At 43.7% G+C, this 56,802-nt stretch carries 58 protein-coding genes and 1 tRNA gene (1 of these 59 only partly in view); 39 read left to right on the top strand and 20 right to left on the bottom strand.

The genetic code is table 11. The features are described 5' to 3' along the window. Positions 1-858, top strand: the 3' portion of a protein-coding gene (gene neuB, locus NWE73_RS13305; RefSeq protein ID WP_277579299.1) for an N-acetylneuraminate synthase. It extends 156 nt beyond the left edge of the window; only the last 858 of its 1,014 coding nucleotides appear in the window; its start codon lies off the left edge, out of view; it ends in the stop codon at positions 856-858. On the opposite strand, the gene neuC is transcribed toward neuB, so the two are convergent. Continuing rightward, on the bottom strand, positions 842-2,023 hold the full coding sequence (gene neuC, locus NWE73_RS13300) for a UDP-N-acetylglucosamine 2-epimerase (RefSeq protein WP_277578830.1): 1,182 nt from the start codon (positions 2,021-2,023) through the stop codon (positions 842-844). The genes neuB and neuC overlap by 17 nt on opposite strands. Before the next feature lie 318 nt (positions 2,024-2,341). On the opposite strand from neuC, the gene NWE73_RS13295 reads away from it, so the two are divergent. From NWE73_RS13295 to NWE73_RS13260, 8 genes are read left to right on the top strand one after another with little or no spacing between them, the layout of a single operon-like run. Continuing rightward, positions 2,342-3,157 (top strand): aspartate aminotransferase family protein, encoded by an 816-nt coding sequence (locus tag NWE73_RS13295; protein ID WP_277578829.1) that lies wholly within the window; start codon positions 2,342-2,344, stop codon positions 3,155-3,157. After that, the gene (locus tag NWE73_RS13290; protein ID WP_277578828.1) at positions 3,144-4,217 is read left to right on the top strand and encodes a nucleotidyltransferase family protein; all 1,074 of its coding nucleotides are present in this window, start codon (positions 3,144-3,146) and stop codon (positions 4,215-4,217) included. Before NWE73_RS13295 ends, NWE73_RS13290 begins: the two co-directional genes overlap by 14 nt. Continuing rightward, positions 4,214-4,933, top strand: a complete 720-nt coding sequence (locus tag NWE73_RS13285) for an acylneuraminate cytidylyltransferase family protein (protein ID WP_277578827.1) — start codon at positions 4,214-4,216, stop codon at positions 4,931-4,933. The genes NWE73_RS13290 and NWE73_RS13285 overlap by 4 nt, the downstream gene beginning before the upstream one ends. Beyond that, positions 4,930-6,168, top strand: a complete 1,239-nt coding sequence (locus NWE73_RS13280) for a lipopolysaccharide biosynthesis protein (protein WP_277578826.1) — start codon at positions 4,930-4,932, stop codon at positions 6,166-6,168. Before NWE73_RS13285 ends, NWE73_RS13280 begins: the two co-directional genes overlap by 4 nt. After that, positions 6,158-7,468, top strand: a complete 1,311-nt coding sequence (locus NWE73_RS13275; RefSeq protein ID WP_277578825.1) for a hypothetical protein — start codon at positions 6,158-6,160, stop codon at positions 7,466-7,468. Before NWE73_RS13280 ends, NWE73_RS13275 begins: the two co-directional genes overlap by 11 nt. A gap of 3 nt (positions 7,469-7,471) precedes the next feature. Then, positions 7,472-8,137 (top strand): CatB-related O-acetyltransferase, encoded by a 666-nt coding sequence (locus NWE73_RS13270; RefSeq protein ID WP_277578824.1) that lies wholly within the window; start codon positions 7,472-7,474, stop codon positions 8,135-8,137. Then, positions 8,134-9,105, top strand: a complete 972-nt coding sequence (locus NWE73_RS13265; protein ID WP_277578823.1) for a lipid II:glycine glycyltransferase FemX — start codon at positions 8,134-8,136, stop codon at positions 9,103-9,105. The genes NWE73_RS13270 and NWE73_RS13265 overlap by 4 nt, the downstream gene beginning before the upstream one ends. After that, entirely contained in the window at positions 9,102-10,097 is a 996-nt protein-coding gene (locus NWE73_RS13260; protein ID WP_277578822.1) for a polysaccharide deacetylase family protein, read from the top strand. Before NWE73_RS13265 ends, NWE73_RS13260 begins: the two co-directional genes overlap by 4 nt. On the opposite strand, the gene NWE73_RS13255 is transcribed toward NWE73_RS13260, so the two are convergent. Then, positions 10,054-11,325 carry an O-antigen ligase family protein gene (locus NWE73_RS13255; RefSeq protein WP_277578821.1) on the bottom strand — a complete coding sequence of 424 codons (1,272 nt, stop codon included), beginning with the start codon at positions 11,323-11,325 and terminating at the stop codon, positions 10,054-10,056. The two genes, NWE73_RS13260 and NWE73_RS13255, sit on opposite strands and share 44 nt — an antisense overlap. Before the next feature lie 37 nt (positions 11,326-11,362). Continuing rightward, positions 11,363-13,210: a hypothetical protein gene (locus NWE73_RS13250; RefSeq protein WP_277578820.1), complete on the bottom strand. Its 1,848-nt coding sequence runs from the start codon at positions 13,208-13,210 to the stop codon at positions 11,363-11,365. A 409-nt stretch (positions 13,211-13,619) separates the two neighbouring features. Between NWE73_RS13250 and NWE73_RS13245 the strand changes: the two genes are divergently transcribed. The 6 genes from NWE73_RS13245 to NWE73_RS13220 all read left to right on the top strand — a co-directional run bounded on the left by NWE73_RS13245 (position 13,620) and on the right by NWE73_RS13220 (position 20,275). After that, complete coding sequence (locus tag NWE73_RS13245) at positions 13,620-14,570, top strand: glycosyltransferase family 2 protein (RefSeq protein ID WP_277578819.1); 951 nt, start codon at positions 13,620-13,622, stop codon at positions 14,568-14,570. Continuing rightward, on the top strand, positions 14,548-15,450 hold the full coding sequence (locus tag NWE73_RS13240) for a formyltransferase family protein (protein ID WP_277578818.1): 903 nt from the start codon (positions 14,548-14,550) through the stop codon (positions 15,448-15,450). The genes NWE73_RS13245 and NWE73_RS13240 overlap by 23 nt, the downstream gene beginning before the upstream one ends. Before the next feature lie 15 nt (positions 15,451-15,465). Next, positions 15,466-16,278 (top strand): methyltransferase domain-containing protein, encoded by an 813-nt coding sequence (locus NWE73_RS13235; RefSeq protein ID WP_277578817.1) that lies wholly within the window; start codon positions 15,466-15,468, stop codon positions 16,276-16,278. A gap of 1,065 nt (positions 16,279-17,343) precedes the next feature. After that, complete coding sequence (locus NWE73_RS13230) at positions 17,344-19,194, top strand: LTA synthase family protein (RefSeq protein ID WP_277578816.1); 1,851 nt, start codon at positions 17,344-17,346, stop codon at positions 19,192-19,194. A 97-nt stretch (positions 19,195-19,291) separates the two neighbouring features. Next, positions 19,292-19,807: a class I SAM-dependent methyltransferase gene (locus tag NWE73_RS13225; RefSeq protein WP_277578815.1), complete on the top strand. Its 516-nt coding sequence runs from the start codon at positions 19,292-19,294 to the stop codon at positions 19,805-19,807. Between the two features lie 159 nt (positions 19,808-19,966). Beyond that, entirely contained in the window at positions 19,967-20,275 is a 309-nt protein-coding gene (locus tag NWE73_RS13220) for a helix-turn-helix domain-containing protein (RefSeq protein ID WP_277578814.1), read from the top strand. Positions 20,276-20,281: 6 nt separating this feature from the next. On the opposite strand, the gene NWE73_RS13215 is transcribed toward NWE73_RS13220, so the two are convergent. After that, positions 20,282-20,764: a hypothetical protein gene (locus NWE73_RS13215; RefSeq protein ID WP_277578813.1), complete on the bottom strand. Its 483-nt coding sequence runs from the start codon at positions 20,762-20,764 to the stop codon at positions 20,282-20,284. A gap of 256 nt (positions 20,765-21,020) precedes the next feature. Between NWE73_RS13215 and NWE73_RS13210 the strand changes: the two genes are divergently transcribed. The 3 genes from NWE73_RS13210 to NWE73_RS13205 all read left to right on the top strand — a co-directional run bounded on the left by NWE73_RS13210 (position 21,021) and on the right by NWE73_RS13205 (position 21,972). Next, positions 21,021-21,329: a BrnT family toxin gene (locus NWE73_RS13210; protein ID WP_277578812.1), complete on the top strand. Its 309-nt coding sequence runs from the start codon at positions 21,021-21,023 to the stop codon at positions 21,327-21,329. After that, entirely contained in the window at positions 21,238-21,540 is a 303-nt protein-coding gene (locus tag NWE73_RS18125; protein WP_407652959.1) for a CopG family antitoxin, read from the top strand. The genes NWE73_RS13210 and NWE73_RS18125 overlap by 92 nt, the downstream gene beginning before the upstream one ends. Before the next feature lie 129 nt (positions 21,541-21,669). After that, positions 21,670-21,972, top strand: coding sequence for an XRE family transcriptional regulator (locus NWE73_RS13205; protein ID WP_277578811.1), 303 nt, complete (start codon positions 21,670-21,672; stop codon positions 21,970-21,972). Positions 21,973-21,986: 14 nt separating this feature from the next. Here NWE73_RS13205 and NWE73_RS13200 read toward each other — a convergent pair whose 3' ends face one another. Beyond that, complete coding sequence (locus tag NWE73_RS13200) at positions 21,987-22,412, bottom strand: PPC domain-containing DNA-binding protein (RefSeq protein ID WP_277578810.1); 426 nt, start codon at positions 22,410-22,412, stop codon at positions 21,987-21,989. Positions 22,413-22,562: 150 nt separating this feature from the next. On the opposite strand from NWE73_RS13200, the gene cysK reads away from it, so the two are divergent. Then, positions 22,563-23,552: a cysteine synthase A gene (cysK, locus tag NWE73_RS13195; RefSeq protein WP_277578809.1), complete on the top strand. Its 990-nt coding sequence runs from the start codon at positions 22,563-22,565 to the stop codon at positions 23,550-23,552. Positions 23,553-23,574: 22 nt separating this feature from the next. Beyond that, entirely contained in the window at positions 23,575-24,324 is a 750-nt protein-coding gene (locus NWE73_RS13190) for an endonuclease/exonuclease/phosphatase family protein (protein ID WP_277578808.1), read from the top strand. Between the two features lie 14 nt (positions 24,325-24,338). Here NWE73_RS13190 and NWE73_RS13185 read toward each other — a convergent pair whose 3' ends face one another. Both NWE73_RS13185 and NWE73_RS13180 read right to left on the bottom strand, forming a co-directional pair. After that, on the bottom strand, positions 24,339-24,881 hold the full coding sequence (locus NWE73_RS13185; protein ID WP_277578807.1) for a hypothetical protein: 543 nt from the start codon (positions 24,879-24,881) through the stop codon (positions 24,339-24,341). 8 nt (positions 24,882-24,889) lie between these two features. Beyond that, positions 24,890-25,429, bottom strand: a complete 540-nt coding sequence (locus tag NWE73_RS13180; protein ID WP_277578806.1) for an RNA polymerase sigma factor — start codon at positions 25,427-25,429, stop codon at positions 24,890-24,892. A 335-nt stretch (positions 25,430-25,764) separates the two neighbouring features. Here NWE73_RS13180 and NWE73_RS13175 point away from each other — a divergent pair, with 335 nt between their 5' ends. Next, positions 25,765-27,846 carry a sodium-translocating pyrophosphatase gene (locus tag NWE73_RS13175; RefSeq protein ID WP_277578805.1) on the top strand — a complete coding sequence of 694 codons (2,082 nt, stop codon included), beginning with the start codon at positions 25,765-25,767 and terminating at the stop codon, positions 27,844-27,846. 95 nt (positions 27,847-27,941) lie between these two features. Here the strand turns inward: NWE73_RS13175 and NWE73_RS13170 are convergent, their stop codons facing one another. Continuing rightward, positions 27,942-28,223, bottom strand: a complete 282-nt coding sequence (locus NWE73_RS13170) for a hypothetical protein (protein WP_277578804.1) — start codon at positions 28,221-28,223, stop codon at positions 27,942-27,944. A gap of 226 nt (positions 28,224-28,449) precedes the next feature. On the opposite strand from NWE73_RS13170, the gene NWE73_RS13165 reads away from it, so the two are divergent. Next, positions 28,450-29,061, top strand: coding sequence for an exopolysaccharide biosynthesis protein (locus NWE73_RS13165; protein WP_277578803.1), 612 nt, complete (start codon positions 28,450-28,452; stop codon positions 29,059-29,061). 121 nt (positions 29,062-29,182) lie between these two features. Further along, positions 29,183-29,557, top strand: a complete 375-nt coding sequence (locus tag NWE73_RS13160) for a cysteine rich repeat-containing protein (RefSeq protein WP_277578802.1) — start codon at positions 29,183-29,185, stop codon at positions 29,555-29,557. A gap of 81 nt (positions 29,558-29,638) precedes the next feature. Here NWE73_RS13160 and tsaA read toward each other — a convergent pair whose 3' ends face one another. The 4 genes from tsaA to NWE73_RS13140 are packed head-to-tail and all read right to left on the bottom strand — an operon-like array spanning position 29,639 to position 34,151. Further along, complete coding sequence (gene tsaA, locus NWE73_RS13155) at positions 29,639-30,409, bottom strand: tRNA (N6-threonylcarbamoyladenosine(37)-N6)-methyltransferase TrmO (protein WP_277578801.1); 771 nt, start codon at positions 30,407-30,409, stop codon at positions 29,639-29,641. Next, a complete protein-coding gene (locus tag NWE73_RS13150) occupies positions 30,391-31,167 on the bottom strand; it encodes an RNA methyltransferase (RefSeq protein WP_277578800.1) in 777 nt (258 codons plus the stop codon). Before NWE73_RS13150 ends, tsaA begins: the two co-directional genes overlap by 19 nt. Beyond that, complete coding sequence (gene metG / locus NWE73_RS13145) at positions 31,167-33,269, bottom strand: methionine--tRNA ligase (RefSeq protein ID WP_277578799.1); 2,103 nt, start codon at positions 33,267-33,269, stop codon at positions 31,167-31,169. Before metG ends, NWE73_RS13150 begins: the two co-directional genes overlap by 1 nt. Positions 33,270-33,272: 3 nt before the next feature. Next, the gene (locus tag NWE73_RS13140) at positions 33,273-34,151 is read right to left on the bottom strand and encodes a carbonic anhydrase (protein WP_277578798.1); all 879 of its coding nucleotides are present in this window, start codon (positions 34,149-34,151) and stop codon (positions 33,273-33,275) included. Between the two features lie 165 nt (positions 34,152-34,316). On the opposite strand from NWE73_RS13140, the gene NWE73_RS13135 reads away from it, so the two are divergent. Further along, positions 34,317-35,285, top strand: a complete 969-nt coding sequence (locus NWE73_RS13135; protein ID WP_277578797.1) for an aminotransferase class IV — start codon at positions 34,317-34,319, stop codon at positions 35,283-35,285. Positions 35,286-35,346: 61 nt separating this feature from the next. Here NWE73_RS13135 and mreB read toward each other — a convergent pair whose 3' ends face one another. Together mreB and NWE73_RS13125 are read right to left on the bottom strand one after the other, a co-directional pair. After that, the gene (gene mreB / locus NWE73_RS13130; RefSeq protein WP_277578796.1) at positions 35,347-36,390 is read right to left on the bottom strand and encodes a rod shape-determining protein; all 1,044 of its coding nucleotides are present in this window, start codon (positions 36,388-36,390) and stop codon (positions 35,347-35,349) included. A 1-nt stretch (position 36,391) separates the two neighbouring features. After that, positions 36,392-37,018: a hypothetical protein gene (locus NWE73_RS13125; RefSeq protein WP_277578795.1), complete on the bottom strand. Its 627-nt coding sequence runs from the start codon at positions 37,016-37,018 to the stop codon at positions 36,392-36,394. Positions 37,019-37,101: 83 nt separating this feature from the next. On the opposite strand from NWE73_RS13125, the gene NWE73_RS13120 reads away from it, so the two are divergent. The 3 genes from NWE73_RS13120 to NWE73_RS13110 all read left to right on the top strand — a co-directional run bounded on the left by NWE73_RS13120 (position 37,102) and on the right by NWE73_RS13110 (position 38,989). Further along, complete coding sequence (locus tag NWE73_RS13120; protein WP_277578794.1) at positions 37,102-37,866, top strand: glycosyltransferase family 2 protein; 765 nt, start codon at positions 37,102-37,104, stop codon at positions 37,864-37,866. Beyond that, positions 37,844-38,830, top strand: a complete 987-nt coding sequence (locus NWE73_RS13115) for a hypothetical protein (protein WP_277578793.1) — start codon at positions 37,844-37,846, stop codon at positions 38,828-38,830. The genes NWE73_RS13120 and NWE73_RS13115 overlap by 23 nt, the downstream gene beginning before the upstream one ends. 83 nt (positions 38,831-38,913) lie before the next feature. Beyond that, a tRNA-His gene (locus tag NWE73_RS13110) sits at positions 38,914-38,989 on the top strand. A gap of 140 nt (positions 38,990-39,129) precedes the next feature. Here NWE73_RS13110 and NWE73_RS13105 read toward each other — a convergent pair. Continuing rightward, the gene (locus tag NWE73_RS13105; RefSeq protein ID WP_277578792.1) at positions 39,130-39,414 is read right to left on the bottom strand and encodes a YciI family protein; all 285 of its coding nucleotides are present in this window, start codon (positions 39,412-39,414) and stop codon (positions 39,130-39,132) included. Between the two features lie 493 nt (positions 39,415-39,907). On the opposite strand from NWE73_RS13105, the gene NWE73_RS13100 reads away from it, so the two are divergent. The 4 genes from NWE73_RS13100 (at position 39,908) to NWE73_RS13085 (ending at position 43,489) form a co-directional block, all read left to right on the top strand. Next, on the top strand, positions 39,908-41,236 hold the full coding sequence (locus tag NWE73_RS13100) for an MFS transporter (protein ID WP_277578791.1): 1,329 nt from the start codon (positions 39,908-39,910) through the stop codon (positions 41,234-41,236). A 150-nt stretch (positions 41,237-41,386) separates the two neighbouring features. Then, a complete protein-coding gene (locus NWE73_RS13095; RefSeq protein WP_277578790.1) occupies positions 41,387-41,803 on the top strand; it encodes a hypothetical protein in 417 nt (138 codons plus the stop codon). A gap of 199 nt (positions 41,804-42,002) precedes the next feature. Further along, positions 42,003-42,887: a hypothetical protein gene (locus NWE73_RS13090; protein ID WP_277578789.1), complete on the top strand. Its 885-nt coding sequence runs from the start codon at positions 42,003-42,005 to the stop codon at positions 42,885-42,887. A gap of 8 nt (positions 42,888-42,895) precedes the next feature. Further along, the gene (locus NWE73_RS13085) at positions 42,896-43,489 is read left to right on the top strand and encodes a hypothetical protein (RefSeq protein WP_277578788.1); all 594 of its coding nucleotides are present in this window, start codon (positions 42,896-42,898) and stop codon (positions 43,487-43,489) included. Between the two features lie 54 nt (positions 43,490-43,543). Here the strand turns inward: NWE73_RS13085 and NWE73_RS13080 are convergent, their stop codons facing one another. Next, a complete protein-coding gene (locus NWE73_RS13080) occupies positions 43,544-43,921 on the bottom strand; it encodes a cupin domain-containing protein (RefSeq protein ID WP_277578787.1) in 378 nt (125 codons plus the stop codon). 280 nt (positions 43,922-44,201) lie between these two features. Here NWE73_RS13080 and NWE73_RS13075 point away from each other — a divergent pair, with 280 nt between their 5' ends. The 3 genes from NWE73_RS13075 (at position 44,202) to NWE73_RS13065 (ending at position 46,331) form a co-directional block, all read left to right on the top strand. After that, positions 44,202-44,630: a hypothetical protein gene (locus NWE73_RS13075; protein WP_277578786.1), complete on the top strand. Its 429-nt coding sequence runs from the start codon at positions 44,202-44,204 to the stop codon at positions 44,628-44,630. Positions 44,631-44,753: 123 nt separating this feature from the next. Beyond that, positions 44,754-45,506 (top strand): murein L,D-transpeptidase catalytic domain family protein, encoded by a 753-nt coding sequence (locus NWE73_RS13070; RefSeq protein WP_277578785.1) that lies wholly within the window; start codon positions 44,754-44,756, stop codon positions 45,504-45,506. 162 nt (positions 45,507-45,668) lie between these two features. Next, entirely contained in the window at positions 45,669-46,331 is a 663-nt protein-coding gene (locus NWE73_RS13065; protein WP_277578784.1) for a L,D-transpeptidase family protein, read from the top strand. A gap of 30 nt (positions 46,332-46,361) precedes the next feature. Here the strand turns inward: NWE73_RS13065 and NWE73_RS13060 are convergent, their stop codons facing one another. Continuing rightward, on the bottom strand, positions 46,362-46,580 hold the full coding sequence (locus NWE73_RS13060) for a DUF1456 family protein (RefSeq protein WP_277578783.1): 219 nt from the start codon (positions 46,578-46,580) through the stop codon (positions 46,362-46,364). Positions 46,581-46,683: 103 nt separating this feature from the next. Here NWE73_RS13060 and NWE73_RS13055 point away from each other — a divergent pair, with 103 nt between their 5' ends. Beyond that, a complete protein-coding gene (locus NWE73_RS13055; protein WP_277578782.1) occupies positions 46,684-47,175 on the top strand; it encodes a hypothetical protein in 492 nt (163 codons plus the stop codon). A 22-nt stretch (positions 47,176-47,197) separates the two neighbouring features. Here the strand turns inward: NWE73_RS13055 and NWE73_RS13050 are convergent, their stop codons facing one another. Together NWE73_RS13050 and NWE73_RS13045 are read right to left on the bottom strand one after the other, a co-directional pair. Beyond that, positions 47,198-48,319: a C1 family peptidase gene (locus NWE73_RS13050; protein WP_277578781.1), complete on the bottom strand. Its 1,122-nt coding sequence runs from the start codon at positions 48,317-48,319 to the stop codon at positions 47,198-47,200. Continuing rightward, complete coding sequence (locus tag NWE73_RS13045) at positions 48,319-48,705, bottom strand: DUF333 domain-containing protein (RefSeq protein WP_277578780.1); 387 nt, start codon at positions 48,703-48,705, stop codon at positions 48,319-48,321. The genes NWE73_RS13050 and NWE73_RS13045 overlap by 1 nt, the downstream gene beginning before the upstream one ends. Positions 48,706-48,854: 149 nt before the next feature. Between NWE73_RS13045 and NWE73_RS13040 the strand changes: the two genes are divergently transcribed. The 3 genes from NWE73_RS13040 (at position 48,855) to NWE73_RS13030 (ending at position 53,467) form a co-directional block, all read left to right on the top strand. Further along, a complete protein-coding gene (locus tag NWE73_RS13040; RefSeq protein ID WP_277578779.1) occupies positions 48,855-51,041 on the top strand; it encodes a hypothetical protein in 2,187 nt (728 codons plus the stop codon). Further along, on the top strand, positions 51,025-52,983 hold the full coding sequence (locus NWE73_RS13035) for an adenylate cyclase (protein WP_277578778.1): 1,959 nt from the start codon (positions 51,025-51,027) through the stop codon (positions 52,981-52,983). Before NWE73_RS13040 ends, NWE73_RS13035 begins: the two co-directional genes overlap by 17 nt. A gap of 166 nt (positions 52,984-53,149) precedes the next feature. Continuing rightward, on the top strand, positions 53,150-53,467 hold the full coding sequence (locus NWE73_RS13030; protein ID WP_277578777.1) for a hypothetical protein: 318 nt from the start codon (positions 53,150-53,152) through the stop codon (positions 53,465-53,467). Between the two features lie 6 nt (positions 53,468-53,473). Here the strand turns inward: NWE73_RS13030 and NWE73_RS13025 are convergent, their stop codons facing one another. Next, positions 53,474-54,559, bottom strand: a complete 1,086-nt coding sequence (locus NWE73_RS13025) for an outer membrane beta-barrel protein (protein WP_277578776.1) — start codon at positions 54,557-54,559, stop codon at positions 53,474-53,476. A gap of 217 nt (positions 54,560-54,776) precedes the next feature. On the opposite strand from NWE73_RS13025, the gene NWE73_RS13020 reads away from it, so the two are divergent. Beyond that, a complete protein-coding gene (locus tag NWE73_RS13020; RefSeq protein WP_277578775.1) occupies positions 54,777-56,432 on the top strand; it encodes a HAMP domain-containing methyl-accepting chemotaxis protein in 1,656 nt (551 codons plus the stop codon). The last annotated feature ends 370 nt before the right edge of the window (positions 56,433-56,802 follow it).

Here is a 56,802-nt window from a genome sequence, read left to right as displayed (position 1 = left end):
AAATTGGCTGAGTATCAAAAAAACGCACTTGGAGAAACTTCCGATGGACAGTTTGATATGATCAAGAAGCTGGAGCTCAGCTATGACCAGTTCGGTGCGATTAAAGAGCATTGTGAAAAAATCGGCATAGAGTTTATGTCTACTCCTGATGATGATGATAGTCTCGAATTTTTGGTGAATTTAGGAATTCGCCGTCTGAAAATTGGGTCGGCCGAGATTACTAATGTGCCGTTCTTGCGTAAGTTTGCTAAGACAGGCTTGCCTCTCATTGTTTCTTCCGGAATGGCGGATTTGATTGAAGTTCTGGCTGCCAAAGAGACTTTGGTTAAGGCGGGAGCAAAGGCGGAACAACTAACTTTCCTTCATTGTAATACCGAATACCCAACTCCAATGAGAGACGTGAATTTGCGAGCGATGTTGACGATGAAAGAACATCTCAAAACAGAAATTGGCTATTCTGATCACACTTTAGGATTAACCGTTTGCACGGCGGCAGCGGCTCTTGGAGCGACCGTTCTTGAGAAGCATTTCACTATCGATACATCTATGGAAGGTCCTGATCATCAGGCGTCATTGACACCTCAACAATTGAAAGACTTAGTTCAAGCTGTTCGTGATGTTGAAATTTGCCTTGGATCGGATGTAAAGAAAGCCAGTCCTTCGGAGGAAAAAAATAAAGCGATCACTCGCAGGTTGATTGTTGCAAGCAGGCCGATTCAAAAAGGAGAAATCCTTTCCGACGAGAATCTAACAACAAAAAGAGCACCGACTGGCATTTCTGCCAATCAGTGGGATCTAGTTATTGGAAAGAAAGCTTCAAAAAACTATGAAGAAGATGAATCTATTTTTGAACACTAAAGGATAGTGGGTCCTCTTTTTTTGCGAGAATGTCCTTAAAATTGTGCGTTTTGATTATTTCATAGGCACGTTGCGAGGACTGACCATCACCGTAGGGATTTTCGAGGGACTGAATCAGCTGTAAATAAGCAGGAGATTTTATTTGCTCAAAAGCTTGTAAGATACTTGTTTTGTTATTATCGCAGAAAATGACATTGCCCGCACTGTAACGTCCTCGTTGGCGTTGTCCCACATTGATAACCTTAATTTTGCAAGAAGCTGCTTCGACAACTCCAGCACTTGAGTTTCCAATCATAAGGTCGGCATTTCTCATAAGATTAACAAAAGTCTCACGAGGCAAGTTTTGGAATTTATAGAAATTCTCTGTGTGTTGATATTTGTTGATGATGGACAGAATCTCTTTGCTTCCAGAGTCAACATTCGGAGAATTGCAGAAGATCGCGTATCCTTCTGTCTTCAAGGATGTGATGATGTCTTCCATGTGTTGCCCACTTTGGGCTTCTTCGTTGGACATTGGATGATAGGTTAAGAGAGCATATTTTTGAGGCCATGATCCTTTCAATCCCAGCGCGATTTTTAGGTCGTCTTTACTCATGTGTTTTTCAGCAATCAGCTTATCAATGGCTGGGCTGCCGATTTGGAAAATTCGTGACGGGGGTTCGCCCATCTTTAGGAGGCGCTCTTTATGCTCAAGTGTAGAAACAAAGTGAGCGGTCGACAGCTTTGACGTCGCATGGCGAACAGAGTGATCAATGTGGCCATCAGAGGCATGGTCTCCGCCAAAAAAATGAACTCCAGGAATTTGCAGATATGTTGCAATGAGCGCTCCTGCAATAGCGTCTTCTCGATCGGCGCAAAAGATAACGACTTCAGGAGAAAAATCATTGATAGAGTGCAGGGAGTTTTCCATAAGTAGGGCAGCTGATTTTAGGCGGGCAGCCTTGCTATCGCTATCAAACAAAGTTTCTATTTTCGTTAAAATAGGGATCATATCGTGTTCAATTTCTTTAACTGAATAGCCATAAGTTTTGGAGAGGTGAGTTCCGGAAACAAGCAAGCGAAAGTCAATGTCAGGGTCTGCGGCTAGGAGCTTATAGAGATAGCTCAGGAGATCATAGTCCGAGCGAGTTGCAGTCATGGCTAAGATTCTTTTTTTGTGTGACATCGGGACCTCAATGTTGTTTGAGTTTCTAAAATAACGGGCTCTTCTCTCGTGGTCATCATGAGCTTTATAGTGACGCGTCAAATCGTGTCTCTTTGATGGAAAAAAGGTCCCAGTGCCGATAAACTGTCTCAGATATTTGTCCATTTTCATTGAAGATTGAGGAAAATCCAGGTGCAGAAAGTTTTTGGAGGAGATCTTCCAGTTGAGCCATCGCTAGATGTCTTTTTCACGGACTCGGGTCGGTCTTCGTTGCGTCTATTTGTCAGAAATTTTCGCGATAAAAAGTTTTTGATTCCGGACTTTCTTTGTAAGGTGATCTTGGATATTTTGAAAGATGAAAAGGTAGACTTCGAGTTTTACCACATTGATCAAAATCTTTCCTTCAAGGTAGGTGATATTGACAGGCAAAAGTTTGATATCTTTTATCTGATTAACTACTTTGATCAAACTCCCATTAAGAAAAGCCAATTTTTGGATGGCAAAATTCTTCTAGAAGACTGTGTCTTTCAACTGAACTTCGAAAACAGGTTGGATGCTAAGCAGTGGTACGGATTTAACAGCTATCGCAAGATTACTGAGATGGCTGATGGTAGCTTGGTAAAGACCAATCTAGAAATTTCAAAAGACTGGCATGCGGGGGAAGCTCCCTTTGTTAAAGAGCGCTACCATGCAAAAGAGCTGAAGAGTTTTTTTGTAAAGAATGGCGAAGGCAGCGAGGCTGCTTATCTGGAGCTTTTTAGGAAAACAGAGGAAGCTTTAGACCGACAAACGCAGATCTATGACATGTCTCAAAGAAGCCGGTCAATTTTGATTGATAAGATGGCGCATCTTAACAATGATCTTGTTGCTCGATTGCGCAATCGCGATGCACTTCAATCATTTCTTGGTGAGTGGTCTTTGATTAACAACGTCCAAGACCCGAGTTTTTTCGTTATTAAGACCAAGAATCGAGATGAGTTGAGAAGTTATTTGAGAAAAAAGAATATTTTTTTACCGATTCATTGGCCACATTTTGGTGTCGATAATATTCTCTATAATGAAATTATTTCAGTACCACTTTTTTCTTATTATTCTGTGCAGGATATGGAACTTGTTGGAAAGCTGATTCAGGAATTTTTAAATGATAAAATTTGAAAAACTTTTTTTGAAAATGACTTCAACGATTCGCGAAGCTCTTCAGGTTATTGATGAGGGGGGGCAGAAAATTGCATTGGTTGTTGATGACCAGCGTGTCCTTTTGGGAGTTGTCAGTGATGGTGATATTCGAAGAGGTTTGTTAGCTGGTTTGCAAATTGATTCACCGGTTTGGGTTGTCGTTAATAAGTCTCCGATTTCATGCCTTTGGTCTGATAGCAAAGATAAGATTATCGATATTGGTATGAAGAAAAGGGTTCAGCAAATTCCTATTCTTGATGAAGGTGGGCGTATTGTTCGTCTTGATGTGATTGAGGATTTGCTAAAGCCAAAGTTAAAACCTAATAAAGTTGTTCTGATGGCTGGAGGTTTAGGTACAAGGCTTCGTCCTTTGACAGAAACGGTTCCAAAGCCGATGTTAAAAGTTGGCAACAAGCCCATTCTTGAAACTATTGTTGAAGGTTTTCAGCGCTATGGCTTTAATGACTTCATTTTTTGCGTAAGTTACAAGTCTCATATTATCGAAGAGCATTTTGGTGATGGCAGTAGGTTTGGCGCACACATCGAATACCTTCATGAGAAAAAAAAGATGGGTACGGCAGGCCCCTTGAGTCTTTTAACTGAAAAATTAACTGAACCATTCATTGTAATGAATGGAGATCTTTTAACTAATGTCGACTTCGATGCTTTTTTTCAAACACATCTTTCTTCCAATGTTGTTGGAACGATGGGAGTGCGTGAATACGACTTTCAAGTTCCATATGGTGTGGTGAATCTTCGCGATGGACAAATTACTTCTATTGAAGAGAAGCCAGTACATCGGTTTTTTGTTAGCGCGGGAATGTATGTGTTGTCTCCTAAGGTTTTGCAACATATCCCGAAAGATGAATATTATGACATGCCGTCATTGTTTAACGCCCTTTCCAATAGTAACGCTAAGACAGGTTCGTATATTATTAAAGAGTACTGGCTTGATATCGGTAGAATGAGCGATTATGAGCGCGCTCAAGCTGAATATGTTGATGACGTAACATCAAGAAATTCGAATAAAGGTAAATGAGAATGTTCAAGGGAAAGAGTTTTCTAGCTATTATTCCCGCGCGCGGAGGAAGTAAAAGACTTCCTGGTAAAAACGTGCGCTTGCTTGCTGGAAAGCCCCTAGTGAACTGGTCCGTAGAGGCGGCTTTAAGTTCCAAGTATGTCGATGAGGTGTTAGTTTCGACCGACAGCACTGAGGTGGTTGAGGCTGCCCGAGCCGTCGGAGTTTCAGTTCCATTTGTACGGCCGGTTGAGTTGAGTAGTGATACGGCTTCAAGCTCTGATGTGATTCAACATGCTCTTGATTTTTATCGCAATGAACAAGGAAAGATCTTTGACTACGTGATTTTACTGCAGCCTACTTCGCCCTTGCGAACAGCCGAGGATATTGATTCTGCCATAGAATTATTGAGCCAGAAAAAAGCGGATGCGGTTATTTCGGTTTGCCCTATGGAACATTCGCCGCTTTGGTCCAATATTTTACCGGAAGATCTCAGTTTAGGGAATTTCCTTAGAAGTGAAGTGCAGGGAGTACGAAGTCAGGACTTGCCAACTTATTATCGCATAAATGGAGCTATCTATATTTGCGATATGAAAAGATTTACCTCTGAGAAGACTTTGTTTTTGAAAGAGAATATTTTTGCGTTTGTAATGAGTTCGGAGAAGTCGGTAGACATTGACACACTTACAGACTTTGCTCTGGCAGAGGTTCTGATTTCTAAGAGCCGTACCGAATGATTCGAAAGATTGCTGGAAATGTTTTTATTTATGGTTTTGTAAATGGGCTGAAATCTTTGGTGCCATTTATTATGCTACCGATACTGACTCGCTATATTTTGCCAGCCGAGTATGGAGTCCTAAATTTGACGGACACATGTATTCTATTTTTGTCGCCATTGCTATTGCTGAACGTAAACGGGGCAATCAGCGTCGAGTATTTTAAGTTGTCGGGGGAAGATTTTAAAGCTTATGTTTTAAATGCTTTACTCGTGACATTGATTTCGTTCTTACTATTTTGTGTGGTCCTTTTCGTCGTTAAAGATACTTTATCGGGACTGATCGGTATTCCTTCTTCATTGGTCTTACTTTTACCGTTGTTTACCTTTCTTCGAGTTATCAGCAGCATTGTTCTAGTCATTTATCAAGCATCAGAGAAACCGTTAAAATTCGGGATATTTTCAATCTTTCAAACTCTTGTAGATTTTGGTCTGTCTTATGTTTTTGTAGTTATTCTGGGGAAAGGGTATTTGGGTCGAATTGCAGGCATTTACGGTGCATTTGCGGCATCCTCAGTGGTTGGGCTTGTTGTCCTTTATAAAATGGATATTTTTTCTAAGCCAAAAACTTTGAAGTTTACTAAGAATATCTTGGATTTTGGATTGAACCTTATTCCTCATTCTATCGGGGGCGTCATTTTGGCGATGGCTGATAGGCTTTTTATTTCTCATTATTTGGGAACTGAGGAGGTTGGATTCTATAGTGTGGCTTATCAAGCTGGCGCCGTGATGCTTTTGCTGGGTACGTCTGTGAATCAAGCTTGGGGGCCGACTCTTTTCAAGTTGTTGAAGAAGAAAGAAGATTGGAAGACGATAAAAGAACTAACGTTGGCGGTTGGTGTTGGTTTTGTTATTTTTGCGGGAGTTGTCTTTGCATTGTCAGATTTGATTTTTAAATATTTAATTGCTGAAAAATATTTAAGGGCTCAGGTATTCTTTGGCTATTTGTTGTTAGGTTTTTTATTTCAAAGCCTTTATTTCTTATTCACAAACTATTTGTTTTTTTATAACAAGACCCGCATTTTAGCCGTGATCACATTTGGCGGAGCTGTTCTCAATTTGATTTTGAACTACGTCTTGATTCAAAAGTATGGCACTGTCGGTGTTGCTTATTCAACAGCAATTACTTGGTGCTGCTATTTTATTTTTGTAGCTGTAACTGCTATGAAGCTTCAGAAGAGACAGTATGGCCTCTGATATTGTTGCAAGACTAAAAAAATTGGAATCCGATGCGGGATTTATCGAACGGTTTAGCTGTGTGGAGTCGTCTTCATGGATTGCGATAAAGAACCTTCTTTTACAAACTGAAATGATTGAAGTAAAAGAGGAGTATCCGCATAAGAGGCAACTAGCCTCTTTGCGAGGGTTAATGTTAATTCTTCGTTCGAGTATTTACTATTTTCTGAAGATCTTTAAGTTTCAGAAAAAGAGTATATTTTTAGGTGCAAGCTCGGGCCTGTTTTTCAATAACGGTCAAATTTTGGATTCATATTTTCCTTATTCCGAAGTAGATCCAAAGAGCGTTTTTTACATGTTAAATTGCGCTGATTTTGATCACCTTACAAAGATGAAGTCTTATTTTCGAAACCACAAGATTGTGATGGAGAACTTTTTAGTAGGTCCGATTAAAGTTATTCTTGGAAGACTTTGGGCAGAAGCAGCTTGGTTTAGTTCGAATAAGCAGCTGGACGCAGCTTATGAAACCATGTCCCGTGAGTTTAGGCTAAGTAAGAAGGCTTTGTATCTAGCTCACTATAAATTTATCGCTGGGAATTGGGCTTTTCGGATATTTTTTGCTCCGCTGAGAATGAATAATGCCTATGTAGTCAGTGCGTACACAAAGTCTGATCTGGTGAGTGCTCTTAAAAGAAAGGGTGTTCATGTCACTGAGATTCAGCACGGTTTTGTGGGAAGAAGTCATCCAGGCTACAATTACAATCTCCCTCAAGGGGTATTGCCGACACCAGATGAGGTATTTGTTTATAACGAGTTTTGGAAAGACGAGCTTGCTCGGGCAGGCTATTATCAGCCTGCCCAGATTAAGATTACCGGGCGACTGAAATATGACTTGGTTGAGAAAAAGGCGGGTCAGCTCGAGGCATCAATTATTGTTTTCACAGGGCAAGGCGCTTTTTACAATGAAATCTCTCAATTTTTTAAAGAGTCTGATGCAGAGTTAGGGGCTCGCAATATTCAGCTGATATACAAAGCTCATCCCAGAGAAACATCGGAGGACCTGGCGAATTTGGCAAAGGCGATTGCTGGCTTGAGTAATGTTTCAATTTATCAAGGCGAGCATGGGACAGAATTCTTAATAAAGAACTCGTTGGCGCATATTTCGATATTTTCGTCTTGCCATTTTGATGCAATCCACTTCTTAAATAAGACCTTCATTTTAGATGTTATGAAAGATAATTTTTTAAATCCGTACTGTCTAGAGTACCCAGATCAGTATCTTAAGATTTCAAAAATTGATGAAGTAATAAGGATGATATAGAGAATGTTCAAAACTCTTCTTAAGAAAATTTATTTCTGTTATTTCGCGATCACTAAAAGATTTAAGTATCCAACTTGCATCTTACAGACGAACTTTATCCTTCCCGGAGTGAAGCTGGGACGCCATGTGATTATCGAAAATCGATGTAAAGTGTATCGAAATGTTATGATTGGCGATTATACATTTATTAATGAGAATACTAGAATAGATCCAAATACAAAGAGCATCGGTAAGTTTTGTTCCATTTCTCATGACGTGAAAATTGGCATGGGTCCTCATCCCTTGGCTTTTGTTTCGACAAGCCCGGTGTTTTACTCAAAGGCCCGAGGCTTTGTAGGTGCTGACCTTTATGATGAATATGCTGACAAAGGATATACTGAAATTGGCAATGATGTTTTCATTGCCTGCAATGCTGTAGTTTTAGCCGGAGTAAAGATCGGGCACGGCGCCGTTGTTACAGCTAGCAGTGTTGTTATAAAAGATGTTCCTCCTTATGCAGTTGTAGGTGGCAATCCAGCTAAACTTATTAAGTTCCGTTTTGCTGAGGATGAAATTGTTCAGCTGCTAAAAAGTAAGTGGTGGGACATGGATCTTAAGACTTTGCTAAAGTCGCCTGAACAGATGACTTCCGTCAGGAAGTTTATTGACTCTGGGGTTGGTTTAAAATGATCCAAGTACTTAGAAGTGAACCGCAAAATTTGGGGGTTGAATTGCCAATCTTGGCTCGCGAGGCCTATCTTCGCTGTAAAAGTGCGCACTATGGGTGGATTGTTTCCAAGAATTTTATCGTGCCATTTTTTATTGATAAGAAATTGATTTTCAAAAGAATGGTTTTTACCTTTGAACCCGTTATACACAGTCCAGAAGGGGCTGATTTGAATTTTTTTTGGCAAGAGGCGATTCTTGAACTTAAGAAATTGAAACTGGCTGATTTTATTTTTAAGGCGCAATCCAATGTTGTTTTAACATGTGGTCCTCAAGATTCCGTATCTGTACCGTGGGGAACTCTTGAGGTTAATATTCATAGATCTGATGAAGAGATTTTAGAAGCATGCCATGGCAAACATCGGAATGTAATTCGCAAAGCGATTAAAGATGGAGTGAAGGTTCGTTTGGAGTCAAATCCAGAGGTTATTTATCAACATATCCATGAGACAATGCTGCGCCAGAATTTACCCTATTTTCCCTCACAAAGTTATTTAACTTGTCTGAGAGAAGAGCTGCCAAATAATGTTCTTTTTGTCATTGCTGAGTTTGAAGGTAAAATTCAAGGTTGTGCGGTTGTCGTATTCGACTCGTATAGGGCCTACTATATGTACGGTGGTAGTGTAGCGAAGCCATATACGGGAAGTTTGAATCTTCTTCATTATGAAACGATGAAAATTTTAAGAGATAAAGGGGTTCTTGTTTATGACCTGGTCGGAGCACGTGTAAAAGTAGTTCCTGGTAGTAAACAAGAGGGTATTCAGAACTTTAAAATTCGTTTCGGTGCGGAGATGAGAACAGGTATTGCATTTCGATATGTATTCAATCCTATTCGGTACAAGCTTTTTAATTTAAGCGCTAAAGTCTTTTTGGCTCTTAAAGGAACGAAGTATGTGGACCCCATTGATCAGATTAGAAGAGAAATGCAATGAATGAAGTTTATTTTACATTTGATTATGAACTATTCTTTGGTGAGGACTCAGGGACAGTTGAAAATTGTCTTATCAAGCCAACAGAAAGGCTGATCTCGATAGGAGAGAGAACGGGAGCTAAGTTTACGTTTTTTGTTGATGCTGGTTTTTTAATAAAAATGAAAAATGAAATCGACAAGTTTCCCCATCTTCGGAAGGATTTCGAAGCTGTTTCAGCACAGCTCACACAGCTTAGTTGTCTCGGACACTCTATCCAGCTTCATATTCATCCGCATTGGGAAGATAGCTATTACGATGGTCAAAAGTGGGTCAATGTTAGCAAGCGCTATCGCTTGCATGACTTTTCGCAGGAACAGATTTACAATATCGCGCAGCAGTATCGAAATGTGCTTTTGCCATTTAACAACGCCGTCTTTGCGTATCGTGCGGGGGGCTGGTGCCTACAGCCTTTTGATAAAATTCAGGAAGGATTGAAAGCGGCAGGAGTGGTACTCGATAGCTCAGTTTTCAAAGATGGCCTTCTGAAAACACCGACACATTTTTTTGATTTTAGAGGAGCTCCATTTCGCTCCACGTGGCGTTTTCGAAATAATCCAATTGTTGAAGACAAATCTGGGGATTTTATTGAAATGCCGATTTCCTCGTTGTGGGTTTCGCCTATTTTCTATTGGAGATTTTTATTCAGCCGCCTTACGAAAAAAGCCGAGTTTAAAATATTTGGTGATGGCAGAGCAATTGGGTCATCAGCAGTTGATAAAATCAAGATGCTTTTGATTGGTGGTGTGGCTCCTGTGTCTGTGGATGGTTTCAGAGCGGCTCTTCTTAACGGTCAGGCTAGAAGTCTTTTCAGCAAAGGTTTAGATAAACTCGTGGTCATCGGGCATCCGAAAGCTCTTAGCGAATACTCTTTGCTTTGTTTGGAAAAGTTCATCGAGGATAGTAGAAACATTAAATTTCTTGGGTTTGAGCGGAAGCACCTGCTTGGGAATTAAAAAATCGCCCGCTGCTGTTGGTATCTAAGACATCAGAGTAAACAAAGGCTAAAAAGAAAATATCCAAGAAAGATATTCCCCAGAAAATTCCATATTGGGTCATTGAAATCACCAAGAAAGGAAGCAACAGGGTGTATCTTTTAAGCTTGAAACCTATTCCTATAAAGAATAAATACATCAAGCCAATGACCACGCCGCTGGTTGCAAAAATTTGTAAGAATGAATTGTGCGCATGTTGAACAAGTTCCTGTGACTGAATGTAAGACGAGTATTTAACCGAATGATTTCCAAAGAGAAGGTTGTCTTTTATGAAATTAGTAGCGTTCGAGAATATTTCGTCTCGGTACGCAACTGAGTACATGCTGTGAGCCACGAGCACGTTATTGCCATGTTGTATTGACTCGATTGGCCCCAGAGGCCCAATTTGAGATATAATCCAAGGGCCTATAAGCGGACGAAGCAAGAGCAATCCGACATAACTTGCTAATGACACAAGAGTTGGACGTATCCACATTTTAGATTTATTGTTAACAGAAAAGAGTATTAAAAAAAGTATCGTTCCCAAAATTGAACTTCTGTGGAAGTTCAATAACAGAACCGTCATCAATAATGCTGCCCCTAAAAGGTTTTGCTTTGCGCTATTTTCTTTATGTTTCAGAAAGCTGATTAAGATAATTCCAACGAACAATTTATAGCCCATAGAGGGAATACCGTCAGAGAGTCCGATGACTCGTCCAGAATACAAATTAATCTCCCAAAGCATTGATCGAAAATTTGGATCTTGAAAAAAGAAAGAATTGATTCCTAAAAGAAATTGAACAATCGCTAGCAGGCATTCCCCACAAACGAGCCAAAGAAAAAATCTAAGGTCATTTTTATTTAATTGAAGTGCCGCAATGAAGGTAAAAATATACATAATATAGAAAGGTGGTTTCGATACTTGTAGTATGAACGTGCCGCCTAGAAGCTGATTTCCGAGGTTGGCTAGTGCAATCGTTAGCAGTGTATAGAGCCCCCATTTCTGACGGATGTCGAATGTGCGTTTATTAACTACATATCTGCTAAGAGCGATAAATAGGAATAAAGACCAGATGAATATTTGTGAAACCATGAAGATCGTACTTAACCAAAGAACAATTCCTAAAATTGGAGAGTTGAGAGTGGTTACGATAGATTTTGGCAGATTAAGAGATGGAAACGCCTTTCGGAGGCCGGGGGAGCTGATCATGGACACCTTTTGTGAAAGTAAATCGTCGGTCTATTATTTAAAGATCTACCTTTAGTTTAAGTACTATTGCATCTCGAGACTCAAAAGTAATCACGTAATTTTCTAAAATATTTCTGAGATTTCCATAGCCATCCTTGAAGTAAACCAAATAGTTGGGTTTGGGTGAAGCTATGAAGCTCCATTTTCCTGTTGAAAAAAAGTCGTAATTCACTTTATTCAAATTGGCGATTTTCAAGGAGGTTTTTAGGGATGTGTCGGAAAAATCATATCCTTCAAGAAAAAATTGCCGTTCAGCTATAGGGGAACAGTAAAAAAAACGAGGGCTTGTATTGTTTAATTTTTGTTTATTTATCGCAATGAGTGCTGTTGTGGGGGTATTATTTTTGATCCAGCGGCAGGCACTTTGGAAACTGTCTTGTTGAGAATATCGGTTTTTAAAATCACGCGCACTTGACCATAAAGCTGCGACAATAGAAAAAATTAGAAATGTTAACATGAATGGTCGATAGAATTTTTGAAGTATTCTAGAACTGCTTTGGTATGTAAATAGATTTATCCACGCAAACAAGTTGCATCCCAGAATTGCACCAAACGCAAAATAGAGTTCAGAGAGTCCTCTTTGATGGATAATCATAAAAATAAAGCATCCAGATATAACAGTCAGTGTGCCTAGTTCTACAGATGCATTGTTGCTATAAGGTTTTGCTTTGCAAATTCTGTGATTGAAGATGAATGGAAGTAAGGTGGGGCCAAAGAAGAGAATAATAAACGGAATTACCAGCAAGGCCTTCACAATGTTAGAATATTCTGTAGCAAAGTTTAGAAATAGAGGAGTCTGGGTGAGAACCTCAGCAAAAGCGATGCTCATTGTGGATGCAGAAATTTTTGCGAAATAGATCAAATAGGTTGTTACGAAGACTATTGAAGATGTCACCCAGGTTATTAGTTCTATTTTATTGATTTTTTGCTTTGAAAAGATCTTCCAAACAAAAGATAGAAAAACAGTTCCCAGTAATACGACGGCAAAAGGAGCCTTTATTCCTAGACATAAACAGACGCATATAAAATAGGTAAAATAGGCGGCGAGATTTCTGTCATCGCTTGTTTCGATCTTGTAGATTGCAATAAGGCCAGCAAGAAAGACGCCCGTTACTAACTCGATCCCGTTGACGTGATCTAAGAGATGAATTGGGAAAACATTTAAAACAGGATCGTTGAATGTTAAGAATGGAAAGAAATAACTAAAACAAAAGAAAACCCCGAAGCTCGATATAAGTGCGCGAGAAAAGGATTTGAGTTCTCTAGTAAAAAAATCAAGTAGTAGCCAAGAATTTAAAATCGTAAGAGCCGGTCTGATTCCTCCCAGTACATTTTCGAAGAGATTGTCCTTAAATAGAGACGTAAACTTTGCCCATAGATTGTGAATGAAAAAATGATAGCTAAATGAATAGTCAAAAATTCGGGGATCCTTAAATTGATATGGACCATTGAGCTTAAATGGAATCGCGAGAGCGATATGCCATGGGATATCTTGATTTAGTCCCATTGGTTGTTCAGTTAGGTCGTAAAAGTGTCCCACTCGGAGAAAATAGATCGTCAATAATATTGCAGATAAAATGAGTGATGATGAAAAGACTTTGAGTTCTCGTAAAAGGGCTCCGCGTCTCTTTAGAAAAAATATATAAGCAATGCAAGACGGTCCCATAAGGGAAAGCAGAACAATATTTGGAAGAAAAATGAGGGCGCAAAAGAATAAAAACAGTCCTGCACAAAAGTCGTATAGCAACGGGTTTTCTCGTTTTCTGGCAAAAGAAAGCGCGCGAACTGGGAACAAACAGATGCTAGAAATTGCAAAAAAATACTTCAAGGTTATCCAAATAAACACGGCATTCCCTTTAAGAGACTGTTCAAGAAGAATAATTAGGAATATTCCAATGTCCTAAATTCCAATAACAAAGGTTTTAGTATTTATAAGTCGCCTTGCGAAGTCCATAAAAATAGGTCTTAGAGTAAGTGAGTATCGTGTATACTGAGGCGAATGACATTCTGCATTAAAGATGTCTGATGGAAATTTTAAATTTATGACCACTCTTAGATTGGGTGGAGTGAAATTAATTTTGAGTTTGTTTCAATATCCGAGTATCAAATAAGGTTAAATTGAATGTACAAGATTAAAGTAGCTGAGGAAAATCGGTCAGAGATTGGCGCTTGAAACAGCAGTAGCAATAGCAATAGCAATGACAAAGACCAGGTCGCGATTCTTTTTTTTAAACCATTGAGAGTATACAAAAACGATGCCCAGAGAGCCACAGAGTTCCGAAGTTCTTTTAAGTATTATTAGTCCTGTGTATATGGCTGAGAAGTTGGTGGCTCCTTTAGTTGAAGCCATAGATGTCGAGATGGCCCGTTGGGAGTGCACTTATGAAATTATTCTTGTTGAGGATGGGAGTCCTGATAAAAGTTGGGAAGCAATTTTAGAAGTTTCTACTGGCAACCCTCGAGTTAAGGGCCTTAAGCTAAGTAGAAATTTTGGACAGCATAAAGCTATTACCGCCGGACTAAAGGAGGGGCGAGGAGAATGGTTTGTCGTAATGGATTGCGACCTGCAGGATCGCCCTGAGGAAATTGAGGGCCTATACCGAAAGGCATTAGAAGGTTTTGATATTGTTCTCGGGCAACGGGTAGAGAGGCAGGATGGCTTCTTTAAAAAACTTTTTTCTAAATGTTTTTATAAGACTTTGTCGTGGCTAACAGGTACCGAATTTGACGCGACCATTGCTAATTTTGGAATTTACGGAAAGAAAGTAATTAAAGCAATTAACGGAATGAATGAACCCATTCGATTTTTTCCTGTAATGGTGAAGTGGTGTGGGTTTAAGGCAGTCTCTATCCCCGTAAGTCATGATAGTCGACTCGAAGGGAAATCTTCTTACAGTATTATGAAGCTTTGCAACTTGGGATTGGATATTGTTTTAGCATATTCCGATAAGCCATTGAGAATGGTTGCAGCATTGGGAGTTACGATGTCCTTAATTTCCATTTTTATGACTATTTTGGTTGTTGAGAGGGCGTTGACGCATGGATTTCAGGTATTGGGTTACGCGAGTTTGGTTTGTTTGGTACTTTTTTGTACGGGGTTGATTGTGTTCATTCTGGGAGTTGTAGGTTTGTATATAGGAAAAATTTTCGAGTCGACCAAGCAAAGACCAATTTATCTGGTAGATGAAAGGATTAATTTTGAATAAAAAAGTCGCGCTATTCCTAATGACTGAGAAGGGATTGCACGTACTTAGGAGAATTATAGAGGAGTTTCCTCTGCATATAATATCCGAAGTTGTAGTCGCTAGAGACAGGGCTGTTCAGAATGACTTTGTGGATGAAATAGTTGCACTTTGTCAGAAGAATTATATTCGTTGCTCTGATGAGATTCCAAAGACTAATGACAACGTAATCTGTATTGCTGTTTCTTGGAGAACACTCATTTCAATCACAGACGGTCGAAAGTTAATTGTCTTTCATGATTCCTTGTTGCCAAGATATCGAGGATTCAATCCTCTTGTTACAGCCCTTTTGAACGGTGATCGCGAGATTGGTGCAACGGCTCTTTGGGCTTGTGATAAATATGATCGTGGGAAAGTCATTACTCAGAAAAGTAGCGCCATTGATTATCCAATTACTGTACAGTCCGCAATCCAAAGGATCTGTTCGCTTTATGAAGAAATGAGCGTCGAGATCATTCGCGATATGATTAGTGGTAACCTTACGGCTGGAGTTGATCAAGATGATGCACGAGCAACTTATAGTATCTGGCGGGATGAAAATGATTATTGGGTGGATTGGGTCCAAGATTCCTCCTATATAAAGCGTTTCGTCGATTCAGTTGGTTTTCCGTATAAAGGCGCCTGCTCTTATATGGCAGGGAAAGTGGTCAGAATAACCGGAGCGGAGATTTTGCCGGAAATTTGCATTGAAAATAATTCTCCGGGCAAGATATTTGAGCTTGAGAATGGTTGTCCGATTGTTCTGTGTGGCAAGGGTCTATTAAAGATAACGGGTTTAACGAATGAAGAAGGACAGGAGCTTCTTCCGTTGAAGAAGCTTAAACAACGCTTTGCTTCGGAATAAAGCTAAGGATTTAGAATGACTGATTTTCACTATAAAGATGGCATTAACTTTTCTGTGCAAAAAGAAAAGGTGTCATATCCCGCCGCCGCAAATGATGAATATTTTGGTTTTGAAGATAAGAGTTTTTGGTTTCAGCACAGAAATTTGATCATAGCAGAAGTTTTGAAGAAGTATCAGGACAGAAAGTGCCAAGTAATAGATCTTGGTGGAGGCAACGGATTTGTGGCCCAAAAGATTAAATCTATGGGATATCCAGTAACCCTCGTTGAAGCCGGCGGTGGAGTTTACAATGCGAAGAGGCGAGGCATCGATAATCTTTATTGCGTCAATCTTCTTGATTATCAATCTTCAGAAAGTGAAGTGTGTGTCGGACTTTTTGATGTAGTCGAACATTTTTCGAACTCTCAAGTGCTATTTAGTAAAATTTCAGAAAATATTCCTGGCGCTTCGATCCTAATGATGACGGTTCCTGCATACAAATGGCTTTGGTCTGAAGAAGATGATATTGCTGGTCATTTTACGCGTTATACGAAAACGCGCTTGAAGGATGAACTTAATAGAAATGGTTACGAGATCCTTTTTTGCAGCTATTTTTTTAGTTTGCTAATTTTGCCAATTGCTTTATTCAGAAGTTTTCCTTACCAGTTAAAAAAAGCTTTTGATAAAAAAATCGGAGCGCGACTATTGTCAACGGAATCGGCTCATGTCGGTTTCTTTCAAAAGATCATACGAGCCATGTTGAAATGGGAAATTTGGTGCATTTCTCGTGGAATCGCTATTCCTTTTGGCGGATCTATCGTTGTAATTGCTAAAAAAAAGAAAGTTTAAATTAGGAGTCTAGCTTTCTAGGTGTACTGGCTGGGCTCGTTCGACACGGTCTTGAGGGTGATTTAAGCTAGCAAAGGGTGTCGATTTTTACCTAAGCAGCTGAAATCTGAAAGATGCGCCCTGTTCTCTTCGGAGAACAGATTATGTTATAGGGTGGGGCATCATGAGTCAGTTGGAAAAGAAAAAGAGAAAAAGAAGATCGCCAGAAAAAATGATAGAACTGGTATTGGAAGCGAGTGTAGGCGCAGGTCTTGTCTGTCGGCGAGATGGCTTTGCATGGGCCCAACTCTCGGGTGGAAAAGAAGTTTTTGCAATCGGGCATCGTAGGCCTCAAAGATCTAAAGCGCGATTCAAAATAGAAATCAGAACTTGCAGTAGAAAAACTCAAAGCGGAAACAGAATGCCTCGAATGAGCCCTCATAGAAACGCCCATAGCTTCTAGCCTAAAAAAAGCGGTTGTTGGACTGGCTCTTCTCTGGCGCAAGAGTCAGAACTACCTCGGCGGTAGCGGCGGAGAGAAATAAATTACACCACCAGAAGAAAAGCGTACTGAGACTCGCAAAGAAAAACCTTTACAGGGTTTGCCGCAGAATTGCTTATCATCTTGAGAAAAAGGGACAGAGTGTCATTGGAAAAACCAAGGTCACGGAAATCTTGAAGAGCAGCAGGCTCGACAAAAACCAAGAAGCATTTCTCTAGAAGATTGCTCTTGTATGAGCCCTGCCAGATGTAGGGGTATGGGCTGGGACTGGAATGCCGCTAAAGGCAGGTTCTCACTCTGCCTTGTTCTTCTTGATAGGTATTCGCGAAGGATTTTGTTTTTGTCATAAAATTACTTAGTGCCAAGTTTTTCAGCTGTGTCACCTCTGTATGTATAGGAAAACACTATCATGTTTGTGTGGAAAATGTGAGTTGTCTCGATTTAAATATTTTCACTTATTCAGATGGACTTAGTTCTAATTTTGAAATGTTTCTAGAAAAGTCTTTCAGATCACTATTGGGAAGATCTATACTGGTATTTCAATAGGGAAGATAAGCTTGAAGGATATTAAGAGTATTTTTATAGTGAAATGTAAATGGACCACGGCTTGGTTTGGGTTCATATTTATGTATTTCTTCTTCGAAGTACTTAGCAAAGATAACAGCAATCCATTTTATGTAACCACAGAAAGCATCGCAATCGTTTTTGCTTCCTTATTGTTGATGGTAGCGATCGCAGAGGGTGGTTTCTTCATTTTTCGCAACCGAACGTCGTTACAAGTGGCACTGTCTCTTTTCATTTTCATTTATTCAGCATTGGGATTCTATCATTTTAGAACAGACAGCGTTTTTGATTTCTCTATCATCGCAGACCATTGGAAGTTCTTGTTGCACCCTGGGACCTTTAGTCAATCAGCCTCTGTAATCAATAATACCTTCAAAGGCCCGCAAATTTTTTGGACTTGTGTGTTTGTAATCGCTACGTGGTTCATAGTTGGTTATGACAAAGATAAGGCTAGGCAGGGGGCCAAGTGGAGTATTCCTGTATTTATTGGGACGCTAGTGATTTTACTTTTTGTCGTGCCATTTCCTCAGGATGAAGTAACCAGTTTTGCAAAGACAGCTGTATTCCGAATCTTCCCGTTTAAGACGGCATTTCAAGCAAAATATAAACCCAAGGACACTCGCGAATACCCCTTGGTTAGGGAATTTACTGCCACACATGGTGCGAAAGAGCGCCCCCATGTGTTTATCGTTTTCGTTGAATCATTCAATGCCAACTTTGTGGAATCAAAATCACCGAACGGAAAGGAATTCACACCGTTCTATAATTCACTTATTCCGCAGGGTCTGTATTTTGAAAACTTTTACGGCCAGTCTATTCAGACGGGGAGAGCGCACTTCGCAGCCCTTTGTGGTTTAACTTCGAGTGTCTTCGGAAAAGAGTTTTCTGAATTCGTAGGTAATAGATTTCATTGTTTGCCCCAAATCCTTAAAGAAAATGGATATGACACGGTTTTCTCTAAGGCAAATGAAGACGTTCATTTCGACAATACTTTTAACTTCACAACATCTCACGGCTATCGCGTGATGAATTCGATGGGCAAGGGTTGTGAAAAGGAAAAATCTGGCGCATGTTGGGGCTGGGGCATTCATGACGATATTTTCTATAAACGCTTCTTTGAATACCTAGAAGCGAATCACAAAAAAGGGCCGGTTTTTGGGACCTTGGCCACGATTTCTTCGCATATGCCCTTTAACGAAGTACCTGCGGCAGAACGATATATTTATCCCGAACCAAAAAAGCGTTTGGAAAAATACAGTAACGCAATTCGGGTGTCTGATGAGTATTTAAAGACTTTCTTCAGTGAGTTGAAAAAAAGTCCCTATTATAAGAATTCAATCGTCATCGTTACCGGCGATCACAGCTTCCCGATGGGGGAGCATAAGAACTTTGCTAGCGAGAGTTTTGCTTACGAAGAGAACTTCAAAACACCCTTGCTGATTTTAGATTTCAGGGATGAACGGAAGATTCAACCAGGAAGGGTGAAGGAAGCCTATTCGCAACTTAACTTGGCTCCGGCAGTGCTGGATATGGTGGGTATTTCCACTCAAGTTCACTTTATTGGGGATTCCTTATTGGCTCCGCCGCCAAAGTATATCCCCTTGCTTCAGCCTTATGGGGGCGTTTACTTTGCAATTGTAAAGTACCCCATGAAATATGTTTTATATGACCGAACCGGGGATGAATATCTCTACGACCTTTCCAAAGATCCTCACGAAGAGAATAATCTGATTGATGACTGGGACGATGAGGCATCTCTTGAGGGCTTCCGTAAGGAGGTAGGCAAAGTTTGGTTCAACTATGACCTCATGGTGCAGGATCGTATTTGGCCTAAAAGCCGCGCTGTGGCCGATGGAGTAAAGGAATTGTAGGGTCTCAAGTCCTATTGCCTAATCAATTGGGTTTGAGATTATTCAAAACCCTCATATTTTCTTGCTCTCGGGAAAGTATAAGAATATGTTTTCCGCCATGAAGCAAATTGACATCGGTTGTGGCCCTAAAAAAGCAGAAAATCATTTTGGAGTCGATTTGTTCCAGTTTCCTGGGGTGGATCTTGTTTTTGACTTCGATGCGGGCGCGTGGCCAATTGAGGACAGTTCATTCGACTCAGCACGTAGCATTCACGTCATCGAGCATATATCCGACACAAAAAACTTTTTTAAAGAAATCCATCGCATCTGTAAAGATGGTGCAGAAGTTTATATCGAAACTCCACATTTCTCATGGGTCGATTCATGGAGTGACCCAACTCATCGCTGGCATTTTTCTGCTGGTTGGTATGGGCCTCTACAAAAGGGCGAATACTTAGGTGCGATTGTTGGCCACTTCGAGCACGTCAAGACAGTCATCGAGTTCAATAAGTCAGTTCGCAGCTGGTATCCTCGCTTGATCGTAAAGCTCTTTGGGATTGAGACCTACGAGCGCTACTATGCGTTTCGTTACCCAGCTCGCAACATTCATACATGGTTGAGAGTTAGAAAATAACCTTTTGATTAGGTATGGCTTCGAACCTATAGGATCGATGGAATACCTACCTGATTAGCCCTTTTTATTAGATAGTGAATAAAACTTGAGCCCTGGCTTTCTTATGCTGACATTTTTTTGCGGTTGTTAAGTAAACCAAATAGGTGTACCGAGATAAGAATGAATACTAAAAAGAAAACTACTGCGGTAAAGCAACTTGAGAAAGTCCTCGGCGAGTCGCTTAGCTTTGGTTTGAGGCTAAACTCCTTACGTCAATCTGAAGGGCAGACCTTAGAGATATTTGCGAAAAGGTTGAGTATTTCTAAGCAGCACCTTAACGACATAGAAAAAGGTCGTAAATCAGTGAGCCCAGAAAGAGCGGCACGGTTTGCGAAGATCTTGGGCTTCGCTGAAGATCGCTTTATTCAGCTAGCCCTTCAAGATCAGTTAACTCAGGCAGGTTTTAAATATAAAGTTCAAGTTTCGTAGGTGTATTTAGAACCTCACCCGAAACCCAATCCCCAAATCCAAATCAACATCCGTAGCCGGGACAATATCCAGAGTCGCGGCGATTTCGCCGAAGACTTCAATATTTGGATTATGGAAATTATAAAGAACCCCGAGAGGAGCGCGAGGTCCCACTGCGACTTCGCCATCATGCTTTCCGCTATTAATGAAAATCACTCTGGCACCCAATCCATAGTACATCTCAATCGGACCCTCTTTGGTTGCGAAAGACCGAGCGCGATCCCACAGGTAAGTTCCGTGGATTTCGGTTCCGTCATAATGTCCAAAAGAATATGCGATAGCCCCCTCGAGAGAGTGAGCTCCATTTAAGCTTGTGCGCCCGGATACGCCAGTGGGATCGCCGATGACTATGCCCAAGGCGCTGTCCGCGTGTGCTTTTTCTGCTGCGAAAAATTCTATGATAAAAAAAGAAAGTACTACGCTGCTTGCAATTAAAAGTGTCTTCTTCATGAAGTCCTCCGCTGGAAAGAATACCCGCTGCGGAATAGATTTCCATAGATACCGACCAAATGATTCAAGATGAGCTAGGGTGTAAAGACCTTAGTCGAAAAATCCCAAACAGAAAGCCGGGATCTGGCCTTGCAGTGGGTTTGTGTCTGGGGATCTTTGATTTGAGTAAAGGCATGTAGATTGAATGCCCGAGCTGTCAGGTTTGGGGTGTTCAACATTTTTCCTTGCAGAGTATTGCATTAAGTATATACATAATATGAGAGCTTTTATTCAATGGGATAGTGTTAAAAGCAATAAGAACATGGAGAAACACGGAATTGCATTTGATGAGGCGGCGACAGTCTTTTTTGACCAGAGTTATCTGAGTCTCTATGACGAAGATCATTCGGTAGTTGAAGATAGGTATATTGTTTTAGGCCAGTCATCTTTTGGGCGCGTTCTCTTTGTGGCGTACACACATCGGAGATCTAAGTATGAAGAGGAAGTCGAATACTATCGAATTATCAGTGCGAGATTTGCAAACAAAGGCGAAAGAAAAGCCTACAAAAACCACCAGGAAAGATAGTGAAATTGACTATTCGGAAATTCCCAAGTTTTCTCCCAAGCAGTTGGCTAAATTTAAGCGGCCTGGACGGCCTATTCTAGGGGAAACTCCAAGAAAGGCCGTCTCAATTAGAATTGAAGAAGGCGTCTTAAAAAAGCTAAAGACCCGCGCGAAGAAGCAGGGCGTGGCATATCAAAGTCTTATCAACGACATTCTTAAGAAGGCTGTTTAGAATCCGCGCCGGCTTCTTCTGCAAGGCGGCACCGGCGTCGAAAGTAAGTGGCAATGAAGTTGTTAAAAGAAGTGGATCAATCTTGCCAAATATGGCAAGATATGTGATTAGCGCTTGTCGGAGATAAAAATGGCATTCCCAAATAAAACAAAAGTTCGCAAGGTTCTAAAAAACTTGGAAAATGCAGAAGGCACCTTGGCGTTGAGTGAAAAGCCAACAGCTCTTGAGAAATTTCGGTGGGATATTTGCCAACATTTTTTGGCATATAAGCGCAAGCATAAGTGCACCCAGAAGCAGATGTCAGAAATAGCCGGTATTGATGAGTCAAAAATGAGCAAGATCTTGCATCACCGTGTTGAGGAATTTTCTACGGATCGGTTGATCTCAATTTACCAGAAGCTCAACCCCAAAGTTCAGCTGTTGGTTAGCTAAGTCCCAGTTGGTGATTACTCCCTCGCCTTAACCACCAACTCCTTATACCCAGTCCCTTCATCCATCTGACGATCGAAAACCAAGTCCGTACTCTCAAGCAAAATAATTTCGGCCGTCGTGTATACCAAGCAACCATCCATCAAATGTCCGCCAAGCACCTTGCCGTCGCCATCGGAAATAGACATGTGCATATGAATCCCTGAAGCACTCACAGTGCCCATCAGGGAGACGATCTCAAAGGGACCTGTGAACTCACTAGTTTCTTTGCGATCCGACAGCCTTAGGCAGGCGACTTTAAGGCTGCCTACCGCACTTAGTATGGCTGCGGCCTTTAGTTGATGTGTCTCTGCATAGAGCAGAAGCTCCTTTTTAAGATCTTGGCCGGGTCTCAAACGGAAACAGAAACTTGTCAAACGGCTGGTGAGTACTTGAGGTATCATAGGAAAAGGCCCCTGTTTTTTCGTTTTGAGGCCTTTAAAGACCTCGATCTTAGGAGTACACTAAAAGTCTAAACACATCTACGCCTACTTGGATAGTAATCTTGGTGTAGGCCAGTCAAGCGCAAAAGAATTAAGGCAAAAGGACGTCACATGAAAATATACTCTGATATCACAAAGACCATCGGTCAAACGCCCCTCGTGCAAATGCAAAGAATCGGAAAAGGACTGCCAGGAAAACTTTTGCTTAAGCTTGAATTTTTTAATCCTCTGGGTTCAGTCAAGGACCGTATTGGTTTGGCGATGATCGAACAAGCGGAGCTTGACGGCAAGCTTAAGCCAGGAGTTGAAATCATTGAGCCGACAAGTGGGAACACCGGTATTGCCTTGGCCTTCGTGGCGGCAGCAAAGGGTTATCCCATCACGCTGGTGATGTCAGAGACAATGTCGCAAGAGCGAAGAACTTTGTTGCTTCTTTTGGGGGCCAAGATTGTTCTGACTCCGGGGCCGCTGGGTATGAAGGGTGCGATTGCAAAAGCCATGGAGATGATCGACACCACTCCGAATGCCTGGATGCCAGCTCAGTTTGACAATCCAGCCAATCCGAAAATTCATGAAGAGACCACGGCGCTTGAAATTTGGCGCGACACCGATGGACAAGTCGACGTGGTAGTCAGTGGCGTGGGCACGTCAGGCACAATCACCGGTGTGGGTCATGTTTTAAAATCCAAAAAGCCATCCATAAAAATGATTGCCGTGGAGCCTGCGGAAAGCCCGGTGCTTTCCGGTGGAAAACCAGGTCCCCACAAAATTCAAGGTCTGGGCGCGGGCTTCGTGCCTTCCGTGATGGATCGTAAAGTGGTCGACGGAATCGAACAGGTGTCATCAGAAGAGTCTTTGAAGGTCGCTCGTGAAGTTATTAAAACTGAAGGTATTCCTGTGGGCATCTCTTCGGGGGCTTCTATTGCGGCTGGGCTTCGCCAGGCGGCTCGCGAAGAAAATCGTGGTAAAAATATCGTTGTGATTGTTCCAAGCTATACAGAAAGATATCTTTCGACCTTATTGGCAGAACATGAGCGCGCCGAGGCGCAGGCACTGCAGGTCGTTGAAGTGAATCAAGATTACTTGAGTAAAGTAAAATAAGCTCAGTAGAGAACAGGAAGACATGGTCCCTTTTATCGTTCCAGCTAAAGACAAAGTTCTGATGAAAATCGGTGAGGGGGGAGACACTCCTCATCCCGATCAGACGGATTTGAATATCTTTGTCTGGAATGTTTATAAGGGCCAAAAGGCGCATCTGTTTGAAAATGACTTTAAAAAACACGGAAGCGGCAAGGATTTTATTTTGCTGCAAGAGGCCCTTGTCGATAACAAGATGCCTTTGCTATGGAAACAGGATTTTTCTGCTTATGAGTGGCATCTCGCTCAAAGCTTTCACTACAAAAAAGATCTTAGCAGCACAGGTGTAGCGATTGGTTCGAAGTTCACGCCCACAGCGGTGGACTTCATCCGCTCTCGAGCGAGGGAGTTCTTTTGGCTCACGCCGAAGTTAACTCTTTTTAGTGAGTACGACTTTCAAGGTAAAAAAGTTCTGCTCGTTTGCACACATGTCTTGAACTTCGTGACGACGGCCGCTTTTTCTGAATCCCTCTATGAGATCGCCGAAAAGATTTCGCACTTCGATGGCCCCGTGGTTTTGGCCGGGGACTTCAACACCTGGAACGTTAAACGTTATATGATTATGAAAAGCATTTTTAGAGATCTTCACCTGGATCATTTGGATTTGGAAAACGACGGACGGCTTTTGAAGCTCGACCACGTTTTTGTGCGGGGTTTTGAAGTACTGAAGGCGGAGGTCCATCACAAAGTGACGGGCTCCGATCATTTTCCGTTAGAAATTAAATTAAAGATTTAGGTCCTTGTTAAGAACTAAGCTCTCGAGAAGGAGAAGATCTTTCGCAGAGTTTGCTTCGAAGCAGAAACTGCCTCCGCACCCAACGTCGCTCCAAAGATCCAAAAGACACCAGTTTCAAAAGACATCTGGCGATTGATCATCGCAAAAGTACCCAGTGACAACAAAGCCAAAGTCGCAATGCTTAAAGCGCGAGAGCGAAGAACCACAAGCCACTCATCGTATTTCAAAACAAAACGAGCTAGCAAGAATGTGACTGATAAATATAAAGCTCCGCAGAAGGACTGACAGAAGGTCGGACTGATCTTCATAAAGTAATGCATCATGCCTTCGCCCTGGAAGAACAGACGTAAACCAAACTGAGGACAGGCTGTTAAAGTAATTACAGAACTCACCAGGTGAACAGCTCCCAGCTTCGCTGCGACGCTGGTCCTTTTGGGCGCCGTTTTCGCGATTTCATTTTGAATCTTCTGTAAAACAAAAGAAGATCCCGCGCTGGTGTTCGCAGAAGAACCAGATTCATCAGTAAAAGACTCAAAATCTTTTTTTATGTCTTTCATGTTTCCTCCTAATTCTTCTGGTTGCTTTTTTGGGTCTTCAAAAACTTCAAACTGCGACTGACTATTTGCCTGATGTTGCTTGCGGATTCCTGAAGTCTCGCGGCGATTTCGTCGTACTCAAGCTCATCCAGGTAGCGCAGCTTCATCACCTCTTGTTCGCGAGGTTTGAGCTCTTTCAATAAGGATTCGGATTCATCCTTATTCTCTAGACTAGGATCCATCGGGGCGCTTTGTGACAAAGAATCGTCCCATTCGACAAAGTCTTTAATTTCGCGATTTCTGTAGTCTTTAAGCTCGCTGCGTGTGATCACGTAAAGCCAGGCCAAAGCCTTATGTTTAGGATCATAGAGATGCTTCTTGCGGAAGATCTGCAGGAAAACGATTTGCAACACATCGTCTGCTTGTTCACGCGTCATTCCACGTTTGAGGGCGTAGGTGAGGACTCGGCCTGAATGTCTCAGGTAGAGAATATCCAAAGCTTTCTCTTCACCCTCAGCCAGGGCGAGAAGAAGATCTTCATCGTTCGAGTCAGAAAGCTTTTTGTTCATAGTCATCAAGCCTAGCAGCCATTTCTAAATAAAAGAAGTCTCGCAAGCCAATAAATATTAGAGCGGCTTTCGCAAACTTCTACTTCGGAAGCACTCCATGCCCGAGTGCCCACAATTCGAAATTGCCTGCATTTCGGGCAAAAATCTCCGAAACCTCATCTACATCCCCGCAAAAGGTGCCAGGCACCTTTTGCTTCACTCAGCGCGTTGCTCTAACGACGCACTGAGCCTCAAAAAGGTACGGCGTACCTCTTCCCCTCATTGACTAGACGCAATGTTTTGAATTAATCCTAAGTCTTCGTAATTTAAACGAGAAATCAAAATGGAGTGCAACAATGTTTAGTGAATCTTTGCTAATTTCTCCAATTATCGCCGGAGTAGTTGGTTTGGTCCTGGCTGTAATTTTGTACCTTCGCGTGAAGGCACAACCTACAGGCAATGAGACTATGAATCGCATCGCGGGTTATATCCGTGAAGGCGCAATGGCTTTCCTTGTGCGTGAGTACAAGGTTCTTTTTGTCTACGCAATCGTCGTAGGCGCGGCTCTTTGGTTCGCCTTGGGCGGAATTGCAGCGGGATCATTCATCCTGGGTGCATTCTTGTCTTTGCTTGCGGGCTTCTTCGGTATGAAGGCGGCAACTTATGCCAACGTTCGTACAACTCAAGCTGCAGCAACTGGTTCTAAAGCAGCTTCATTGCTTGTTGCCCTAGACGGCGGCGCGGTGATGGGTCTTTCAGTAGCTGGTCTTGGTTTGATCGGTTTGGGAGTTCTTTGGCACTTCTTCGGTACATCTGTTGACGCTAACGGCGCTCCAGTTATCGGCACTATTCTTCACTCATTCGCAGTAGGTGCTTCATCTATCGCTTTGTTCGCTCGTATCGGTGGTGGTATCTACACTAAAGCCGCTGACGTGGGTGCAGACATCGCTGGTAAAGTTGTTGAAAACATTCCTGAAGATGACCCTCGTAATCCGGGCGTTATCGCTGACAACGTTGGTGACAACGTCGGCGACGTAGCAGGTATGGGCGCAGACATCTATGAGTCCATGGTTGCTGCTATCGTTTCAGCAATGGCGATCGCTTTGACTATTCCAGTAGAAGGTTTGTCTAAACTTATGTCAGGCGCAGATGCAGCAGCAACTCGCATGACGGGTGTTGTTCTTCCTTTGTTGCTTTCAACTTTGGGTCTTGCGATTTCTATCATCGTGATCTTCGCGGCACGTATCTTTAAGAACGGAAAACCAGCAACGGTTCTTCGTAATGCTTTGATCGTACCACCAATCATTTTGACTATCGCGGCTTACATCGTGTTGCCAATGTTCGGTATTAACCAATCAGTAACTGTTGCTTTGGCAGCGGGTGCTTTCGGTGGTGCTTTCATCGGTTTGATCACTGAGTACTACACAGCAGCTCGTCCTATCCGTTTGGTTGCTGAAGCAGCTTTGACTGGTGCAGGAACTGGCGTGATCCGTGGTTTGGCAGTAGGTATGGAATCAACTGCGATCCCAATGTTGATCGTTGTTATTGCAGCTTACGTTGCTGACCAAGCGTTGGGTCTATACGGTATCGCTATCTCTGCAGTGGGTATGCTTGCGGGTACTGCAGTTGTAATGACTGTAGATGCTTACGGTCCTATCGCGGACAACGCGGGTGGTATCTCTGAAATGTCTGGTCTTGGTAAAAACGTTCGCGACATCACTGACGAATTGGATGCAGTTGGTAACACAACAGCAGCTATCGGTAAGGGTTTCGCTATCGGTTCTGCGATCTTGACAGTTGTCGCTCTATTCTCTGCATTCAACATGGAAGTTAACCATGTTCGTATCAAAGCAGGCATGGCAGCAATGTCTTTGGAGCTAACAACTTCTGGCGTATTGATCGGTATCTTGATCGGTTCAATCCTTCCGTTCCTTGTTGGTTCAACAACAATGACTGCGGTAGGTAAAGCAGCTCAAAAAATCGTTAAAGAGATCGCTCGTCAGTTTGCTGAGATCCCAGGTCTTCGTGAAGGTAAGGCTGAGCCTCAACCTGCGAAAATCGTAGATATCGCAACTAAAGCAGCTCTTTTCGAAATGATCTTGCCAGGTATGATTGCGATCCTTGCTCCAGTGGCAATCGGTTTCATCCTTGGACCACAAGCTCTTGCGGGTATGTTGGCTGGTTCTTTGGCAGTGGGCGCGACTATGTCACTCTTCATGGCGAACGCTGGTGGAGCATGGGACAACGCTAAGAAATTCATCGAAAAAGGTGGATTGCCAGGTCATCCAAAAGGTTCTGACGCTCACAAAGCGGCAGTTATCGGTGACACTGTTGGTGACCCGTTCAAAGATACTTCTGGTCCGGGCGTTGCGATCTTGATCAAAGTTATGTCTGTCGTATCTTTGTTGATCGCTCAGCTTATCGCTACAATCGGTTAATCATCCTTTTGGAATGATTCGATTCACAGAACACCTCGCTGAAAAGCGGGGTGTTTTTGTTTGTAGACGACTTGTTATCTCTAGAAGCTGGGAAGTTAGAAAATTCCCTGACCATTCACGGTCGTCGTCGTCCATTCGAGACGACATTGTCTTATTGATTTATCTAAGGTTGTCGTAAATCGCGCGCCCTGTAGCTGAGTGACGGCGCAGTTCACAACCTCCATAGGATTCTCTTCGCAAAGTCTTTCCACTTGGGCCGAGCTTAACGTCATTGCGGCGCGGGCTTTGGTCGTCACAATGCATTGCTCTTTGGTTTGAGTCTGTGCCAATACGGTCGTCCCAATTAAAATGATAATGATCGATATAGAGAATTTCATACGGGCCTCTAGGATGAGTATAGAACTAAAAATGCCAAGTGGGCGTGTATTGAAGCAGAAGTGTTAGCTCACAAGAGTTAATTTTCAGCTGTTAAAATTCTGACCCGACCCAAAATAGTTACAAAATTTCTCGTAAAAATCTTCCAATCCCGGCCCGGTCCTTTAGAATCACAGAGATGGAAACTCACTGAGTTTTTGTAAAAAGAAGCCAAGAAAGAAGGCCCGGTTGAAAAGCCAGTTTATTGAGGCGATGGATCTTTTGCAGGAAGAAGTGCAGAAGAATGGTCACGGTCATGACGAGAACAAGGGAATCACTTTGCGTCGAGTTGTCGACATACTTGGTGAGGAAGGTCATGCCGTTTTCCTTCTTTTTATTTCTTTGCCGTATATGATTCCCATTCCTCTGCCGGGACTTTCAACTCCAGGTGGTATTCTGATTTGTATTGTGGCGACTTTGCTTTATTTGCAACGTCCTCCCTGGATTCCCAAGCGTTATGAGAATTTGCATATCTCTGCGAAGACCGTTTTAAAAGTTTCTGAAACTGCTGAAAAAGTTTGGCGAAAGATTTCCCATTTAGTCAAAGAACGATGGGTCTTCTTTCATGATTTGCCGTTTTTCCGAGCTATTAATTTTGGCGTTTTCGCAGTGAATGCCTTGCTGTTGGCTTTGCCATTGCCGATTCCATTCACGAATAGCATCCCTGGAATTGCCATTGTCCTTTGTGCTTTAGGACATGTTGAGAAAGATGGAGTGTTTATTTTCTTAAGCTATGTATGGACCGTGGTTGTCGCTAGCTTCTTTATTTCAATTGCCATGGGTGCAAAGCATTTTATGTAGTCCTTTGGGCTTGAGGCTTAAAGGTGCTGTGGTCAATTTATCCGTAAGATCCGACACAGGACCTCATTGTCTTTGTCTCTGATGTTTTTTCCTTCTAGTATTTTCAATATAGGAGGTCAGTATGACTAAATGGCTAGTGATGAGTTTAATCAGTCTTGGATTTGCAGTACCAGCGTTTGCAGAGAAGCCTTGTGAACAGGATATGGCCACTTTCTGCGGCACTGTTGAGCCAGGTGAAGGCCGTGTGATGAAGTGTATGAAAGAGAATGAATCAAAGCTTTCTCCGGCTTGTAAATCCCATATCGAAAAAATGAAAAAAGAGATGAAGCACGTTAAAGAAGCTTGTCATGATGATTATGAAAAGTTTTGCAGTGAAGAAAAGCCTGGTAAAGGTCGCGTAATGAAATGCATGAAGGAGCACAAAGACGAAATGTCTCAAGCATGCAAAGACGAAATGAATAAAATGAAACACAAAAAAGGCAAAAAAGGCGCTTAGTTTCTATTCGCTGATGTAAAGGCAGTTCGCGATACGGTAAAGCCAGCGGCAAAACCAATGTCATGAACTGCTTTTTGCTTTCTAGGTAAATTTGAGAATAAACTTTCGATGTAGTTCTTTGTCTGAATAGGGGTCTTCATCTTTTTGCAAATCATCCTGGGAGTATCCAGAATAGATTCTTTCCACTTTCAAACTCAGTCCATTTAATCTGAAAAAAGCCCGCCAAGTGCGATAGGCGATAACATATCCCGAGCCCTCTTCCTTCACACGTTTCTTTTTTGAGTTCGCAGGCTCGTACTCGAGCTGATGCAATAAGAAGGAGCGAAGTTGAGTCAGTCCTTGTCGTTCAAGCTCTTCAAGTTGTTGAAGTACCAGTTCTGAAAAGCCAATTTCGAATTTTTCCGCCGATTTAAGCCACTCCGGCTCGCTACCAGGGAAAGAGTCCGCATACGCCACATAAGGCTTAATATCCAAGATCGGGGAGCCATCTAAAAGATCCGCACCTTCTACGGTGATCTTCAGTTTATCAATCTTAAGAACCTTCACACAGCTCATGCCGACGGGATTTGGTCGGTAAGGGGATCTGGTCGCGAAGACACCTATTTTGGAATCGACCCCTCGCGGAGGAAGCACCATCGGATTCCAATGGTTGTTGTGATGAAAAAGAAAAATAATCCAAATGCGCTCGCAGCCTTCAAGGCCTGTCAGAGCCTGTTCAAAATTGCTGCCACTTGAAAGTTCGATCACACCTTCCGCATGATGGGCATCGGGTTGTCGACCCGCTTCGTAGGGGTGAACCTGTGAACTGCGAAAGTATCCGATCGGGGTGAATTCTATTTTCTCGCTCGCCATTGTCTCATCCATTCAAAACCAGCCACCGCCGCAGTGACTCCCACATTGAGGGAGTTCTTTCGGCCACGCAAAGGAACAATGCGAACTTCATCAATAAGTTTTAAAATTTCCGGATCCAGGCCAAAGCGCTCGTTACCTAAAATAAAAGCAGTCGGCTCCGAGGGGAATTCTTCGTACAAATCCACAGCACTGGCTGCCGTCTCAAGGGCGACCAGTTGGTAGCCTTCTTCTTTCAAAGTTTCGAGGCATTCAAAAAGCTTTCCGCCTTCTTGCCAATCCATATACTCGTGCGTTCCCATCGCGGTCTTTTCGACCTTCCATTGCGTCGGCAGGGGCGTATAGCCGCAAAGATAAACCTTCTCGGCACCGAGGCATTCCGCGGTCCGAAAGATCGAGCCCACATTGAAGGCTGAACGAATATTATCCAAAACAAAAACGAGGGGAAGCTTTTCCTGTTCGCCGGCAAGCTTGTCATTCTCAACAATCAAGAACTCGTCATCTTGCAAAGTTTTATGAAGAGCGCGCTCAAAAGGAATCGCAAAGCTCACAAAGTGCTTTAAGGTCATATCTGCCACAAGATGCTTCTCGAGGGAAGACAGTCTGCTGACATCAATGATTTCGGAGAGGGAAAGAGCTTGGATGCGTTCTTTGAGGTCCTTAAGTTTGACGGTATCAAACGAAGAATCCCCCGAGGTCTTCTCAAGCTCTAAAAAAAGCTTATGAATTTCTTCGAGGGATTTCTTGTCTTGAGGACTCATTATTTAACTCGTTGGCCGACTTGGGCTCCATCGTCCGCTGAAAGAACGAACAGATCAGATCCGCCGCTTCCCGCAGCCAGAACCATGCCTTCAGACATGCCAAACTTCATCTTACGAGGCTTTAAATTTACACAGACTAAGACCTTACGGCCCAAAAGTTGTTCGGCTTTGTAAGCGGACTTGATGCCCGCAATAATCTGACGAGTTTCGCCGCCACCAATATCAACTTTCAAACGAAGAAGCTTGTCAGCCTCTTTGATTTCTTCAGCCTCAATAATCTGACCAATGCGAAGATCAACTTTTTCAAAGTCAGCAAATTCAATTTCCGCTGGCTTTTCAGCATTGCGATCTTCTGCAGATGCCGCTTTACCAGGTTTTGCCGCAGGAGCAGGAGTTGCGACTGCCGTCGAGCTTGCTTTCTTCGCCGCCTGGATTTCTTCATTGATCTTACGGCTTTCTTCAACCATCGCCTTAACTTTGTCAGTCTCGATGCGAACAGCAAGATGCTCGTAATCGTTGATCTCACGATTCGTTAGAACCGTTTTGATATCAGACCATTTGTAATCCGCCTCACCCAAAAGTTTTGCAACTTTTGCAGTGTAGAACGGAAGAATTGGCTTCAAGTAAATTGCCAACAAACGGAACATATTCAAAGTCGTCGTGATGACTTGTTTTGTTCCCTCAGGATCTGCTTCCAAAGTCTTCCAGGGAGCTTTTTCATCAAAGTATTTATTGGCTTCATCTGCCAATGAACGAATCTCATGGATGGCTTTGGCAAAATCACGAGCTTCAAAGTGACCGGCAATCACTTCGCCTTTTTCCTGAGCATGGGTGATAAGCTTCGCACCTTCCGCATCCGGAGTGCTCATCTTGCCATCCATTTTCTTTTTCAACATTTGACCACCGCGAGATCCTAGGTTTGTGATTTTACCCACAAGCTCTGAATTCACACGGTTGATGAAATCTTCCAAATTCAAATCGATATCATCGACAGAGCTAGAAAGTTTCGTCGCATAGTAATAGCGCAAGTGTTCAGGATTCATATGATTCAAATAAGTACGAGCGGCAATGAAAGTCCCTTTGGACTTCGACATCTTCTCGCCATTGACCATCAAGTGACCATGAACAAAAACTTGATTCGGGGAACGAAGATCAGCGGCCTTCAAGAAAGCGGGCCAGAAGATCGTATGGAAACGGGCAATGTCTTTGCCGATGAAATGATAGATTTCACGGCTTGGATCCTGCCAGATGTCTTTCAGAGATTTACCACGAGCCTTCGCCCATTGCTCAGTCGAAGACATATAGCCCATCGGAGCATCCACCCAGACGTAGAAGAACTTTTTATTGTTCGTCCCCGGGATGGCAAAGCCAAAGTAAGGTTCATCACGAGAGATATCCAAATCATGAAGATCTTCGTTGAACCACTCGAGCATTTTTTTAGAAATCTCAGGCGAAGAATGTTTTGGAATCCATTCTTCCAGGTAGGCTTTAAAATCATTCAATTTAAAGAATATGCTTTCGCTGTCTTTCAAAACAGGAGCTGTTCCGCATAAAGAACAGTGCACGTTCTTCATGTCGCTCGGGGAGTAAGTCGATCCGCAAACATCACAGGAATCGCCATACTGTTCTTGCGCTCCACATTTAGGGCAAGTCCCTTTTACAAAGCGATCTGGCAAAAACATTTTATCGTGTTCACAATAAAGCTGTTTAATGCCTTGCTTGCGAGTGTGGCCACCCGCAACCATTTTTTCATAGAAAAATTCACAAAGGGCTTTGTTTTCCGGAGAGTTCGTCGAACCGTAGTGCGAGAACTCAATTTGGAAGTCCGCAAAATCCTGAGTGTGCTCTTTATAGCTTTGTGCAATCAAAGCCTCTGGAGTGATGCCCAATTCACGGGCTTTCACCATGATCGGTGTGCCGTGAGTATCATCTGCGCAAATATAAACACATTCATTGCCACGCATGTTCTGGAATCTCGTCCAGAAGTCTGCCTGGAGGTACTCTACCAAGTGACCAAGGTGAATATAACCGTTGGCGTAAGGCAAGGCCGTTGTGATTAGAATTTTACGTTGCTGCAGATTTTGGGGTACACCGTGGGACATAAACTACTTAAACTCCACATTTCCAGATTCAAGATGGTACATAGCTCTGACAATCTTTACCTCACCAGAGGTGACAGCGTCACGCAGGATTTCTGAACGCAGAACAAGATCGCGCGCTATCCCATCTACATTTGACCAACCTTCTTCGAAAAGGCCTGGCGATTGAGGAACACCTTTGAATTTCAATAGACGAGGCTTGAGGTCGTTTACAAGGCCTGTCAATGCTGGGCTTGGCATTTGTGCACCTGAAATGGCATCCAAAGTGGCACGCACGCCGCCGCAAGACTCATGACCCATGACAACAATCAGATTTGAACCCAAGTGGGAGACCGCGTATTCGATGCTTCCGATCACATTGTTATCCACGGACTCACCAGCGGTGCGGATCACAAACACTTCGCCCAATTTTTGGTCAAAAACGACTTCAGGTGGAACGCGAGAGTCACTGCATGACAAGATGATAGAGTGAGGTTTCTGACCTTGCGCCAAACGAACGCGGTCCTTGGTAGAAGCTCCGTCTTTGCGGACAGACCCCTTCATAAAGCGCGTATTGCCATTGCGCAACCAGCCCAAAGCTTTTTCCGCAGAAACCGGTCCGGCTTCGCGTTCAGCTTTGCCATGAGATGCTTGAACATGGGCCGCGGCTTCTGCGACGGCCTCTTTCATTTCCTGCGCTTGCGCTGCAGCTTCGGCTTCATTCGGATTGATCGGAGTTAATTCCTTTGCGCCAGTTGATGAAGCCTGTGCGGGTGCTTCTTTGGCATTCCCTTGGTCATCTTTCAGCATCACTTTTGTTTCTTGTGATGGATTGCGACGTTTTGTGAAATATGAACAAGCTGAAAGATTTACGAGTGATAGAACGAGTAACACACGAAAAAGCATGGGACATCCTCCTGATGTGGCCGGCTCCGACGATGCCGGAGTGTTTTTTTAACAGACTCTATTTTCCGGATTTCCATTGCGTCAGGTCAAATTAAAAAGCAAAAAATCTTTCCTGCTGGATGATAGGGAAATAGACTAATCTCGAAGGCCCAAAGGAGTTTCTGCATGTCCATCGTCGTGCTCAGTCCAGAACAAGTTCAGAAAAAACTGCTCGAAAGATCCTATCCAGCACAAGAGCAGTACTATGCTATGTACAGCACTTGGTGGGGCGGAGTGATTGAAAATCCCTCGATGATGATGGTTCCGATTGATGATCATATCGTTCATCGCGGCGACGGTGTATTTGAGGCCATTAAGGTCGTAGATGGAAAAGTTTTTCTTCTCGATGAGCACTTACAACGTCTAGCTTCTTCAGCCGAGCAGATCTCTTTGCCGCTGCCGATGGAACTTTCAGAAATGAGAAAAGTCATTTTAGAAACGACGGCAATCACGAAGCAGTCATCGGCAATTTTGCGACTTTATATTTCTCGGGGTCCAGGTGGATTTACGACCAATCCTTACGAATCCTTGTCTTCGCAGATGTATCTGGTCGTGACTGCCCTTAAGCCTATGGCAGAGGAAAAATATGTGAGTGGGGTGAGTGTCGGCAAGAGCGCCATTCCACCGAAAGATCCTTGGTTTGCACGAATTAAAAGCTGCAACTATTTGCAAAATGTTTTGATGAAAAAAGAAAGTGTCGATCGCAAGATTGATTTTACCGTAGGCTTCGATGCACAAAATATTTTGACCGAATCCAGTACAGAAAACATTGTCCTTCTGGATAAGAACAACAATCTTGTGCGACCTAAGCTTGGCCAAATTCTTAAAGGGACGACCATGATGCGCACCTTTGAGCTCGCAAAAAAACTTGTCGAGGATAAAACCATCGCTTCAATCCAGGAAAGAGATTTGAGTGAAGAAGATATTCGCTCTGCCAAAGAGGTCATGATGATCGGAACGACCTTGGATGTGTTACCGGTATCAAGTTTTGAAGGAATGAAAATCGGTGAGGGACGTCAGGGGCCTGTGGCTAAAAAACTTTTGGCGCTTCTTCGGGAAGATATCAAGAGCGGACCTAAGGCGACGCCTGTTTAATGCGTCAGTTTAAGATGAGATTTGCCGGAAGCAGAGGAGTCTACTTCCGGCCTTAAAGAAATTATACTTCGAGTTGAATCTTATCGAGCAACTCAGGATCACTCAAGACAGCCTCGCCGCCTTTAGCAATTGCAACCAATGGATTCTCAGCCACACGCACAGGAAGGCGCACTTCGTTTTGAATGCGCAAATCAAAATCGCGAATCAAAGCACCACCGCCGGCAAGAACAACTCCAGTTTCAATAATATCAGAAACAAGCTCCGGGGGAGTGTGTTCCAAGGCTCTGTGAACTGCATTGATGACTTCCTGAAGGCAGCTATTCATCGCAAGACCCACATCTTCAGAGCTCACTTCAATAGTTTTGTTCATGCCTGTGTCAGCATCGCGGCCCGTAACGCTGGCAACGCGAATGTCTTTTTTAGGAACGGCAGTTCCGATAGTGACCTTCAGATATTCTGCCGTGCTTTCGTTGATGATAAACTTTTTGTATTTTTTGAAGTAATCGATGATCGCATCGTCAAGTCGGTGGCCACCCACGCGAGCGGCTTGGCAATAAACGATGTCAGCTAGAGCAATGACCGCCACTTCTGTCGTGCCACCACCCATATCGATGATCATGCAGCCTTCCGCCGCCTTCACATTAAGGCCAGAACCGATAGCCGCCGCCATGGGTTCGTCGATCAAGAAGACTTCTTTAGCGCCAGCGGCTTTACAAGATTCAATAACCGCTTTTTTCTCTACCTCAGTCACGCCGTAAGGCAAAGACACAACCACGCGAGGGCGAGAGAACGCAGATTTCACTCCAGGCTGACTCAAGAAGTGTTTCAACATCACTTCAGTCGTTTCAAAGTCCGCGATCACTCCGTCACGAATTGGTTTCTGCGCAAAGATATTTCCAGGATTGTTCGCCAGTTTTTCTTTGGCATCCGTGCCCACCGCGATCACGCGTTTTTTTCCAGGGCTGGTTTGCTGGTAAGCGATCAAAGAAGGTTCATTCAAAATGATGCCTTTGCCGCGCGCTGCGATCAAAGTGTTCGCAGTGCCTAAATCAACATACAGGTCGGCGGCTGTACCAGCCTCGTCTTTAAAGAACCAAGAAAACATATTATTTACCGAATCCTTTGCTGCTTTCGAATGGGAAGGTCGCGAAGACAGAGATGTAAGACCAAGATTTGTTAAGATCCAATCCGATCTCTCCACCCAAGGTCATATTGTTCCATTCGTGATAATGAAATTCTGAACCCACTGCGAGGTTAGTTGCCACATAATTTTCTTTTTTTGTATTAAGAAATGTAAACGGTACGGAGAGGTAAGGGACCGCCAAGCCATACTCTGTGTCATACTTCTTGCTCACAAGAGGTGCGAACTGCAATTGAATGATATTTTCATCTTCGTCACGAGCGATGCCGGCGCCGAAGCGAAGTCCCATTGCAGGTTGTTTGTCGACATCTGGGAAAGGAACCCATTTGACGCTACCAAAAGCATTGAAGTCAATCGTGCCTCCGCCCAACAAGATACGCGCACTTGTTGATTCATTCACAGTTGTATCAAAGAACAAATCAAAATTCCCACCGCTGTTTTTGCTGGTAAGAAGTTGTGGCTCAAAGCCCACTTGATAAGAACCTTGAGGAAGCAATTCTCCGGATTCCGCAATGCTCAGGTAGGCATTAGCAGTGGAGCTCAAAAAAAGACCTAGAACAAAGGAGCTGGTAACGTATTTGGCAAAATTCATCGGGTAAAACCTTTCAAACTTCAAAAATGTTAGCGACTCGCGAATCATTTGACAAGACCTTGATCCAAAGAGACCCTAAAAGGGTGACGAAACTTCCCATCTCCCTCGTGATCATTGCCCTGAATGAAGAAGCTCATATCGAGCGCTGCATTCGTTCCGCACCTTTTGCCGACGATATCGTGGTTGTCGATAGCTTTTCGACGGATCGCACCGTTGAGATCTCAAAACAGTGTGGCGCCCGGGTTTTTCAAGAGAAATGGAAAGGTTTTGGCCCTCAAAAGGCCTTTGCGACCAGCCAGGCGAAGAACTCCTGGGTGATCTCTTTGGATGCCGATGAAGCTCTCAGCCCTGAGTTGGCCGCCGAAATTATAGAGGTCTTCACAAGTCTCGATCCTGAAACGGGCTATTTGTTCCCGCGTAAGTCCTATCATCTGGGGCGCTGGATTGGCCATGGTGGCTGGTATCCTGACTATCAGCTCAGGTTGTTTAATAAGGATAAATCTCAGTGGAATTCCGCAGCTTTGCATGAAAAAGTGGAAGTGAAGGCGAGGGTTGCGATGAAGGCTCCTTTGCTCCATTGGGTGTTTGATGACTTAAGCGATCAAGTCATCACGAACGACCGCTATTCCACTTTGGGGGCGCAACAGCTTCATGAGGCGGGGAAGAAGTTTTCTTACTTCAAGCTGGTTACCAAGCCGATGTCTAAGTTCATCGAGACTTATTTTTTTAAAAGAGGTTTCATGGACGGAACGGCGGGATTTATTATCTCAGTCGGTGCTGCCTATTCCATCTTCTTACGTTTTGCCAAACTTTGGGAGCTGCAACGTGTTCGTAAAAAGTCTTCCTAGTATTTTCTCTGCGACCTTAATGGTGTTTGGTAGTCTTGTTGTTGCCGGAGCATCGGCGAGCGCGGCCTCTAAATATCCCTCCATCCAGGAAGTTCATGGGCAGGCGTGGCTCAGTGGCAAGGACAACAAAAAACAAACTTTAAGCCTGAAATCACCCTTGGTTGAGCGTGCCGTGATTGAAACTTCCGAGGCAGGAACAGTTAAAGTAAATCTTGATGCTTATCGCAGTTTCACCGTTTTGGAGAATTCCGAAGTTCTTCTTCCCACCATCAGTTTCGAAGGGGGCGAGGCTCCCGTTATCATTCTTGAAAAGGGGAGCTTGCGCTGGCAGCAGTTGACCGAAGAAAAGCCTGCTTACAATGTCGCTCTTCGTTCGGATTTGTTTGAGTTCTTGGCTCCTAAAGGCGACTTCGTCTTTAGCATGAACTCTGAAAAAGCATTTGCAGGCGTTAAAGTCTTCAAGGGTTACATGGAGTTTTCGGCCCTAAACGGCGAAGAGGTTGCGCCGGTTAAAGAAGGTCAAGAAGCGGGCTTTCAAGGAATACTTGAAGGCAAGGAGATCGCTTACGATATCCTTTTAAAGGGTAAGAAAATCCCGCGCGGCCACCTGACTCCGGTCACGGCAATCAGTAAAAAGGAACTTGCGGCATTCTCGGATGAAGCCCAAAAGCTGCAAAAGAATGCCGAGAGACGAAAAGCCCAGGAGAAGAAGGCCCACGAAGAGGCGAAAAGATCTGGGGCGATCTGCTCGGCGCCTGCTGCAAAATTCAATCAGTGTGTTTGGATCTGTCTGAACAATCCCAAGAAAGAGAAGAAAGACTGTTTGCTCGCTAAAGAAGGGGTGTCTTGCGTCCGTCGCCGTTGCAACGCAAATGGTCAATGGGCGGAGGAAAGTGCCGTTGATGCGCAAAAAAGCAGCATTACTTGCAAGGCTCAACCCGTCGTAGCCCCTTGTGATTACTAAATTTCTTTTAAAAACCCCCAGTTTGCTAATTTTTTGATCTTGCACTTTTTCTGAGGACACCCTATAACAGTCACTCCTTTGTGGTGGCTGTAGCTCAGTTGGTAGAGCATCGGATTGTGATTCCGAGTGTCGCGGGTTCAAGCCCCGTCAGTCACCCCAATTTCCTTCCCGCGGAAATTGCAAAAGTCTGCTCTTTAAATCCCGGATTTCTTAAAAAGCAAAACCCCAAAAAATAAATGTTCACTTGCGGCGCCGGTGTTGCATTGCGTTCCGCCTCCAATAGCGTTTCAGTTCAAACTTCAGATAGATTTAGCAAAGTCGTCTGAGAACAGCACTGGATCAAACTCAACGACTTCATAGGCGGCGATGTCATTTTTCTTAAAAGGATCACTCTCTAAGAAATTCAAAATGGCGTTCTTATCATTGCCACGAGCTAAAATAATCCCACCAGTTCTTGGAATCATTGGTCCTGAAGCCAATAACATACCTGCACTGTATCCTTGCTTTAAAAACTCGCGGTGAGCGGGGAGTTGTTTTTCGACTTCGGAGAGTGGTTTTAAATAGGTCAGTGTAATGACGAACATCAGTGATCCTTTTTCTCAGGGCCCCAACTCCATTTAGGAGTTTCGCCTTTTTTGTAGCAAATAAAAATGAAGGAAGAGGTTAGAATAAAAATCCCAATTAAAAAGGCTGGCATTGAAATAGGAGCAAGCAATGTGATTGTTGCTGCTAGCACAACATAGAGAAGACTTGCTAGCCATCCCTTAAGATTCGCCGGTGTCCAGCCCCAGCCGTATTTCTTTCTTTTAAACCAGATATCTGACATAAACTTCCAAAATTTCTGCAACTACAACACGAAGACTCAAGGGTGCAGAATAACGCTAAGATCTCATCAGTATGAAAGCAAGCTGCGAAGCAAGAAACGACCGCCAACTGTTTTTTTATCCTCAATCCGTATTCCTTTTAGGACATACTTTTAGCCTTTTTATAAAATTCGGTATCGAAAAATGTTCTTTTAAATTTTGCAGATGACAAAATCGAGCCTTTCTCGCAGCCTCATGTGCTCGTGGAGGAGCCATGCCGATTTTTTCTTCTGATCTAGGTAAAGACTTTTGGAACTACCGATTGGGGCAAGTGGTTTCTCTCTTGGGAGATTCTTGCAGTCACATTGCTTTGGCGTGGTGGATCCTGGATAAAACAGGCTCAGCTGTGGAAATGTCATCAGTACTTGCACCCGCGATGGTGGTTCGTATTTTTCTGATGCCGCTCTTTGGACCGCTTGCGGATAAATATTCTCGCAAGGCAATTATCATTATCGCCGATCTTTGGAGATTTGTTTTTACAGGGGCCTTAGCGGCTATGGTTTTTAGTAATTACTATGACACCTATGTGGTTATTGCGCTGTTTATTCTAAATTCCATAGGCTCAGCTCTTTTTCAAGCGGCTGCTGGTGGTATCGTTCCGCAAATAGTTCCCCGCGAAAAATTGCAAATCGCGGCTCAGCAAACTCAAGCAATTAACTCTTTTGCTGGAATTCTCGGTGGTGTTGCAGGTGGCATCGTCGTGTCAACATTGGGTGTCTTTGGTGCCTTCTTGATTGATGCTTTAAGCTATGTCCTTGCCGCATGGAGCACGAATCGTATTCAATCTAACACCGTTCCAGTTCGTAAAGAAGTTCCGCAGATGAAAGCCGCTTTTCATCAGTGGACTCAAGATTTCGGCGAAGGCTTTAAGCTGCTCTTCAAAATTCCTGTGATTTTCTGGATATGCATTGTCGCGATGTTTTTAAATCTCGCGTTTGCCCCGTTGGGAGTCATTCTTCCCGTACTCGCCAAAGAGGGGCGCAACATGCCTCCATGGTTTTTAGGCGCTCTTGAAAGTAGCATCAGCTTGGGTGCGATCGTAGGTGCTGTGACGATTGGCTATGTAAACAAAAGAATCCGTGCTGATCTCTTGACGGTCATGGCAATTGCAATGATGTGTGTTGGAACCATGGTGCTTCCCTGGGTTCCCAATGTTGCGCTACCGTTAACAGTTCTTTTTTGGATTGGTATTGGCGGCACATGGGCCAATATTCCAATGAATACGCAGATTGCCTTGGCAATTCCCGATGCGTATCGTGCACGAGTAGGCTCCATTATGGGATTTTTATGCCAAGGAATTTCACCTCTAGGGCTTGCTGCAGCGGGAGTGATCATTTCAAGTTTTGGTCTTACAAATGCTCTGGTCGCGATGGGTGGAATTGGTCTTCTTCTCACTCCCTTAATGCTGCTGATTCCGAATTTTGCAAAATTTATGTCGGCCCCACCTGAAAAGGCCGATCAATTTTTGCTCGAGTATTACCCTGAAGCTTTTGGCTCTTCCGGAGATCTTTCTTCTCAAGGCACTCAGCCATTACAGGAGTAGATTTAAATCACTAATCTTATGATCTATGCCTGCGCAGAAATGTGCAGGCTTTTTAGTTTGTATTGGACAAGCAGAGTGAACATTTTCATCAACCATGTTTTTTAGGCAATGCTATTGGTCGGCGAACCATTCCATGCTACGAACCTAATAATGAATAATAGCATATCAAAGATCCTAGTTGTCTTGTTGATAGCACTTCCTATCATCGGCGCAGTTTCAGCTAGTGGAGATTCAGAGATGATCACTTTGGAGCGAGTGTTTTCTTCGACGACCAGATCTTTAAATTATCGCTATCAAGTCAAAATCCAATGTCAGCAAGGTTCAAACAGCTTTGTGGTGCTTCCCGTTAAAGGGAAAACCTTTAAGTGGAAAATTGGGGACTTTGCTTCAGGCGAGGCGATGACAGACAATCAAGGGAACGCTGAATTCACCTATACCTCTCATTACGGAAAAAGCAGCGACACTGTGGAGATCGAGTACCGAGGTGAAAAGTTTCTTTTCTCATCAAGAAGAGGGATGGCCCAGGTGAAGTCTGAAGTTTCCTGCCTATCAGTCCCCAGAAAGTAATTAACAATCCCAACACAAGTTTTAGTTAGCTGTCACAGTCATACTTTAAGCGTGTCCCGCGCTCTAAGCCACGCAGAGAGTTTCGACAGCCCCATGACGATTAACGCTCAGCCCGTTGTCCTCTGAAATCACGTCGATTTTACGGGGACCTTAGCTGGTCGATGGCTTGCACTGGTAAACCTCTTAAGGAGGTGTCCCCATGCGAGCGGTACTGGCTTTAGCCATAACGTTCATTTTAGCATTGCCGGCGGTAGCGCAAGTTGCCTGCGGGGGCGCATTCTTAGAAGCTCCTAGGTCTCACTTTGAGACGCTCACTAAACAGTGGAGTGTCAGTGAATCCCAGATCCTGAAGGCTGCCCAGTCCGATATTTTGGGAGATCGAAACATCTCAGTTCTTGCGAAGGATTCCATTGTGGAATTCTTCAATGTCTTTCAAATGAACAAGGACTATCGACGCGAGATCTCCATTGAAATTCAGCGACGCGATTATAAGGCCGCCTTGGAAAAAATGGGTGTGCAAGTCAAAGTTGATCCTATGTTTGCTCTGCGCAAGAATGCTCACTACTTCCGATTGATGTTCTCTTTGGGTGCCAATGCAGGGCTCAACTATCTTAGTTATAGGTATTTGGGCACTGCCGGATTTCTGGTCTCTGCTCCGCAATTTAAGTTCTTCCGGCCCGATAAAATTCCCGACGAGGTTCTGATGGAGCTTCTGACCAAACCTGAGGGCGGGCCTTTGACCAAGGCCTACGTCAACGCTCGTGTACGTCATGGTGCTGATGTGGTGATCAAGAACCTGAATAACTTTGTCTTTGTTGGCATCTTGTCCTGGCTGGCTGTTTTTCATCATCAAATCGTGACTGACCCAGTGGCGTATATGGAAAAGCAGGCTTTGACTTCTGTATCCGCCGTGACCCAATCCGCTTATGAAATCAATCTGAAGACTATTGCCGGACTTGAAGTGAAATTGCAGGAGTTCGAAAGAACTGGCCAGACCGAAAAGGCCCAAAAAGCCACGAACCTTATCGAAAATATAAAAAAACAGAATTCAGAAATTTTAAACCCCGCAATGGGAACAAATTAGGAGAGATTATGAGAAAGATTATTTTGATGATTTTGGCAGGCGCGATGATGGCTCAATCAGTACATGCACAAGTTGGACATCATCCCAACCGAGGTGTTGCTTCTCAAGGACAGATGAGCAGTGCTGCGCGGGATGCTTTGGTCGCTATCGAAAACCAAACAGAGAGTATTATCTCTTCCGGAAAATCCGAAGTTTCTGCGCAGGATCTGCAAGCCCTTTCGGCGGTCACGGCGGGCCTGTCGGCGGAACAGCGGCTTGAAGTGCTGGACGCGGTCATTTATAGATTGCACCAGATCAGATATGGCATCGAGTTGAAATCTTCCGGTGAATCAACAAAAGGCGGAGCCTTAGTGGTCTTTTCTGTGATCGCAGGTTGTCTGTCGGCCATGATGTTTATCCATGAAGATGCAGCTAAGCCAAGTCCTTTGAGATGGATCGGTGTGGCCGTCACAGCTTCGAGTATTGGTGGTCTGGGTTACATGATGGCCACTGACGATGACGAGGTCACGCACATGAGGCAGATTGCCGATGATCTTATGATAGCCTTGGTGCGCGCAAAAGATGCAACTGAGTATCAGATCCAGGCTGAAGGGTTGAAATAAAATATAGTACCAAATTAAGAGCCGGGATATCAGGCCTATTTATATCCCGGTTTTCTAGGGAAACACCACATCCGGTGTTTCTGTCTTTTTCCGAATGACCAGCAGATGGCAGTCCGAGTGAGAATTGTTTCTTAGAAAATGATATTTCTCAGAGTTTCGTTCAAATAAAATCGAATCACCTTCGCCCATAAATACTTCAGTATCACCCTCAGTCGCTGTGACTTCACCCTTAAGAACATAAATGATTTCTTCAGTCACAGTGTGAAAGTGTGGTGATGACGACCTTGAACTGGGTCTAAGAATCTCATGAGAGAGAAAGAAATCCTTCGAAAGAAGAGCCTCTGATATTACGTGGGAAAGAGAAAACTCTTCCCCAGTTCTTTGTGATTTCAGTTGGCGATGCTTTAGTTGCGATGCTTTTTGAATCTTCATTGTTAGAAATCTAGGTAGGACTGGATGCTTAGTCAATTTGTTAGTGAATCTTGGAGTTGGGGAGGAATTTCGCCGACTAGCGCAAGGTGAGAATTTGTCAGCGTCAGCATGGCGTTCTCTGGGGAATTTTGTAAGTCAAAGGTCGTGAGCGTGTTGAAATTCACTTCATAAGAAGCCCACCAAGAGTTTATTCTGATTTTGCCCGGAAACTGAATCACCGACCTCCGGATTTTTAGTCGTACACTTTGATATTCATAAATGCCCAATTCTGGAGGTTTCAGTGAGTCTTTTAAAAACAGTGGCTGCAGTGTTGATCACAATTTCTTCTCTCTCGGCATTTGCGGTGGAGTCTTCCTCCGGGAGCTCCGCAGGCATAGGTAACGACGCCAACACTAGAAAAATCATGAATGAACTGGGGATGGGGCTTGATATTGCCGAGAACAATCTGCGTATTTTGCTGAACAAGCCCGCAAACGGAACTCCCTTTAAAAGCTATGAGGTGAGTTGTAAGAATCAACTTGCGGCAGCCATGACACTTTTGAACTATGAGATGCGCCATCCTGGTTATTTGCAAGGGCGCTATGGTAAGGCGGATTGGGCTCAGTACAACAAAGTGCGTGAGCTCTTTGAACAGGCCGCAGAAAAGTATGATTTTTATTATAAAGACAATAAAACAAGCAAATCCAGCTCTTCTCAGGGGACTCGATAAGGTAACGTCAACAAAAGACTCGACCTATATCTTGTAGGTCGGAAGTCTCTTCACTAGAAACTCCTATCAACTCCATAAAGTTTAAAGTCCTATTGCCGATCATCTCTAGCAGAGGTGATCGGCATGGCATCAGGGAACTTCAAAAAACAACTCTTCACATTCGGATTTATATTCTCTTTAGCGGCATGTGGTCCCGCGAACAGCGTTTACTCCGAACGCCTCAATGACGATCCCTCGACAGAGCAAGTTTTCAGTGGGAACATGCAAAAAACTTCCTCAGTGAATTTGTCTTCTTTGAACTATGAAAATCCCCCAGCCGGCTCGGAAGAGCGCACCAAGATTTTGCAAAGATATGATTATGTTGATCCAAATAAAATCATTGCTGAAACAGCTTTGGAGAATGCCATCATCTTTTATGATTTGAATTTATCGCAAATCAAAAACAAGAATGTTTTAACGATCATTGATTACAGTAAATCTTCAAAAGAAAAGAGAGCCTTCATCATCGATATGAAAACGGGTGGGGTGCAAGCCTTTCACGTGGCCCACGGCAAAGGCTCTGACAGCAATCATGACGGGATGGCGGAGAAATTTAGTAACACTCCTGGATCCAATGCGACCTCGTTGGGGTACTTTATGACGGCAGAGACTTATCAAGGCGGAAATGGCTACTCCTTAAGACTCGATGGTCTTTCTTCAACAAACTCAAATGCGAGATCCAGAGCCATCGTCATTCATGGTTCCGATTATGTTCAAGATCGCTCCGTTATTCAGGGACGCAGCTGGGGTTGTCCCGCGTTTTCGCAAGCCAATAAAAACTTGGTGATTAACCTATTGAAGGGCGGAAGTGTGGTTCTGTCTGTAGGGCCGTCTTAACGAGTGTTAAGATCCCTCACTGACGCGTCGTATTGCGCCAGAAGCTAGAATTCAACAAGGATGCAATCGCTATTGGAGCAGAGCATTTCTTACAACTTCGTCATTGCCAAAACATAATGTCGCCTATAATTCTCCCCTTTGATTTTAAAAAGGGGTTCTCTCATGGTCAGACTTTTATTCATCGCGCTTTTCTTGCTTCCGACAATGACGCTTACGGCACACGCTCAACTTCTACAAGAACAAGGGCAAGATTTAGCACAGGAGCAAGAACAAACAGTTGATTCAGAGAACAACACATTGGATGACCTCAATCCATTTGACCCAAACATTGACGAGACCTTACAAAATTTAGACACGATTTATCAGGAAGAAACTGGAATCTCTCCATTCATTGAAAATCTACTTCGTCCATTTGGAACGGGTTGTTTCCGTGATGGTTGCCCAGTATGGGTGCAGGTTTCTAAATCTCGCCAAGAATTGTATTTGTATTTGAATGGTGTGCACTCTGCGACTTGGGCAGTTTCAACAGGGGCTCCTGGTCATGGAACTCCAAACTTTGATACAAATCCCAACGGCCGCATCTATGACAAGTATTCTTCCACGAAATATCCAGGGGGCGACTATAAAGGTCTTGGCAACATGCCTTACGCAGTTTTCATCAGCGGTGGATTTGCAATTCATGGAACTGGTACTGCGAACTGGAAAAAGCTTGGAACCCGCGCTTCTCATGGCTGTGTGCGCGTGCACCCAGACAATGCTTTATACTTCAACCGACTGGTAAGACAGCACGGTATCTACAAAGTCTGGATCACAGTTCAAGAATAGTAAGAAAAAAGGGAGCCTCGCTCCCTTTTTTTATCTAGGTCCGCGATTCTTGATAATTAAACCGTCCAAAAAATTACGTAAAAGCTGATCTCCGCATTCTTTGTAGTTGGGATGATCTTCATTTCTAAATATCGCAGAGAGCTCTGTTTTAGAGATTTGGTAGTTCACCAAAGCAAGGCACTCAATGATGTCAGTATCTTTAAATGAAAGAGCCACGCGAAGTTTTTTGAAAATATCATTATTGGTCATGTAAAGTTCCTTCTAAGGGTCTTTTTGCGCCCCAACTTCGTCAGAGTCCACTTAAATCACAAAACCGGTCGAGAAAATTGGCTTCTTGTGATATGGTTCCCGAATGGAAAAAAATACCTGCTATATGTGCCAGAAGCCTAAAGCCACTCTTGAATGCGGATGCTGCAAAGAAGCGATCTGTAAGAAGTGTGCGATGTTCTTAGATGAAGACACCTTCTCGTTTCTAAGAAAAGTCCCTGAAAATTTGGCTCATACGACCTACTGCAATCCTTGCTATTTGACTGAAGTCAGCCCCGCGGTTGCGGCCTACAATGCAAAGATTGAAAAAGCCAAATCCGTACAAATCTATTTTAAAGACGACAGTAAACAAACTCGTCTAATCAAGCGCGATCAGAATCCAGTTGTAGTGAAAGAATGCGCGGACAGAGCTGAAACAATCCTAAGATTGGCGTTTATGGCTCTTAATAAGGGCTTTGAGGGCCTTGTCGATGTGGAAGTAGTCTCTGAAAAAGTTCGAAACGGAGCTTATCAAACTGTTAAGTTCAGTGGTTCCGGAATTCCGGCTTATCTGGATCCTAAAAAGATCAATCGCTAACGGGGAGCACCTGCTCCCTCTGTTATTTCTGTTGAGTTAGCCAAGTCATGCTTTGTGTCTCATAGAACGAGCGGTCGAGAAGCTCTTTCGCATCCACCCAGCCATCGTCATTGGAGTTCTGCCAAGACTCACCCCAAGAGTTTTGAATTTGAAGAGCATCATAGCATTTGTTCGCGCTGTTGCAGACACGGCGATAACCCTTAATCACGATTGCATGTGATTCGCCTTTTTCCAGTTTTCCAGTCTTAGACTTAACACCACAATCGGCCATGGTTTTGGCCTTCAATGGAGTCTGTGTGCAAAAGCCCAAGGACAGGGGACGCTTCTGGGTCAGGACTTCTTTAATCTTCGAGATGGCCGAAGCATAATTTGATTTCTGCCCCTTCTCTGGATAAATATTCTGAGTCCAAGCGCCCTTCAAGGTTGTTTGATTCTTGAGATCCCAGCAGTTGTCTGGAATCAAAATCTTATCCAAAAATTTTCCATAGCTGTCTTCGCTAAAGGCCTTCAAGATGTCTTGATTTGAAGCTTTAAGTCCGTAGTCTTGTTTGATGTCATTGGCAGTGGCTGTCGCAAACTCCAAGGCACATTGCGCGCAACCTTCTTTCTTTTTCTTGTAGGCATCATAAGAATCTTTAAACTTTGTCCACATTGCAATCTCAAGCTGTTGTGCCTCGGCGGGATCTTTGACTTTGCCCACGACTTGATCAAAGGGAGCACAAGATTCGCGAGTTATGGATTGCGCACGAAAAGCCGCATTGAAAAGCGCAAACGATTCGCTGCCACCTTCAGTAAGTCCTTCATAGTTAAAGCGATCTGTATCATCGGTACCATCCGAAAGTTTCTGAGAATAGCGAGACATATCCAAAGGTGAAACCTTGTCATTGTCCGAAACAGAAGAACAGTCCGACACTTTGTTTTGCACGCAGTTGGCTTCGTCAATCAAAGTCGAAGCCACAAAAGCGTAACAGATACCAAAGGTGTCCTGGGAGCGCACTCGCGGCATGTTTGTAACTGCAATCACAGTGTCAGCTTGAGGTTTGAACTCGGGGCCGAAAGGATTCAAACCATAAGCGGCAAAGCTGGTAACACTTCCTAAAAGAGAAAAACTGAGCACAAATGAAGCCAGAACTTGGTGACGCACTATTTGCCTCCAAAGTGTTTGTTGAATAAGCTCCATGAATCAATCACTGAGCCATCGGCAAAAACACAAAAGTCGAATTCTCGTTTTTTTTCATCGATGAGAATGCGGTTGTTCGCTTTTTGATCAAGACAGTAATGAGCGGCGGGGTTGCCAAGAACGGCTGTCGGCGGGGGAGTTTGTGGAATTTTATTTTGAACGGCCGTCCAGGCCTGGCAATTTGCCTTTCCCGCTTTCACACAACTTTCAGAAATTTTAACACCTTGATATTCTGTGACTCTGACAGTGTCGTATTTCTTTTTATCAGCAGAGAACATACGGAGTTCTGTCGTGGCAGCAAAGCTAGAGATCGATCCCAGAAAAACAGAAAAATATATCAATAATTTCATATTTATATTTTGAAGAATCTCGCGAATCTAAGGAAGAGGGGGATCCAAAACTAGACCTAGCTCCAGTTGGCGATTCAAAAGCGGCCGGTGAGTCAATTGATAAACCTAAGTCGAGTTAATAAACAAGGAAATGTGACCGAAGTAACTACGTGATGAAAGTAACCATTGCTCTACTGCTTTTTATACAAACAAGCTTCGCGCAAGCTCCGAAACGATCTCCTTTGGTCGTAGGGCAGATTATTTTCAATCCATCGAACTATGAGCCCGGACGCTTTGTCATTGCATATAAGGATTACGAAGACATTCGTATCGATTCGGACTGGGATGGCAGCATTGATCTTTGGCGCTTAAAGAAAGGTCCTCTGGAAGTTGAAGTTTCATACAAAAAGGGAATCATTCAAACCTTTTATGTGAAAAAAATAATGGGATCGCAGGTCCATGAAGCTCTCTATAGAAACTCTAGTAATAAATTGAAAATGACTTACTCCAAAATTCGTCCTCTGCAAAAGTGGGCTTTTGATGTTGGAGTCAGTGAGGAATCTGGCAGTGAGTCGGGTAAAGAAACTGAATCTAGTGGAGCGAACCCACAAACTCAACCTCAGGCAAATATGCCAAATATGTTAGAGAAGCTCTCGGCGCTTGTGAAAAGCGCCCTGCCGGAAAAGGTCAAAGACTCAGCTCTGTGCTCCACTGCAGAACCGACAACCCGTAAAGCGCAAGCGGAGTTGGCCGAGATGCAGAAGTCTTTATTTACTGACTTCATGAGCGACGGGGGATTTGACCCAAGCTGTGATTCCATTCTATCCAGACGAGAGAAACAGCAGATTACGAACAATCTCGCGCGTATTCTTTTTGATCAGGACTCGATGGAGAAATGCTTTCAGGATCCCCAGTTTAAAGAAAAATTGACAAAATCTGATGCGGACCTCTTGGGATTCAAAGGAGTCGAGGCCAGCTATCAGTTGCAGAAAAAATCATTGATGAAGCCGTCCGAGCAGAAGAAAGGCTTTATACGTTGCCAGACTGATGAAGATAAAAAGAATTTCAAGCCTATGGAAGCGACGGAAGATGGAAAGTTTGTCGTCCATAAATTAAAAGAAGATTCTGAGGATGCAAAGTTCTCTGTCGAAATGATCACCCATGAGCTTCTTCATTTGTCGGGAATAGAAAAAGAAGAGTTGGTTGATAAAGTTCAGGGAACTTGCGGCAATTTTGCAAAAGAAAACAAGAAGCAAATGGTGATAGCTAATTTGGCCAATAATACTTCCGTATTTTCGGTCACTTTAAAAGGCAATGTCCTGGATGGAGTTCAGAGCTCTGCAGCCGAAAGCTCTGCCGAAATTGCCAGCGAAGCCAATAAGCCGCAAGGCAATGCGCGAGTAGTAGCGAAGCAACCGGCAGCTTCGGGTTCGCGAACGATTGCGTCTGAGTCGTCAGTAAATATGAAAGAAGAGATGGCTTTGGCCCAGGTGGCGACACCGGAACCAGCAACGCTTTCTCGAATGATCTCAGATCCACCACCACGAACGGAAGAGGGCGCCGTTGCCGCTCTTTCGCAATCAGCTTCTGAAAGCAGTGGCACTTTAAGAATGGCGAATAATATGATGGGGGCCTTGAGTACTCCATCCATTGCGAGTGACTCTCTCGCGAAGTCAGATCGAGTTGAGCCATCAAAATCTCCAACAGCCCGCAAAGAGAATTCAAGGTCCGAATTAGGTCAGGAACTCAAGGCCAGAGAGGTTAGCAATAATTTTGCTACTTTGGCGAAATCCACCGTTAAATCAACAGTGAAATCCGACGAACGAGTTGTTGAAAGCATCACATTGGACGGGTCAAGCGGTTCCGCTGACACAGTTTCAAGATCTGCGTCAGCTGCCAATCCTGCTTCATCTAAATCCAAATCTGGTGAAACTCGAACTAATCGATCCCCCGCTTCGGAGTTGGCGTCCAGTGACTCTTCACGAGCCTTGCCATCAGCCTCCGGTCGTTCTGCTCTAGGTGCAAGCTCTAACTCTGATTCGCCAGCGGGAATCACACCCAAAAACAATCTTGAAGCGACAGTGGGTGAAGGTCCCAAGCGAGGTCCTGCCTCGGCATCAGCCAGCGGGAAGAATTCAGTCTCATCTGCGAATACAGCCGTCAAAGAGGAAACAATCACCTTCGTGGCCAATGGCAGCTACAGCACGGTAAAGTCAAAACTCAAAGATTCCACATTTTCAAAACAACTTGAAACTCAAAAAATCACCATCCTTGATCTCTATGGAAACTCCTATGGAGCACCCAAAGGTGAAGTGATTTTCCTAGATCAGGGAGATCGCTTTGTTCGCCAAAAGTAAATGGAACAAGTCGATCGTACTTCTAATAGTAGCCGTCTTTTGGATCGGCTACATCGCAGTCTCAATAGTGCAGTTCTATCTCAATGCAAAGAATTTGACTGAAACCGAAATTCGCGAGCGTCAGCGTTCTATGCAATACGTGCAGGAAAGTGTTATTCCTTTTTTGGTTACAGAAAACATCTCGCTCCTCAAGGATCGCCTTGAAAAATCCAGGGAGCTCTTTCTTGTCGATTTCTACATTGTCCAGCGCAACGGGCAGGTTGTTGCATGGTACAACAATAAGGACAATTTAAAAGGGATCGATTACGACTATCAAGTCTTCAATCAAATCCTGACCACAGACAATGTCGCGTTCCGAACTGTGAAGCTCATGGACTATAAGTTCACGGTCGGTGTTTTTCAGAATAAAAATAAAATCATCTGGAATACCGCCTTGGGAATGAAATCTCTCATCATTCGAGATATTCTCGTTGTGACTCTTTTTGTAGCTTTGATTGTCTATCTTTTCTTAAAAGACATTCTGGATCTCAGTCGTATTTTGGCCAGCCGGGATCGCTCGGCCTTAAGTAAAGTCAAAAGTATTTCACGCGAGGGGCAAACTCTTATCAACGCGACTCGCAGCTTTGATGATACTAAACGTTACCTTGAACATGAAAATCGCAGTTACTCCGAAAGTCTCACCCCAGCCATTTTACATGAAATGAAATCGGGCAGGCCCTCTCCTTATTCTTTCCAGTCAACGATGATCCGTGTGGACCTCAACGGTTACACGCAGATCTTTCTCGATAAGAAAGATGAATACGTCACCGAGATCATGAATATCTACTTTGTGAGATCGCGTGAGATCATCGAACGCTATCAGGGTCTTATTTATCAATATGTCGGTGATGAGATTGTCTTCCACATTAAAGAAAATGCGGTCGATTCCCAAGCTTTGGCCTTGGCTGTCCTCAGAAGTATATTCGAGGTGGCCGATGAGATTGAACAGTCTCTGGCAGCCAATGCCGATCACCATTTCAAGGTAAAAGGCAGTTTTGTTCTAGGTAAGATTCGTTTCGTAAATCAAGATACGGGATTTTCGCTCAGTGGTCTGCCACTTATCGAATCAGCCCGATTGCTCAGTCAGGTTGACGACAAGTCCGCCAGCTCGGTGACCTTCTATGCCGAGGCGTCTTCATCGGTCGAAAAACTTTGCACAATAGATCAGACCAAAGAGACTCTTTTAAAAGGTTTTGCGAAGCCTTCCGTGCTATGTCGGGCTAAAACATTCACTTCGATCGAAGAAGTGTTGCGGAAGAAAGATCTCCATCTACTCACTTATTTCCGAGGGGACAAAGATCTGATCAGTATTTACGCCTTTTTGGCAAAAGAGTTGAAGGACGGCAAAGACAGTGAGTTCTTTGAAACTTATAAAATTCTGGCATCCTATAAGCTCAAGCAAACTTCCAGTGAGCAAGCTCAAGCGTACTCAGAACTTTTGATCCAGACGACAGAACTCAATCAAAGGGGAGTCGTTAGCGATAAGGTCATGGCCTCCATGATTTCAATAGCGAGCCATGTTGTTCCACCTGCGATGGTAGAGACGGCTCTCATTGAGTCTCTGGAGAAATGCTTAGATCATAAAGACGCTCGCGTAAACGCCAACGCCATCATTGTCTTAGGGGACCTTGCCCAGGATATTGCTTTCCTCCGACGTTTTATGTATTCGAAGAACAACCGGGTCTCTGCGGATGCCATCTTAGTGACTGGAAAACGAAATTTCGACAGCGAACTCGCCAGAAAACTCGACGAGTTCCTGGATTCCAAGAACCCACTCTTCAAGGCCAGTGGGGCCTGGGTTCTGCGTCAGCTTGCCGAACACTATAAAACAACAGATCTTGTATTCTATAATACCAACCCAGATCTCAAGAGACTGGAGCAGAAGGCCCTAGCGGCCGGCTAAGGCAAATATGAGCTCAATTCGGATGGGCCTTATTTGGAAGGCTCTGTAGAAATGTTCTTCACTGAGTCCCTGTCAAAACCCATAGAATAGCCCTCCGGTTTGGCAATCCTCTTGCAACTTCCTCTAACGAGACGATCCTAAAACCAGGTCTAAAGAGGAAGAGTATATGAAAACCAAAATGATGATTTTAAGTTTGTTTATTTCTGCTTCAGCTGTTGCCGCAATCCCAAAAACAATGCAGGGAACCGTCACTCTCAAGATTGACTCGGCAAATGCGCAAATAACAACGAAAAATGTTTCTCTTAAAGAGGGCGACAGGGTCGGACTTTATAAGGAAGTTTGCCAAGGCCCCAAAGTGCGTCTCTGCCATAATGAAAAGGTGGGAACGGGAGTGGTGTCTCGTGTGATTACTCAAGATGCCTCCGAAATTAAAATCGAAGGCAATGCTCAGGCTAAAGAAGGATTGATGATTCTAAAAGAATAGCTGCGACTAGAAATGCGCAACAGCACCAAGGGTGATGAGATGAAGTTCTTTCGTCGCATCACCTTTGTTGTTTCTAAGAACTTCTTGGTCTGCATCGTCATGACGGTATTCTAGATACACCTTCATAAACTCCGAAACCGCATAGCTGTCCCCAATCGTCCAAACCTGCACTTTGTCAGCGCCAGGATAGAAGTTGGAAGAGACGGTCCCATTCATAGTGTCTAATTCTCCTGCCCCCAAAACAGATTCATAACGAAGTGCAATGGTATTCTTTGCTCTAGAGTAGGAGAGAATGCCGGAGAGGGATTGTGCATAAATACTCGAGCCACCCAGTGGCTTTTGAGAACGAGTGTCATAGAAGGCACTAAATGTTAGCTCTTCATAAGGTCTATAGGTCATCCAAATGCTTGAAGCAGTTCGGTCTATTTTTGGATTGGATACAGATCCATCGCCATCGGTTCCCATGACACCACCCGCGAACCAAGTAAAGTCACTTGTTGTTCCGGTGGCAGAGAGTTCTGTAGTTTTCGTCGGAGTATTGTCGTCCCCAAACTGTGCGTTGGGTATGCGATTGTAAGTGGATAGTGTTAAATTCAGCCAGTCTCCAGGGGTATATTTGGCGCGCAGGCCCTCACCATATCCGGGTAAAATTCCTTGATAGGAGATGGTGTTCCCAAAGAGCACATTTTCCGATTTCATGTAGGATTCTAAGCCGAGAGTTGTAGAGAGCCGGCCGAAACCAATGGAAAAGTCGGGGCGAATTTTATAAAAAATTTCAAGTTGATCCAGAGTTCCGAAGCTTGCCTTCGCAGACGCGGTGCTCGATTGCATGTAATCCGTTGGGGCATAGTTTAAGCGCGCAAGAAAAGAAATCTGATCTGTTTCCTTTGTCAAAAGCAGCTGTGCTTGATTGAAGCGATATGTGTCGCTGGTCGCACCACCTGCTGCAGGGTAGCGATTGTCCCCTGATGAGAGGTAGTTGTAATCAAAGCTCGCCTCACCTGAGACCTTCAGGCCAGAGAATTCGGCGGCCGCAGCGGAGAGGCTGCAAAGAATGGTCGCAAAAGCCAGGGTGGTGGATTTCAATTTCAAGGTAACTCCTGTAGTTCTTTGACAGATTCTTAATTGAATTTGCCATGTCCCTATCGGGAAGCCTCGACCAATATTAAGACTAGTTTTAGGCTTCCCCTGTAATGTAAGGATTTGCCTCTGGTCTTTGGGTGGGGATATGAATTGGACTAAGCTTCTTTTGAAGGCGAACCGAAAAGGGATTGTAAAAGATTTTTTATTGCGACGTTGAAAGGATCTTATGAAAGACAGTTCGTTAGGGTTATGGTTTAAAGGTATTAAAGGTCGATTGTTCTTCGTTTCAATTTTCCCTTTTGTCGCTTTTGCGATCATCTTCGCTTTCACCTATACAGGTCTAACCAAGATCAGTGGGCTCGTTCAGAGTGCTCATGAAGAAATCATTCCAAATACTTCGGCACTTGATAAAATGCGAATCTCACAAAATCGCTTTGGCTACCGTATGTGGGAAGGTCTTAATAGCGCAGAAGACCGACCAGGCTCTATAAAAGAGTGTCGCGAATCAATCGATCGGTTTAAAGCGTCCTACGAAAAGTATGCGAAGACTTCCTTCGACCCTGAAGAACAAAAGATGTATGAAGAGGCCAAGTCTCTATTCCCAGTTTACATTGAATTGACTGAGAAGATTCTTGCAGGTCTGGAGAAAAACACACAGGAGTCCCTCGCGGAATCAAAGAGAATATTGGATGAGGAACTTCATCATACTTCAACGAAGCTTGAAGAGTTCAATGAAAAGGTAACCGCGCACTATGACCAGAGAGTTGTCGCCGAAGGCAAAGAATTTAAAGAGAGCCGTACGCAAATTATAAATCTGATGGTTCTCGTGACGGTCTGTGCGGGATTTGCGATCATGGGGTTGTTGTTGTTAACTGCCGCAAAAATTTCCAATTCAGTGGGCGGCATAGCAGAGCGCCTTGGTGGAGCAGGTTCCCGTGTGGTTGAATCCGTCGGACAGCTCAGTGAGGCGGGAAATGCCCTTTCGCAGAACTCAACTCAGGCCGCAGCTTCTCTGGAAGAGACGGTTGCCGCTTTGGAAGAAATGTCTTCGATGGTGCAAATGAACTCAGACAATGCAAAACAAGCGGCCGCTCTTTCTGCCTCTTCTCGTGATGCTGCAGAAAAAGGCGAGTCTGAAATTAAATCTCTCATTATGTCTATGAGTGAAATTTCTCAGTCATCTAAAAAGATCGAAGAGATCATCTCTGTGATTGATGATATTGCTTTCCAGACAAATCTATTGGCGTTGAACGCCGCTGTTGAGGCTGCACGTGCCGGCGAGCAGGGTAAAGGCTTTGCGGTCGTCGCCGAGGCGGTGCGTGCGCTGGCGCAAAGAAGTGCTTCATCAGCAAAAGACATCTCTTCTTTGATTAAGGATTCGGTTTCGCAAGTGGATAGAGGCAGTAAAATTGCCGACTCCAGCGGAGTGGTCCTAGGGAATATCGTAAGTTCGATCAAAAAGGTCGCCGATCTTAATAATGAGATTGCAGCTGCTAGCTCTGAACAGACAACGGGTATTCAGCAAATTAGCAAGGCAATGAATCAATTGGATCAATCATCGCAGTCAAATGCCGCCTCTGCTGAGGAGATTGCCGCAACAAGTGGTGAGATCAACAATCTCGCACAAACGTCGCGAGCCCTCACTACGGAGCTCAATATAGCTGTTATTGGTGTTGCAGCAGAGCCAGCGGTTCATTCATTTGTAGCGGAAACCGGCGATAAGAAGGCTTTTGCGGCAAAACCGTCTAAACCTCACAATAAAGTCGTGGCAATTAAGCCATCCTCAAAGGCTGTTGATCCTAAAAAAGTGGCAAAAGCAGCCATCCCTTTTGATGATGACGATGACCAGCGTGGAAAAATCGGCACCGCAGAAGGCTTTTAATTCCTAAATTATAGGCAAATAAGGCCGTTTATGCCCAGTTCGTGCGCATAAACGGCCTTTCTCTTTTGAAACTCTTTTTCTTTTAAAATAATGCTTGCGCCTTTGGGCTCTTCCAACTTATAACCCTGTCTCACTTCGGCGTTATGTTTGTTTTCAAACAGGCTTTTAAAAGTCTAACTATTTGATTTGTATTCAAAAGTTAGATATGAAAGCTTCTCCAGCGAGTAAACACGAAGCTTCTTTCACGAAGTCTTTTAAAAAGATTTTTTGAAAAAAGATGATTTAGGTTGTTGACAGGCTGATGAGGCTTCGATATAAACCTTACCTCTCAGCAACGAGTAACTTCGATGTTGAGAAAGTTAAAAGATTA

Origin of the sequence: Bdellovibrio svalbardensis (genome assembly GCF_029531655.1) — a bacterium.
Lineage (GTDB): Bacteria > Bdellovibrionota > Bdellovibrionia > Bdellovibrionales > Bdellovibrionaceae > Bdellovibrio > Bdellovibrio svalbardensis.
This window is presented reverse-complemented; position numbering and strand designations above follow the sequence as displayed.

Bases quoted from the DNA above. Each gene is read 5' to 3' on its own strand.
- neuC (WP_277578830.1), bottom strand. From the start codon at position 2,023: ATGTCACACAAAAAAAGAATCTTAGCCATGACTGCAACTCGCTCGGAC.
- NWE73_RS13290 (WP_277578828.1), top strand. From the start codon at position 3,144: ATGATAAAATTTGAAAAACTTTTTTTGAAAATGACTTCAACGATTCGC.
- NWE73_RS13285 (WP_277578827.1), top strand. From the start codon at position 4,214: ATGAGAATGTTCAAGGGAAAGAGTTTTCTAGCTATTATTCCCGCGCGC.
- NWE73_RS13280 (WP_277578826.1), top strand. From the start codon at position 4,930: ATGATTCGAAAGATTGCTGGAAATGTTTTTATTTATGGTTTTGTAAAT.
- NWE73_RS13275 (WP_277578825.1), top strand. From the start codon at position 6,158: ATGGCCTCTGATATTGTTGCAAGACTAAAAAAATTGGAATCCGATGCG.
- NWE73_RS13270 (WP_277578824.1), top strand. From the start codon at position 7,472: ATGTTCAAAACTCTTCTTAAGAAAATTTATTTCTGTTATTTCGCGATC.
- NWE73_RS13265 (WP_277578823.1), top strand. From the start codon at position 8,134: ATGATCCAAGTACTTAGAAGTGAACCGCAAAATTTGGGGGTTGAATTG.
- NWE73_RS13260 (WP_277578822.1), top strand. From the start codon at position 9,102: ATGAATGAAGTTTATTTTACATTTGATTATGAACTATTCTTTGGTGAG.
- NWE73_RS13255 (WP_277578821.1), bottom strand. From the start codon at position 11,325: ATGATCAGCTCCCCCGGCCTCCGAAAGGCGTTTCCATCTCTTAATCTG.
- NWE73_RS13245 (WP_277578819.1), top strand. From the start codon at position 13,620: ATGCCCAGAGAGCCACAGAGTTCCGAAGTTCTTTTAAGTATTATTAGT.
- NWE73_RS13240 (WP_277578818.1), top strand. From the start codon at position 14,548: ATGAAAGGATTAATTTTGAATAAAAAAGTCGCGCTATTCCTAATGACT.
- NWE73_RS13235 (WP_277578817.1), top strand. From the start codon at position 15,466: ATGACTGATTTTCACTATAAAGATGGCATTAACTTTTCTGTGCAAAAA.
- NWE73_RS13225 (WP_277578815.1), top strand. From the start codon at position 19,292: ATGAAGCAAATTGACATCGGTTGTGGCCCTAAAAAAGCAGAAAATCAT.
- NWE73_RS13220 (WP_277578814.1), top strand. From the start codon at position 19,967: ATGAATACTAAAAAGAAAACTACTGCGGTAAAGCAACTTGAGAAAGTC.
- NWE73_RS13215 (WP_277578813.1), bottom strand. From the start codon at position 20,764: ATGAAGAAGACACTTTTAATTGCAAGCAGCGTAGTACTTTCTTTTTTT.
- NWE73_RS13210 (WP_277578812.1), top strand. From the start codon at position 21,021: ATGAGAGCTTTTATTCAATGGGATAGTGTTAAAAGCAATAAGAACATG.
- NWE73_RS18125 (WP_407652959.1), top strand. From the start codon at position 21,238: ATGAAGAGGAAGTCGAATACTATCGAATTATCAGTGCGAGATTTGCAA.
- NWE73_RS13205 (WP_277578811.1), top strand. From the start codon at position 21,670: ATGGCATTCCCAAATAAAACAAAAGTTCGCAAGGTTCTAAAAAACTTG.
- NWE73_RS13200 (WP_277578810.1), bottom strand. From the start codon at position 22,412: ATGATACCTCAAGTACTCACCAGCCGTTTGACAAGTTTCTGTTTCCGT.
- cysK (WP_277578809.1), top strand. From the start codon at position 22,563: ATGAAAATATACTCTGATATCACAAAGACCATCGGTCAAACGCCCCTC.
- NWE73_RS13190 (WP_277578808.1), top strand. From the start codon at position 23,575: ATGGTCCCTTTTATCGTTCCAGCTAAAGACAAAGTTCTGATGAAAATC.
- NWE73_RS13185 (WP_277578807.1), bottom strand. From the start codon at position 24,881: ATGAAAGACATAAAAAAAGATTTTGAGTCTTTTACTGATGAATCTGGT.
- NWE73_RS13180 (WP_277578806.1), bottom strand. From the start codon at position 25,429: ATGAACAAAAAGCTTTCTGACTCGAACGATGAAGATCTTCTTCTCGCC.
- NWE73_RS13175 (WP_277578805.1), top strand. From the start codon at position 25,765: ATGTTTAGTGAATCTTTGCTAATTTCTCCAATTATCGCCGGAGTAGTT.
- NWE73_RS13170 (WP_277578804.1), bottom strand. From the start codon at position 28,223: ATGAAATTCTCTATATCGATCATTATCATTTTAATTGGGACGACCGTA.
- NWE73_RS13160 (WP_277578802.1), top strand. From the start codon at position 29,183: ATGACTAAATGGCTAGTGATGAGTTTAATCAGTCTTGGATTTGCAGTA.
- tsaA (WP_277578801.1), bottom strand. From the start codon at position 30,409: ATGGCGAGCGAGAAAATAGAATTCACCCCGATCGGATACTTTCGCAGT.
- NWE73_RS13150 (WP_277578800.1), bottom strand. From the start codon at position 31,167: ATGAGTCCTCAAGACAAGAAATCCCTCGAAGAAATTCATAAGCTTTTT.
- metG (WP_277578799.1), bottom strand. From the start codon at position 33,269: ATGTCCCACGGTGTACCCCAAAATCTGCAGCAACGTAAAATTCTAATC.
- NWE73_RS13140 (WP_277578798.1), bottom strand. From the start codon at position 34,151: ATGCTTTTTCGTGTGTTACTCGTTCTATCACTCGTAAATCTTTCAGCT.
- NWE73_RS13135 (WP_277578797.1), top strand. From the start codon at position 34,317: ATGTCCATCGTCGTGCTCAGTCCAGAACAAGTTCAGAAAAAACTGCTC.
- mreB (WP_277578796.1), bottom strand. From the start codon at position 36,390: ATGTTTTCTTGGTTCTTTAAAGACGAGGCTGGTACAGCCGCCGACCTG.
- NWE73_RS13125 (WP_277578795.1), bottom strand. From the start codon at position 37,018: ATGAATTTTGCCAAATACGTTACCAGCTCCTTTGTTCTAGGTCTTTTT.
- NWE73_RS13105 (WP_277578792.1), bottom strand. From the start codon at position 39,414: ATGTTCGTCATTACACTGACCTATTTAAAACCACTCTCCGAAGTCGAA.
- NWE73_RS13100 (WP_277578791.1), top strand. From the start codon at position 39,908: ATGCCGATTTTTTCTTCTGATCTAGGTAAAGACTTTTGGAACTACCGA.
- NWE73_RS13095 (WP_277578790.1), top strand. From the start codon at position 41,387: ATGAATAATAGCATATCAAAGATCCTAGTTGTCTTGTTGATAGCACTT.
- NWE73_RS13090 (WP_277578789.1), top strand. From the start codon at position 42,003: ATGCGAGCGGTACTGGCTTTAGCCATAACGTTCATTTTAGCATTGCCG.
- NWE73_RS13085 (WP_277578788.1), top strand. From the start codon at position 42,896: ATGAGAAAGATTATTTTGATGATTTTGGCAGGCGCGATGATGGCTCAA.
- NWE73_RS13080 (WP_277578787.1), bottom strand. From the start codon at position 43,921: ATGAAGATTCAAAAAGCATCGCAACTAAAGCATCGCCAACTGAAATCA.
- NWE73_RS13070 (WP_277578785.1), top strand. From the start codon at position 44,754: ATGGCATCAGGGAACTTCAAAAAACAACTCTTCACATTCGGATTTATA.
- NWE73_RS13065 (WP_277578784.1), top strand. From the start codon at position 45,669: ATGGTCAGACTTTTATTCATCGCGCTTTTCTTGCTTCCGACAATGACG.
- NWE73_RS13060 (WP_277578783.1), bottom strand. From the start codon at position 46,580: ATGACCAATAATGATATTTTCAAAAAACTTCGCGTGGCTCTTTCATTT.
- NWE73_RS13055 (WP_277578782.1), top strand. From the start codon at position 46,684: ATGGAAAAAAATACCTGCTATATGTGCCAGAAGCCTAAAGCCACTCTT.
- NWE73_RS13045 (WP_277578780.1), bottom strand. From the start codon at position 48,705: ATGAAATTATTGATATATTTTTCTGTTTTTCTGGGATCGATCTCTAGC.
- NWE73_RS13030 (WP_277578777.1), top strand. From the start codon at position 53,150: ATGAAAACCAAAATGATGATTTTAAGTTTGTTTATTTCTGCTTCAGCT.
- NWE73_RS13020 (WP_277578775.1), top strand. From the start codon at position 54,777: ATGAAAGACAGTTCGTTAGGGTTATGGTTTAAAGGTATTAAAGGTCGA.